This window comes from Corallococcus sp. bb12-1 (assembly GCF_026626765.1).
Lineage (GTDB): Bacteria > Myxococcota > Myxococcia > Myxococcales > Myxococcaceae > Corallococcus > Corallococcus terminator.
Map to the genome: position 1 here is coordinate 1 of NZ_JAPNJZ010000015.1, position 57671 is coordinate 57671.

Below are 57671 nucleotides of genomic sequence, written 5' to 3' on the forward strand. Positions count from 1 at the left end.
CGCCTGTCGTCAGCACCAGGAGGACGGCCAGGAGTCGGAAGAGGGTCTGCATGCGCGCGAGGCTCTTTCTATATGAGCACCGGGCGGCCGGGGTCAACGCAGCGGGGCCGAAGCGGCAGGGTCCTGCCGTTCCTTCATCAACCGCTCCAGGAGGCGTCGCATCTCGGGGGCGTCCCACCTCCGAGGGCCCGTGAACCGGGCGACCAGGCGCCCCTCCACGACCAGGATGCTGGTGGGAAGGATTTCAGCGCCCAGGGCCTGCGTGGCCACTTCGCCCGCATCCAATCGCAGGTTGAGTTCCGGAGGCACGCGGCCGTCGAAGAAGCGGGACACTTCTTCCAGGGAGGCATCGCGGCCGAACGTCACGACGTGCAACCCCTGGGGCAGGTCGCGCGCCAGGGCCCGCAGCTCAGGGGCTTCCTGACGACAGGGAGGACACCACGCGGCCCAGAACACCAGGAGCTGGGCTCCGTCTGTCGGAACACCCGCGAGGGTCGGAGCCGGGCCGGACAACCGCACATAGGCCGGAGGGACCTCCTCCTTGCAGGCGCACAAGAGGAAGAGGGCCATGAGCAGGGGAAGACAGGCCTGCCTCACCTCACGCCGTCCGCAGCCTGTCCTCGCACCATCCATCCGGGGCATGGGCGAGGTGTAACCCTTCCGACGACCAGCGTCAGCCCCGTGTGAGGAGGAGCAGGCGGGCCCGCTCCCCGCGTGAAGGGCGCGGTGTTGGGTCAGACAAGCCGCGACACTGGTGGTGCGGATTCCGAAGTGCCCGTGCACGAGCGTCTCGATCCGCGCCGCCCCTCCCTCGGAATCGACCTTGATGGATGCGTATTCGTTCGGCCTTCCGAGGACGCGCTTTCCAAAGGCGCAGATGAAGGCCTTGCTGTGGCACATCGCCCGTGCACCACGCATGCAGCTCTGCATCCCAACACCTACCCTTGCTTCGTATTCCTCGGGAGGGCAGGCGCGCGAGGGGAGGGAGGATTCCCCTGCATGCCGGGTTGTGCTGTCATGGTTTGAGATGACTGCTGTACGCCACGTCGCAAGCGTCGCCCTCGCTCTCGCCCTTGCCAGCTGCGGCTCCGCCACCGTCGGCGCCGTCGGGCCCCCCGCATCCGCGAGGTGGGTAGGGCCCGTGGTCAACACCCCGGATGGCGGCCAGCTGCGCACCACCATCTACTACGGCCCCTGGCAGTGCAGCGCCGCACTCATGTCCAGGTGCGAGTCGAAGTGCGCGGTCCAGGGCCGTGCCCTCATGGGCTGCATGTGGTTGGCCGACTTCAAGGGGGACTGGCAGGGGCGATTCATGTTGCTCCCTGCGGAAGCTGGTGGGCGACTGGCCATCACGCACTGCTGCTGCGACTACCCGACGGTGCCAGACCTGAAGTGGCGGCGGGACACCTGGAACAACGCTCGCGATCGGTTCCGGGACGATTGGAGTGCCGAGCTTGGAACATGGCCCACGAGCAGTGGGAAGAACTGGGCGGGCCATCACGTCTTCGATCTGGCCCACGGTGGGGCACCCGTCGCCCGCGACAACGTGATTCCCGTGCCCTCGGACGTGCACGAGGCCTTTAACAAACAGTATCCTGCCTGTTACTCCGGAGGCGGGCAGTGGAGCACGCCGGGTCCAGCACGGCCCTACTCGGACTGAAACATGCCCATGAAGCATCTGTTGGCCGAGTTCTCCCGTCTCCACTTTCCCCGTCCACCCGCGACGCCCAGGCAGATTGCAGCCGTTGAAGCGCGCCTGGGTTGGGAGCTGGACCCAGACCTGCGTGACTTCTATCTGCACAGCGACGGAGGGACGCTCTTCAAGCCACTGCCCAACGCGAACTACTGCTTCCTCTCGCTGGACGAGATTGAACGGGCCCGGCTCGCCATCCGAGGGAGTGACGAAGACCAGGATGGAGCACCCTCGCAGTACACGTTGGTGGACCTGCAGGACACCAACTTCGTCATTCTGGACGTGGCCCAGCGCACCGACGAGCGCTACGCACTGCTGGATGCCTTCCACGAGACGTACCCAGAGGTGGAGCGGATAGCCTCCTCCTTCGGAGAGTTCCTGGAGAAGGCCCTGCGCAGCGGCGACCGCTACTTCTGGTTGAACGGCAGCCCCCCGGTGGATTGACCGGGAAGCCTCAGGGCCCCGGAGCGATGGCCTCGAAGACATCCGCGTCCGACAGGGTGAGGACCTCGCGGCCCGCCTCACCCAGCTTCTCGCGCGGCACGTCCTTGAAGCGCTGCACGAAGCTCGCGGACGGGCGCAGGGTGAGGGATTGGCCGGTGGTGCGGTTGCGGAACGTGGTCGCGACCGCCTCCGGCGTGGGCGTCGTCACCAGCGACAGGTTGAGCTTGCCCAGGCTCGCGCCCGTGGCCGCCGCCGCCCCGTCCGCGACGCAGGTGTATTGCACCAGCGCCGGGCTGTGGTGGACAACCTCCAGCTTGAAGCTGCCCCGTGGCAGGTCCAACTGACGGAGCGCGAAGTCGCCCATGCGATAGCCCGCCACCGCCCACGGTCCCGCGCCCCCGTGCACCAGGGCCACCCGCTCCAGCGCTCCAAGTTCGGCGGGCGGCGGCGAAGCAGCGGGACGAGAGCCCGCGCACCCCAGGGCGAAGCACAGCGTGGCGAAGAGCAGCGGGTGACGGCGCACGAACACGGGAGCCTCCAGCGGAAGATTCAGCAGGAGTCTTCTACCCGGAAGCGCGCGGAGACCGCGACCCTCGGGCTACAGCGCGAAACCCACCATCAGCGACGCGGAGGCCCGGGGCACCAGCGCCACGCCTGTATCCCTGCGCGCCACCACGCCTCCCGCCGACGCGATCAGCTGCATCGACACGCCGCTCCGCACGTCCAGCCTCACGCCTCCGGACACCAGCGCCAGCGGCTCCAGACCGAAGCGTGATTCATCGAAGGGAAGTCCGCCCTGGAAGACCGCCAGCGCCCCTGCCTCCAGCGCACCGGAGAACGTCCACGGACCGTGCTTCCACTGCGGTCCCGCGTTGAGCCGCAACTCCAGCTCCGTCTGCCGGAAGGCCACCCACTGGCTTGAACCCCGACGCACCGAGAGCCCCACACCCGACGCATCCAGCCCCCATCCCAGCCGGCCCTCGCGCTCCAGGCGCACGTCCAGGCCCGCGATGGAGGGAAGGCCCGCGACAATCCCAGACGTCAGGGATGGCCCCACCGCGAGCCACAGCGTTGACCCCGCCCCACCCTTGCGCGCGAGTCGCGACCGCGCGGCCTGTTCCAGGGGCGCGCCTCCCACGGAAGCACTGCCATTGATGGGCACCGTCACGGACCGCTCCAGGAAGCCCTCCTCCGCGCGCAGCAGCAACCGGTACGCGCCCGGCGCCACGGCGAGCGTCGTGGGGCCCTCGCCCTTCTCCAGCTCCGCCACCAGCGCGCCGCTTTCGGAGGAGAAGACCAGCCAGCGGCCCGGGGCCTTCACATCCAGCGTCAGCCGTCCCCGTGCCTGCTGGGGTTCGGAGAGGATGAGCTCTCCGCGTCCCCGCAGGTCCATCCGGAATGTCGGGCGCTGCAGTCCTCCCGCGGAGACGAGCGTGGACTCAAGCGTGCGCGCGTAGGCGTAGCGGTACGCCTCCTCCAGCGTGACGCGCCCATCTCGCGACGCATCCGCCGCGCCTCGCAGGCCCGCCGCCAGATGGTGCGTGAAATAGGAGCCCTGCAACGCGTCCGACTCCTGTGCGTATTCGTCCGCGCCCGAGGCGCTGATGACGACCCGTCCCTCCAGGTCCGCGGCCTCCATCGTGATGGGCGCGGCCACGGGCTTCAGGCCCTTCAGTCGCGTGGCGACACCGGAGCGGCACGAGTCCAGGATGAGCAGCCCCACGCCCACGGGCGCACTCTTGAGGAAGTCCACCAGCTCGCGCATTGGCAACTCGGTGCCGCGCAGGTGCAGGCGGCCGTCCCCCGCGTGCGAGGAGATGTAGAGCACCAGCCAGTCACGCGGCGAGGCCTCCGAGGACAACCGCGCCTGGAAGCGAGTCAGGGCCTCACGCAGCGTGGCGGCATCCGTACCCAGCAGCGTCACGGTGCGCTCCGGGGGCACCGTGCCCACCTCCTGGAGCACCTCGCGCATCCGCCGGGCGTCGGCCTCCGCGAAGCGCAACCGCTCCTCTCCCGACAGCCCCTGGTTCTCACCCACGATCAGCGCCCAGCGGCGCGGCGCCTCCTCCGCGCGGGCCTGGAGCGGGGCCAGGAACACGCAGAGGACGGAGAGCAACCCCGCCACCGCGGAGAGCCAGCGTGTCATCGGACGACTCGCGGAAGCCGGGCGCCAGGAGATGACCTGTTTCATGAAGCGACTCGCGAAACCGGGTACTTGCGAAGGACCTGCCTCAGGGAGCGATCCGCAGGACCGCGTGGGCCTGCGCTGAACCAACCTCATGGGGCGACTCGCAGGACCGCGTGGGCGCTCGCCTTCCCGAGCCCGTCGGGCGTCGCCGCGTCCAGCGGGCTCCTTCCCCTCGCCCGGGCCTCCGCGATGCGCGCGAGGAGCCCCGCCTTCGCCTCGTCCGCGAGCAGCGGCGTGTCCGAGAAGAACGCGTGCAACGCCACCGACCCCGGCGTCACCTCCAGCGGCGGCGGCAGCTTCACCTCCGCCCCGGGCTCGACGGCGCCACTGGTCCTTCCCCCCTGCGGCCAGAGCACATCCACCGCGCCCGCCTCATCCACCGCGAGCACCAGCACGTACCGGTGCGCACCCGTTCCCGCCGCCAGCGTCACGCGCTCGCCGGGCCTTGCGCTGGACACAGGCGCGCCGCCCTCCGACAAGAGCCGCAGCGCCACGCTCCCCTTCAGCCGCACGCCGTCCTCGGTACCCTTCGGCACGTAGACGACCAACACCAGCCCCACCGCCAGCGCGGCCACCAGCGGTCCGCCCCAGTGCCAGCTCCAACGCGCCCGCGCCGGCAGAGCCCGCTTCGCCTCCAGCTTCGCGAACACCGTCGCCGCCCGGGGCGCGCGCAGGCTCGACTCCCGCGCGAGCCGCAGCTCTTCCGCGACGGGTCCGCACGTCGCGCAGGACGCCACGTGCGCGCCCATGCGGCCCGTTGGGTCCAGGCCCGAAAGCCATTCATCCAATTCCAACCGCGAGAGATGTTCAGCCACGGCCCGCCTCCAGGTGTTCCCCCGGCAACCGCCCCAGCTCCGCGGCCTTCTTCCGGATGGACTCCAGGTCGCGGACGATGGTCTTTCGCGACACGTCCAGCATCTGGGCAATCTCCTCCTGCGTCAGCCCGTCGAAGAAGTGCAGCGTGGCCACCTCCAGTTCGCGCTCGCCCATCCGTCCCACCAGGTGGCGAATGAAGTCGGCGGCCTCCCACTGGCTGGGAGTGAGGGCCGCGGACTCCTCGCGCTCCGGGAGGGCCGGCTCTCGCAACTGGCGCGAGCGCAGCGCGTTGAGGCACAGGTTGGTGGTGACGCGGTACACGTACGTCATGGGACGGGCTTCCCGTCGGAACCGCGCGCCGGCCGTCAACATGCGCTCGAAGACCTCCTGCACGATGTCCCACGCATCGGCGTCACGGCCGAGCAACGCGAGCGCACGACGGTGCACCACGGGCGCGAAGCGCTCGTAGAGCTCCCTGAGCTCCTCCGCACCGAGCCCGCTCGCCATCCGCGTGTCCGACCTTCCTGTTCGTGCTTGTGACACCCGGGCCCGGTGGCCTGGGACATCGAATCCGCAACGGGGTGTGGGATACTAGTCGCGCCCCGGCGGCATGTCCCAGGCCACGCCCGTCGGGTGTCCCAACCGCACGTGAACCGACTCCTGCTCGCCATCCTGCCCGCCCTGCTCGGAGCGGGGTGCTTCGACCCGCTGTATGAAGACCTGGACCCCCTGGGCGAGGTGACGTGGGCCGTCTGCTGCGTCTCCGGCCAGGTGGACACGTGCCTCTGCGAGTCGTCCAACGGCTGCCCGGCCGCCTTCAAGGCCTGCGAGTCCGGCACCTGCGCGGAGTCGCTCAGCCAGGCCTGTGTCCCCTGCGACGGCTGCGGCAAGGACCCGGATGGCGGACCCGTGCCCAACGACGCGGGGTCCGTCTCCGATGGCGGCATCAACACCGATGCAGGCATCAGCACCGATGGCGGCATCACCACCGATGCAGGCACCAGCACCGATGCAGGCACCAGCACGGATGCAGGCACCAGCACGGACGCCGGCACCGACGGGGGAACGAGCAGTGACGCGGGCACCGTGGACGCGGGCCCGGAGGACCCCGTCATGGACTACGGTCCGTGCTGCAACCCGGCCACGCACAGGGTCACCACCTGCGCCTGCCCTGCCTCTGGCTGCGCTCACCCGCCGTTCACGCCCTGCGCATCAGGCAGGTGCGCCTTGGAGGACGAGCGCTGCTGAGGAGCGCCGCCGGCTACTTCTTCTCCAGGATGACGGCATAGAACTCGATGCCCACGCCCTCCCGGTCCTCCTCGGTGATGTGGCCCTCGGGCAGGCCCAGGAACTCACGCACCGTCAGGACACCACCGGGGCCGGGGGTCCACGGCTCGCAGAGCTTCAGGTATTCGGGCAGGGAGAACAGCTCGAAGGACTCGCCCATCTTCTGGAACATGCCCACGAACTGCTCCCACTGGGGCGTCGTCTTCGCGGGGTCCTTGGTCTCGAAGGTGGTGAAGATTTTCGAGCCCGGCGCGGCCCAGTCATACAGATCGCGGAAGAACTTCTGGTTCTCCTCCGCCTTGAGGAACACGGTGATGCCATTGGCGCCCAGGGCCACCTTGCGCTGGCCGCCCAGGAACTCGCGCACGTCCGGGCGCTCCAGGCACGCCTTCGCCTGACGGATGTCGCACTCCAGGTAGCGCACGCGCGGGTCCTCGCCCAGCAGCACGCGCGCCTGCGCCATCGTCAGCGGGTTGATGTCCGAATACAGCACCTTCACGTCCGGCGGCAGCACGCCGTGCACATGGTCGTTGGTGGGCAGGCCGGACGCGAAGTCCACCCAGTGCGTGAAGCCCTCCGACGACAGCCGCTTCGCCGCCACCTGGAGGCACGCGCGCAGCATCCGCACCCACTTCCGCGTCGCGGGCAGCAGCGAGAACATGAACTCCGCCGCCTGCCGGTCCGCATCGAAATGGTGCGTGCCGCCCAGCGTGTAGTCGTAGATCCGCGCCGCGTCGGGGACCTGGGGATTCACTCCCGGCACCCGGGCCAGTTCATTCACATCCATCATCGTCGCTTCCCTCGGTAGGGCCCCCCACCCCCGTCATCGCGACGCGGGGTGAAGCAACTGACACCCATTGTGCCGGTCCGCTCGCGCGGTTGCACATCCCCTACGGAAGCAGGCCCGTGACCTGGCGCAGCAATTCCAACGGCCCCAGCGCTGCGACGGCGTCGAACTGCTCCGGCGTGCGGACCAGCAGCGAGCCCGCGAACCCCAGCCCGTTGACGTTGACGCCCAGGTGCTCCGCGCGGCTCCGGGGCACGAGCATCATCCAGTCCCGGGTGACCAGCAGGTTGTACGGCGACGTGGCGCCCAGGCCGAGCGCCTCGCGCAGCAACCGGTACGCCGCCAGCATCCGGGCCCCCGGGGCCGGCGTCCCCCAGGGCCCCAGTCCCACCAGCAGGTGGAGGAAGGGCAGCGTCGCCGCCACCACCCCGCGGCCCGGTCCCGGCAACTCGGGGAGCAGCGCCTCCACCGGAGCCCGCAGCCCGTCAGGACCCAGCGGCGAAACGAGCTGCAGGTGCTTGTGCCGCTGGCTCGCGCCGGCGATCTCCCCGGCGTTGTAGAAGGCCAGCCCGTCCAGCCCCTCCAGGCACGTCGCGAGCGCGTCGAAGTCCCCGGCCGTCAGCAGCGCGTCCTGGAATTCAAAGTCGCGCGTCACCAGCAGCAGGTGGTGCTCCACGACGTTGAACTTGTTGAGCAGGCACACGTGCGCGGGCGCCACGTCCCCCAACACCAGGTCCGGCTCCGGTTGCGCGAACGGGTTGAACGGCGCCGCGCCGGTGGGCACCGGCCGGGGACGCTCCTTGAGCGCCACCCGTCCCAGCACGCGCACCTGGAACGTCGCGCCCGCGGCCATCACGGTGCGAGCCTCGGTGGCGATGGGCTGCAACGCCCCCGTCGCCAGGGCCTGCCGGGTCACCTCCAGCGTGCGCGGCCAGAGGGCTTCGGGCGTCAGCGGTGCGGCGTTCAAGGACGGGACTCCCGGTCGGGCGGAGGACAGCCCGCAGTCTTCACCGGCCACCGCCACCACCGTCAACCACCCCACCCCCTCCAGCCATGCCCCGGGAGGAACGCCGTCGTGGCGCGGGGAGTCCGGCCCCTTCAGCGCGGGGGGCGGAAGACGTACTGGTGCTCCTGGGATGCGCTGCCGGGCGGGTACAGCGCGTCCATGAAGGCGACGCTCGCGCTCTGGGTGATGAGCGCGTCCTGGAGGCTGTCGTAGAGCACCACGACCTTCGTGGGCTTCCCGGTCGGATCCACGTCCACGCGCACCTTGAGGTTGCCCTTGAGGTCCGGCTTTGACTGGAGGTGTTCCAGGTACAGCGCGACGAGCCCCAGCGACACCCGGTCGTAGATCTGCTCCACCGTGCCCTTCGCGGGCGTCGAGGGCAGGTGCAGCTTGCGGCTCAGCTCCGCGGTCTCCGCCACGGCCTCGGGCACCGGGCGCTCCGTGGCGGCGAGCGTCGCGCGGTACGCGGCCATGGCCTCCACGTAGCGCTCCTGCTTGAGGAACAGCCGCGCCCTGCGCACCTGGAGGTCCGCGCGGTTCGGCGCGAGCGCCACGGCCTGATCCAGCCGCGCCTCGGTGGCGGCAACGTCCGACTTGGCCTCGGCCAGCGTGGCCAGCCGCGACAGCGGCTCCGCGTCCTTCGGGGTCGCGGCGCTCAAGCGCACCAGGGCCTTCTCCTCGTCCTCGGGGCGCCCCAGCTCCGCGCTCAGCCGCACCCAGGAGGAGAGCACCACCGGCTCCGCGCCGCCGAGCGTCGCGTAGCGCTCCAGCATCTTCACCGCCTGCGCCTTGTCCCCCACGGCGAGCCACGCCTCCGCCTGTCGCCGGTGCGCCTCGCGGTCGTGCGGCTGGAGCGCGACGAGCAACGCGCCCGCCTCCGCGCCCGCCTTCGCATCGCCCGCCTCCGCGGCCAGCCGCGAGAGCACCTGGAGCGCCTCCGGCTGTTCCGGCCAGTCCTTCACCGAACGCACCAGGAGCGTCCGCGCCTCCACCGCCCCGCCCGGCCGGCCCGCGAGCAGCAGGCCCAGGTCGGTGCGGATGCGCGGGATGTCCAGCTTCGCCAGCGCCTCGCGCAGCCGCCCTTCGGCCTCCGCGGGCTTGCCTTCCGCCTGGAGGCGCAGGCCATCCGCCCAGAGCGCGGGCGCGAAGCCGGGCACGGCCTTGCGCGCGGTTTCCAGCGGCGCGCCCGCCTCCTGGAGCATCTTCCAGCGCACGTACACGAGCCCCATGCCCACGTGCGGCCAGGGGTTCTCCGGGTACAGCACCGCGAGCGCCTTGAACTCGCTGAAGCTCTCGTCGGAGGGCAGCGCGAGGAAGGCCCGGTACAGCCGGGGCATCGGATCCTTGGGCGCCTTCGCCTCCTGCGCCTCCAGCTCCCTGCGCAACGCGCTGGGCGACCCCTGCACGCGAGCGGTGTCCAGACGCTGGAGCATCGCCATCCCGTCCGCCGCGGAGGCAGGCACGGGCCTGGCGCCCAGGGCCGGGAGCGCGCACAGCACGGACAGCAACAGCAGCAGGTACGCCAGGGGACGGGACATCATCGGGGAGTCAGGATGACCGGACGCTACCAGATGACCCCATGGGGTGACCTCCCCCCGTTCGGACTACAGTCCCGACGTCCCTTCCCTCCGGGGTGCGAGATGCTGACCCGACCGAGAGCGCAGGTCCTTGAAACGCTGTCCCGGCGGGCCTTCCACGAAGCCCTGCCGTCCGACTGGAGAATCCAGGACCCGCACCGGGAGCACGGCCTGGATGCCCGGGTCCAACCCTTCGAGCACCGCAAGGCCCAGGGCCCCGCGTTCTTCGCCTCCATCGAGCCCACCGACGACGGCCAGGGGGATGACACGGGCGTGGCCGTCACCTTCCGGACCGAGCGGCTGCGCGAGTACCTGGACGCGGCGCATCCCGTGATGCTCGTCGGCTTCCATGCGCCCACGAACGGGTTGTTCTTCGCGTGGGTCCACCGCCTCGCGGCCTCGCACTCCGCCGAGGAGCGCATGCGGTGGGACTTCCAGAAGAACGTCCGCCTGCGCCTGGAGGACGCGCTCCGGACACGGGAGCCGGATGAACTCCTGGAGGAGGTGCGTGAATTCTTCGGGGTGCGAGAAGCCATGCCGCCCCCTGCCCCCGTGCGGGTGCGGCTGGAGTTGCCACCGGGCGACTTCTCCCAGGAGGTGCACGACTCGGTGGCCTCCTGGATGGACACCGCGCGCTCCCGGGTGCGCCTGGAGTCCGCGCAGGCGGAGGTCGTGCTGGACGTGGCGGCCGACTGGAGCTCCATCCGGCTTGAGTGTTCGGACCTGCGCCACGCCCTGCCCACGTCCCTGTCCCCGGAGCCGACGGCGGAGGAGGCCGCTGGCGTGGTGCGGCTCATCGCGTCCATGGCGCTCTCCATCGCGGGCCTCCGGCACGACGCGGCGGCGCTCCTGGTGGAAGCCCTCCGGGCCAGCGCCTGGCCCGAGAGCACCGTCGCCCGCCTCCTGCTTCAGCCCGTGGTGTGGAACGTGCTGTTCGCGACGGAGGATTTCCAGGACGTGCTCGGCGCGGCGGAGGTCCTCGCGGCCCGCGAGCTGATACCCCAGACGCTGCTCGCGGCCCGCGTGGGCCTGGAGGTCCTGCGAAGCCGCCCGGACGCCCGGCGGTCCGAGGCCCCCCAGCGCTACCGCGCGATGCTCGCGCTCCTCCTGGAGCGGACGAACGAGGCCGCCGCCCGAAGCGCCCTGCACGCGCACCTCGCCCACCACCTGCGCGTGTCCGGGCTCGGCCGGGAGGCGGTGCACCACCTGCGACTGGCGGCGATGAATGACCTGGGCCACCTGCAACGCGATGACTGGTGGAGCGGGATGGCGGGAGCCCTGCTCCTGCGGGGATGCGCCCGACAGGCCGTGGCCTGCTACGCGTACGCCGCGACGCTGACCGAGGATCGCCGCGTCACGGCGTTGCTCGCGGGAGCGTACTTCCGCCTGCGGAGGTTCGGCGAAGCCGAGCGCCTGTTCTCCCAGTGGTTCGACCGGAACCCGGAGCTGGAACCGCAGCGGGTGCTCGAACACTTCACCACGCCCCTGCTCGAGCAAACGTTCGGCAGCGGCCGACGTCAGGTGGGCCTCGCCTGGAGGCGCGCCGCCGAGGCCGCCGCCATCGAGGATCCCTGGCAACAGGTGGATGCGTTGCAGGAGGCGCTCCAGTTGGATCCCCTGTGCGAGCTCGCCTGGGCGCACTTCGCGCAGCTCAAGGCGGAGATGAACACGGAGATGGGAGGAAACTGGTGGCTGGCCCGGGCCGTGCTCACCGGACACCGCGATGTCACGGCCTGCTTCAAGGCCATGGAGTCGCTCAACCACGCCTCGGGGCAGGAAGCGGGACTGCTGCGGATCTCCATCCTCTGGCTCGCGCTGCGACACCACGGTGAGCGCTTCTACGAGGAGGCCGAACGCCATTTCACCTCGGACTCGGAAGGAGACCCTACCGGGGGCTATCTGGAGTACCTGCGCGGACTGGAGGAACCGGCCCGGACTTTCTTTCGTCACATGGAAGGGACCGACGACGGCCCACTCCCGGACGAGTGAAGACACGAAGCTCGTCTCCAGGCCTCAAAGCTCTGTCTTGTTTTACTTGAATTGTATCAACACGACCCGGGGTCGGTGCCACCCGGGATGTGGCGGGGGGAATGACCCTGGAGGGTGACACGAGGTTCTGGCGAAGGACGTCATCCGGCCTGGAGGGCTTGACCCGGACCGGGAGGGCTGGGAGGAATGGCCATCATGGCCTCCGCCGAGAAACTGGTGTTCCCGACCATCGTCGAAGGACTCTTCGTCCGGGGACTGTCCGGCAAGGTGTCCTTCACCCTCAAGGAGCAGCTGCGCAAGGAGGGGCTGGACCTGGACCGACCGCTGCAGCCGGCGTACTCGCTGGACACGTGGTCGCGCTGCGTGGCGCTGACCGCGAAGTCCCTGCACCCGGAGCAGCCGGAGCCGGTGGCGTGGCGGATGCTGGGCGAGCGGATGATTGACGGATACCGCGACACCATGGTGGGCCGGGCGCTCTTGGGCGTGCTGCGGCTCATCGGGCCCAAGCGGATGCTGCTGCGCACGCAGCACAGCTTCCGCACGGGCAACAACTACACCGAGGTCCGCATCACCGAACGCGGCGAGCGCGAAGCGGACCTGTGGCTCAACGAGCCCGGCCTGCTGCGCTACTTCAAGCAGGGCGTGATGCTGGCCACGGTGCGCGCGGCCAGCGGCCCCGCCACGCAGGTGGACGTCGTGCAGTACGACGACGACAGCGTCACCTACCGCGTGTCCTGGGGCGTGCCGGGTTCCTGAAGCACCCGGGGCCCCGGCGGATCCGCGCGCGATTCGCGGATCCGCGACCGGAGGCCCCTTGCTCGCACCGGGCTCCATCTGCCAGCGTGGAACGTCTGGGGGCGGTGCCGGGATCGCGCCCTTGAAGAGGGGGCTGCATCAATGCCGTCGAGCGAGCGCGCCAACCTGCCGCGCTGGAACGGTCAGCGGGGGTTCTTCGAAATCTGGTTCCTGGTGGTGCTCGACCCTGGCGGAGATCGCGCCTGGTGGTTGCGCTACACCTTGTTCACGCCGGCCCCGGGTTCGCCCGGAGAGCCGCGCGCGACGATGTGGGCCGCGGCGTTCGACTGCGCATCGTCCACGCGGCCCGCGGTGGCGCTCAAGTCCATCCACCCCGCCTCGGCCTTCAGCGCGCTGTCGCCGTCGGGGGTGCGCATCGGGGACTCGGAGTTCTCCCCCGGCAAGTGCCACGGCCAGGTGGCCTCCGGGGAGCACTCCATCGCATGGGACCTGCGCTTCACGCCGGAGGGCCGCACGCCGGTGCGCCGCGAGCCGCGCGGCACGGCGCTCCTGCCCCTGCCCACGCGCGTGACCCACGTGCACGACGACGTCACCTTCGAGGGCACGGTGACGGTGGACGGCGAGCGCTACGAGGTGAAGGGCGCGCCCGGCCTGCAGAAGCACCTGTGGGGCACCCGGCGGCTGGAGGAGCTGACGTGGCTGTACTGCCCGCGCTTCCGCGAGGACCCCGACGCGCGCCTGGAGGCGATGATCGTGCGCGCCCAGCGCAAGCCCGGCCACCCGAGGCTCGCGCCCATCTATCTGCGCACGGGCGACGCGGCACACACGTTCCATGAGATGCCCAACATGCTCTTCACGCGCGTGACCTCGCCCGCGCAGGGAGAGCTGGCCTTCAGCGCCACCTCCGCCACGGTGGCCATGAAGGGCCGCGCGTGGTGCGACCCGCGCACGCTGGTGGGCTACGCGTACCGCGACCCGACGGGCTGGGACGTGATGGTGGCCCAGAGCGACGTGGCCCGGTGCGAGCTGGAGCTCTTCTCCCGGCCCCACCCGTTCGCCGCGTGGCGTCCCACGAAGAAGCTCACCTCCACCGTGGGCGCCCTGGAGTTCCACGCGCCGGAAGCCATGCCGGGCGTGCGCTACATCCCGTGGGACGGCACCGCGCTCGCGCGCGAGGACGCGCCGGATCCGGTCCGCGAAACGGGCTGATGCAGCCTGGCGCTCAGGAGACCGCCTCGAAGAGCTCCTCCTCCTGGGCGAAGTGGAGCTGGAGGATGGCGCCCAGCCCATACAGGAGCCGGCGCAGCTCGCGCTGCTCCACGGCGTCCGGCCCCGCTTCGCCCAGGTCCACCACCCGGCGGTGATAGAGACGCCCCAGATGGGCGATCTCCCGGTGGGTGCGGCTCATGGTGCCCAGCGGATCCTCGCCCCCCAGCATCCGCGCCAGCTTGGGATACAGCTCGCTGTCGTCCCTGTGCTCGTGAGGCAACAGCCGCTCGCGCAGCAGCCCATCCAGCTCCACCAGCTCGGCGTGCTGCTCGCGTGCCCCCAGCGCATCCATCCGGTCCGCCAGGGACTGGACGCGCTCGAGCACCGGGCGCAGCTCCTGGTGTTCGGTCCTGAGGTGGCGCACCGTCTGCTCCGGCAGGCCGTGGCCCGCCGGAGACAGGCCTCCTCCGCCCAGGGCCCGCAGGGCATTGAGGATGACGGCCACGTCGATGCCCTCCTGCAGCACGGCCCCCGCCACCGGCCCCAGCAGGCCGACCGCCGCGAACCCCATGGCCACCAGGGACAGGCCCATGCCCACCGCGACGCTCTGCAGGGCGATGGAGCGAGCGCGGCGGGCCACGAGCATCGCCTCCACGAGCCGATCCAACCGGTCCACCAGCAGCACCACGTCCGCGGCCTCGGCCGAGGCCCCCGAACCTCTCGCCCCCATGGCGACGCCCACGTCCGCGGCCGCAAGCGCGGGCGCATCGTTGATGCCGTCCCCAACCATGACGGTGACGCCCGCGGCGCGTTCGGAGAGGACGGCCTGGACCTTCTCCTCTGGGCTGCGCTCGGAAAGCACGGCGTCCACGCCCAGGGCCGCGCCAAGGGTCTCCGCGACCTCCGCCCGATCTCCGCTCACCATCACGGTCCGCCGCACGCCGGCCCGGCTCAACAGGCGCAGCGCCCTGGGCGCCTCGGGACGGATTTCATCCGCCAGCAGCAGCGCTCCCGCCAACCGGCCATCAATGGAGACGAACACGCCGGAACAGCCCTCGTAGCCCATGCGTCGCAGCACCCCGCGCGTCCAGCGCGTGAGCGCTTCCGGGCCCCCCACCCATGCGGGCGAGCCGAGCCGCAGCCGGTGTCCCTCCACCTCACCGAGCATGCCGGCCCCGGGCTGCTCCTGCGCCCCGGTGGGCAAGCAGAGGGCGAGCCCCCGCTCCCGCGCGGCGGAGACGATGGCGCTGGCGATGACGTGCTGGGACGCCTGCTCCAGCGAAGCGCTCAGCCGCAACAGCGCCTCGGGCTCCTGGGTGCCCTGGGTTTCGATGGCCGTGAGCCGGGCCTGTCCCGAGGTGAGGGTACCCGTCTTGTCGAACAGCAACGTCCGCGCGCGGGCGAGCGTCTCCAGGGCCGCGCCATCCTTGATGAGCACCCCGCGGCGGGCCGCGCGGGAGATGCCGGACACGATGGCCACGGGAGCGGCGAGGATGAGGGGGCACGGCGTGGCCACCACGAGGACGGAGAGCGCGCGCACCGGGTCACCGGACAGCAACCAGGCCCCGCCGGCCAGGGCCAGGGTGAACGGGACGAAGAGCAGCGCGTAGCGGTCGGCGATGCGGACAAAGGGCGCCTTGGAGGCCTGTGCGGACCGCACCAGTCGCACCACGCCCGCATAGGTGCTCTCATCCGCCGAGCAGAGCGCGCGCAGTTCGAAAGGCGGGCCCGCGTTCACGGGGCCGCTTCGCACCCGCTGCCCACGGGGATGGGCCACGGGAAGCGCCTCGCCCGTGAGCGCCGACTCGTCCAGCACCGCCTCGGCGGAGGCCACGAGGCCATCCACCGGCACCACGTCGCCCGCCTTGATGAAGAGCAGGTCGCCGGGCCGAAGGGCCTCCACGGGCACCTGCACGAGCCCGCCCTCTTCATATCGGGTGGCCACCTTGGGAGCGCGTCCGAGCAGCGCGGACAGCTCGCGACCCGCGCGAGCGCGCGCATAGCCCTCCAGGGCCCCACCGCTCGAATACATGAGGGCGATTATGGCACCCGCCAGGTACTGCCCGAGCCCCAGCGCCCCACCCATCGCGAGCAGGGCGACGACGTCCACCCCGGTCGTGCCGCGGCGCAGGGCCTGGAGGATGGATGCCGCCACGACGATCATCACGGGCACGGCACCCGCGGCCCAGGCGAAGTCCGCGACCCGGGAGGCGCCGAGAAACCACGCGACGCCGCCCACCAGCAGACCCACCGCGGACACGACCAGCAACCCGACGCTCTGGAGCCAGGAGGACCTCATGTGCTGCGTCGCCTCTTCTCCGGGCACCGTCGCGCGCCCTCTCAAAAATAGTCTTCCCGGAAGGGAGATCCCTGCGGGTGGCCAGGCCAGGGCGAAGCGCCCGCTCGCAGCGCCAGGGAGTGGCGCTCCCACCTCCGGCTGCGTCCGGACAAGGAGCCCTCCGCCGCCCGACAGCCCTCGACGTCCCCCCACCGGACGGCGGTGCCCGGTCGCGCGCGACATCCGATTCATGCCCCCCTTGGAAGGACCCGAGTCGCGCCGCAGGGGAAAGAGGAGACACAGGTAGGGCTCACGTCCTGCCCCGCTCCAGCGCCTGGGGAGGGAGGAACTTGCGGCCACGGGCCCGCGATGCCGTCCGGACAGGAGGGGTGGAGCCTGCGTCCGCATGTGGCGGGAAACGTCCGTGGCCACCCTCTGGGGTGACGGCCCGCCGGTCCCCTGACACCCCATGCACCGACTGCTGCGACACCTCCGGACGCTCTTCCGAGTGGAGCCGGGAAGACCGGCGCTGTGGGCGGGGCTGCGCGCCGCCATCGCCACGTCGGTGCCCCTGTGCCTCGCCTTCCTGCTCGGCGTGCCCCAGGCCGGCTGGGCGGGCCTCACGGGCCTGCTCGTCACGCTCGCGGACAAGGGCGGCTCCTACAACTCGCGCGCGCGCATCATGGGCATGGTGACGGCGCTGGGGACGCTGGTCGGCATGCTCGCCGCGCCCGCGGGCCAGACGTACTGGGTGGACGCCACCCTGCTGTTGCTGGGCGTCACGGCGGCCAGCTTCGCGCGCTGCTACGGCGACACGGCCGGGGCGGTGGGAGGCCAGCTCGCCGTCATCTTCGTGGTGTCGCTGGGCGCGCCCGCCACCACCCTCCACGAGGCGGTCGCGCGCGGGGGGGGCCTGCTGCTCGGCGGCCTGTGGGCGATGACGCTGTCGCTCATCCTGTGGCCCCTGCGTCCCTACCGGCCCGCGCGCCACGCGGTGGCCCGCATATACGCGGCGCTTGAGACCGCGGCGGAGGAGCTGGGCACGGCGACGACGGACGGGGCCACGGCGGAAGCGTGGGCCGCGGGCCTGAGTCGCCATGCGGGGATCCGCCCGACCATCGAGCGGGCCCGGGGCGTGCTCGCGGCGACGCGGCGCGGACGTCCGGACGAGTCCCGTCGCGGCGAGCACCTGCTGGTGTTGGTGGAGCTGGCGGAGCCCATGGTGGCGCTGCTCAGCGCGCTCGCGGAGGCGATGCAGGTGGTGGGGCGCGACCCGCACCTGTACGCCACGAGGGAGCGCGTGGCGCGGTTGTGCGAAGCGTACTCCGCCATGGCCGGGTGGGTGGCGCGGGCCCTGCGCCAGGAGCGCAACGAGGGCATGCAAGCCCCGCCCCGGCTGGCGCTGCGTCCGAAGCGGAGGCAGCCCGCGAGGATGTCCGCGCCGCCCGTGCGACGGGGCGCGGAGGGACCGCTGTCCGCGCACGTCTCCACGCTGCTGGACCGGCTGCGCGAGTACGCAGGGGTGGCGCATGAAACCGCCTCCGGGTTGCTCTTCGGGGACCCGGTGTCCGCCAAGGGCAAGGGCTCCGTGGGGGGGCCGCAGGAAACCCCTGGCGTCTCACCGTGGCAGCCGTTGCGCGACAACCTCCACCTGGACTCCCTGGTGCTGCGGCATGCCCTGCGCACGGGGATGGTGGCGACGGCGGCGCTGGGGCTGACCCGGGCGTTGCAGGTGGGCGACGCGCACTGGGTGAGCCTCACGGTCATCTCCATCCTCCAGCCCTACGCGGGCAGCACGGAGGAGCGCGTGCTCCAGCGCACGATGGGGACGCTGGTGGGCGCGAGCCTGGCGGCCCTCATCGCGACCACCGTGCACACGCCCGGGACGATGATCCTGGTCATCAGCCTCCTGACGGCCATCTCCGTGGCGTTGCTGCCGCTGAACTTCGGGGCGTTCCAGATCCTGCTCACGCCGGACTACCTGCTGATGGCGACGCTCAGCTCCGGGGACTGGACGGTCGCTTCGCAGCGCTCGCTGGGGGTGCTCATCGCGGGGGCGCTCGCGCTCTTGGGGTCATGGACGCTGTGGCCCAGTCCGGAGCGGCGCAGGTTCCCGGACGCGGCGGCCTCCGCGTTGCGCGCGGACGGGAAGTATCTGCAACAGCTTGCCCAGCACCGCAGCGGCACGGAGCCGGAGGTGAACGAGGAGCGGCGCCGGTTGGATCAGGCCCTGCTGGAGGCGGAGTCCTCCTTCCAGCGGCTGATGACGGAATACCGGGGCCCCCCGCAGCACCTGGAGCCCGGCATGGCGCTGCTCACCTACGCGAGGCGCTTCGCGCTGGCGGTGACGGCGCTGGGCACTGGGAGGTTCGAAGGACGCACGTCGGTGTTGCCGCAGCAGCTCGCGCAAAGGGCCAGTGACAGTCTGGAATTGCTCGCCCGCGCGCTCCAGGAGCGGCGGGAGCCGCCGCCCCTGCCGCCGCTCTCCCTGCCGCGCACCAGTGACGACCCGGTGCTGGGAGCCCTGCTGGAGCGGGTGCCCCGGCAGCTCGGCATCCTGCACGGCGCGGTGTCGCGGATCAGCGAGGACCCGACCCTGCGCTGACGTCCGGAGCTTCCGCGGCGGGGGGCGCGGCACACGCGGTCTGGTAGTCCTTGAGCTTGCGTTGGAAGCGTTCTTGTTCCGGCTGGGGCCACGCGTTCGGCATCAACCCCACCGCGCGCTCCTGCACCTTCAACGCTTCCGGGCATTGCCCCAGCCCGAAGTACGCGGCGGCGGCGGTCTCCAGCACGTAGGGATTGGCCTGCTCGCGACGCATGGAGGGGCGCACCGTGATCAGTGCCGCCGCGTACTGACCGGCCTGCACCTGCTGCCAGGCCACCTCCGTCGCGGCCCACCAGGAGCCGGGCAAGAGGGAATGGGCGCGTGCCAGCGCCTGGGAATACGACCGCTCCTCGGGTGACTGCACCGCCAGCCACTGGGCGAGGGCCATCCAGGCGGAGGCGCTCTGCGGATACTGGGACACCCGCTGTCGCGCCCACGCCAGCTCATTCTCCCTCGTCAGCGCCCTGTTCGGAGGAGTGAAGCGAAAGTGGAACGTGTAGGGGATGCTCAACGGATGGCCTGCCAGGGTCGGCGGGCGATAGAGGGAGGCGTACAGCTCATCGAGGACACGCTGGGTGCCTTCCACCGGGCCCCCCTCGATGACCTTGCAGTCGCGGACCCGTCCATCCGTATCGAACCGACACTGGAAGATGAGGAGCGAGAACATTCCGCGCTCGACCAGCGTTCTCGGGTGTGGCGAGACGAACCGCCCTCCCGAAATGAGCTCCGGACGACCGAGTGAGTCGTGCAGGAACGCGCAGGACGCCTGAAGACCTGCTTCGCAGGCGGCGGAGAGGTCGCCCAGGGCGCGCTGGACCTCCTCCTGCGAGGGGGTGCCCTTCAGGAGCTGGACCGCTTCAGCGAAGCCCCCCGGGGCCTGCTCTGGCTCCAGTTCGACCGGGGGTTTGCCCACCGACGCATCCGCGAGGAGCGCGGAGACGTCCCACGAATCCTTCCGTGGAGAGGCATCTCTCAGCACCACATCCATGGCCAGTAACAGATGGCCATGACTCGCGGGCAGGAACGGGATGGCGCCATGACGACAGCCCGTCGAAACAACAAGCAGGGAGAGGAGGCACAAACCCAGGCGCATGGACCCGCATCCTAGAGCACGGTGTGCTGGAACGAGCTGGTCTCCTTGCTCGTCCGGAGCCTTACGGAGAGGCTGGCGCCACCACCGCCACGGGTGCGACCGAGGTCGTCGCGGCCACCAGGTTCCCGGCCCCATCCTTCGCCAACCCATACAGCTTGAACGCCCCCGTCACGGCCGGCAGGCGCACGCGCCACGTGCCCGGCGCAACCCCCTTCCGGGACTCCAGCGCCGTCACCCCATCCCGCTCCGCGCGAGTGGCCGCGTTCCGGAAGTTGTACGCGAACGACACGTCCAGCGGCGTCCCCGGCGGAGCGGTGACCTCGAAGTCCACGAGCGCCCAGGTGGCCGCGCCGTCCTTCTCCACGCTCCGGACGGACAGTCGCACCGGCACGGGCAGCGCGGGCTCCGGCTTCTTGCCCGTGTACGCCTCCCGCACCGCGTGCCACGTCGGCCGGGTGGAATTCCCCGACAACAAACCCAGCCACATGCCAGTGTGGTCGAACGATGCGCTGTAGTTGAAGACAAACAACCCCAGACACCGGCCCGCCTGCACCTGGGGCCCCAGCGCGTTGCGCCAGCCGTCCACGATGACGTCGTACTTCTCCCCGTCCCCGGGCTCCACCTTCAGTCCCTGCGCGTCCTTCGGCGCCTCCCATTCCCCCTGGGCGCCAAACTCGGTGATGAACCACGGCTTGCGTCCGCCCGCCTGTTTCACGGCGTCGGGCAGCGCATGGATGCCCCGGCCATAGACATTCAACCCATAGGCATCCAGCGAGGGCACATACTTCTCCCAGAACGGCACCCCGAGCGTCCACGCATCCACCGACAGCACCGGGTGCCCGGCATCCGCCTTCTTCACCGCTCGGACGACCTTCTCCAGGAAGCGCGCGTAGGCGACCTTCGATGCGTCATCCGGTGAATTGAGGATGACCTCGTTGCCCAGGCCCCAGGCGAGCACCGCCGGGTGGTCCTTGAAGCGACGCACCTGCTTCAACGTGGCCTGGAGCTGCGCCTCGCGGCCCTTCGCGTCGCGGACGTAGTCGAAGGCGTCATCGTTCTCCATGCCGGGGCGGCCCGGCCGCAACCACAGCCCCACCATCACCCGAAGGCCATGCTTGTGCGCGGCATCGAGCAGCGCGGGCGTCTCCTCGCCGGTGCCCCAGGTGCGCAGCGTGTTCACGCCCAGGGCGCTCAGTCGTTCGCAGTCATGGTCGAAGTTCGCGGGGCCACCAGAGCCACTGAAGGTGACGCCCTTCGCCACATAGGGCTGGCCGTCCACCTCCATCCTCCAGCCCTCCCCCGCCTTCACGATGGCGGTGCGGGCTTCCACCTCCCAGGCCGGGAAGAGGAGCGCGGTCAGGAGCAGGACGCCGACAGCGACAGGACGGGCAGTGGCCATGGGGCTGGCAGTCTAGCTGGAGGCCTGAGCGCGCACCGTCCGGGCCCCGCCGCTTCGTACGGTTTCGTGCTAGCCCCGGGGGTCGTGGATCCGCTCGTGACCCTCCTCGAACCGGCCCCCCGGCCCGAAGACGTGCCCGGTACCTTCCCCAGCCCCTTCGACGCACTGGGGCCGCACGCCCTCGCGCGCCGCGCCGCCGAATCGATGCAGGCCACGCTGCGCGAAGGCGTCATCGCCCCGGGGCTCTCCAGTCGCATCCTGGAAGGACTGGACGGCGGGAAGATGTTCGGCGTGCTGGTGGTGCGCCAGCGGGATGGACGTCTGGGCGTGCTGCGCGCCTTCTCCGCGATGCTCGCGGGACGCTGGGACGTGCCGGGCTTCGTGCCCCCGCTGTTCGACCGCGAGACCCGTGCCCGGGTGGAGCCCCTGGCCGAAACCACCGTGAAGGCCCTGCTCGCGCGCGCCGAAGCGTGGAGCACTTCCGAAGAGCTGCTGCGCCTGCGAGCGGACGACGATGCCCGTCAGGCCCGCGAAGCCACGGAGCGCGAGGCCCTGCGCCAGCGCCACGAGGACCGCCGCCGCCAGCGCCACGCCCGCCGCGCGGAGATCCTCGCCACGACGGACTTCACCGAGGCCACCCGCGCGGAGGCACTGCACGCGCTCGACCAGGAGAGCCGGGGCGACAAGGCGGAGAAGCGGCGGTGGGACGCGGCCCAGGAACAGACGCGGCACGATCTGGCCCCCCGCCGAGCGAAGGCCGAGCGCCGGCTCCGGGCCCTGGACCGGCTGCGGCGCATCGTCTCGCGCGGTTTCATGAAGCAGCTTCACGATACCTACGCCGTCACCAATGCCCAAGGTGAGACGCGCCCCCTGCGCACGCTGTACGCCGACGCGGAGCCACCCTCCGGCGCGGGGGACTGCGCGGGAGCGAAGCTGCTCGCCCATGCGTTCGCGCACGGACTCCAACCGGTGGCGCTCGCGGAGTTCTGGTGGGGCACGCCGCCCGCGTCCGGAGGTCGCATCCAGGGCGCCTTCTATCCGGCGTGCCGCGACAAGTGCGGTCCCCTGCTGCCGTTCATGCTGGAGGGACTGGAGGTCTCCGAGCCCCGGCTCTTCGTCCCGCCGCCCGCGCCCACGCCGGACCTGGCCATCGTCTTCGAGGACGCCTGGCTGGTCATCATCGACAAGCCGTGCGGCCTGTTGTCGGTGCCGGGCCGGGACGCGGCGCTGACGGACTCCGTGCTCACGCGTCTTCGCGCACGCCATCCGCACGCCACGGGGCCGCTGCTCGTGCACCGGTTGGACCTGGACACGTCCGGGTTGCTCGTCGCGGCGCTGGATGCGCGTACGCACTCCGCGCTGCAACGCCAGTTCCTCCACCGCGACGTGGACAAGCAGTACGTGGCGCTCATCGACGGGCCGGTGCGGGAGGAGTCGGGCAGCATCACCCTTCCCCTGCGCGTCGACCTGGACGACCGGCCCCGACAGATTGTCGACCCCGTGCACGGCAAGCCCGCGGTCACCGATTGGAAGGTGCTGCACCGCGAAGCCGGACGCACGCGCGTGGCCTTCCACCCGCGCACCGGGCGCACGCACCAGCTCCGCGTCCACGCGGCGCACCCTCAGGGACTGGGTGCGCCCATCGTGGGGGATCCCCTGTACGGGCATGCCGACCGCCGCCTGTTCCTGCACGCGGAAGTCCTCTCCTTCGTGCACCCGGCGACGGGGCAGCGCGTGTCCTTCACCCGCGCCGCCCCGTTCTGAACCACCGGCCGTCAGTTGATGAGCAGCACCTTGCCCACGCCGCCTTCCTCCGCGAGCTTCTGGGCCTCCTTCGCATCGCTCATCGGGAACGAGCGGCTGATGGGGATGACCAGCTCCCCCTTCGCCACGCTCACCCCCAGTTGCTCCAGCCGGCGCCCGTCCACGTGCGACATGAAGGTGCGCACCATGAGACCCTTCTCCTTGGCGCCCTTCGGCTCGCCCACCACGCTGCCCACGACGCCGCCGTGCTTCACCTTGCCCAGCACCGCGGCCACGGCCTCACCGCCCACCGTGTCCGCCACCGCGTCCAGCGTGGGCAGCTTCGCCACGTCCTTCGGATCATCAAGCGCGACGACGCCATCCACGCCCAGCGTCTTGGCCTCCACCAGTTGCTTGCGCCGCACGCCGGCCCAGATCTTCACGCCCCGCGCGCGCGCCGCGAAGATGGCCGCGCGGCCCACCGCGCCCAGCGCGCCGGTGATGAGCAGCGTTTCACCCTGATTCGGTTGCACCTGCTCTTCAATCAGTTGCACGCCCGTCAGCGTCACCAGCGGCAGCGCGGCGGCATCCCGCAGGTCCATGGACTCGGGCACCTTCGCCCAGGCCTCCGTGGGCGCGACGACCGTCTCCGCGTAGCCGGCGTTCACCAGCCCCATCACCCGGTCACCGGGCTCGAAGGCCTCCACGCCAGTGCCCACCTCGATGACCTCGCCGGACACGTCGCGGCCCAGGATGGCGGGGAGCTTCAGCGGCATCATCGCCTTCATGTCACCGCGTCGGATCTTCCAGTCCACCGGGTTGATGCTCGCGGCGGTGACGCGGACCTTCACCTCGCCAGGGCCCACCTTCGGCTCGGGCATGTCCTGCACGGCGAGCTTGTCCACATCCCCATAGTCCTTCAGAACGACGGCTTTCATGTGGGCCTCCGGAAGTCAGGCGCGGGAAGGAGCTCCAGCGACGGGCCAACGGTAAGCACCGGTGCTGGGGGTGCCATCGTCGTCGAGCGGTCGTCCTGCTCCCCTGCTTCCCGGAAGCGTGTCGGGACAGCCTTCAGCAGGCGGTGCTCGCGGGAGCGGAGAGCACCCGATGCCGACCTTCCTCAAGACCCGCCGCTCGAAGGCCCGGTCCCTCTCCCCGCCGCGCGCGAAGCCCTGCTCAGGCTGAACCGAGCGCCCCCAAGTGGTGACGCGTTCCGGACGTCAGGAGGCGCGGGGCTGGAACTCCAGCGCGTCGCGCAGCACCGGGTAGGTGTCCTCGGAAGCGGTGCTGCCCATGAAGGTGTCGATGTGGCCGCAGCCCGGCAGCACGTGGCGCTGGTAGTAGCGCGCCCCGTTCGCCTCGCTCAGCCACGCGAAGGTGCGCTCCGTGGACGAAGGCAGATACGTCTGGTTCTTCTCGCCGGAGATGAACGTGATGGGCCGCTTGAAGGGCGCTGGGTCCAGGTAGTCCGGAGGCCGGGCCTGCCCGTAGCGCAGCAGGTTGCCCGCGCGGCCGTGGTCGTAGCGCACCGCGTGCCCGACCCGCGCCATCTGCCCCAGGTGGCGGAACGTCATCAGGTTGCAGCGGCCGAATTGCTCCTCCAGCCGCGAGTGCGTCTCCCGGTTGAGCCGGGAGTGCCGGTACAACCGCCCGTACATGAACGAAATCCGATGGCACACGGGGCTGTCGCACTCCATGCGCAGAAAGCCTGACACCTTGCTGAAGGCCGCCTGGAACAGCGGCGTGCTCGTGGCGTCATCCGACGTGAGCGAGTCCAGCCCCAGGTCCAGCAGCTCCGGCACCCGCAGCAGCGCCTTGAAGCGCGTGGACTTCGGCACGTCGTGGTGCAGCGCCACCTGAGACGCCACCACGCTGCGCACATCCGGCAGGTGTCCCGCCGCGAGCGACATGAAGAACGCCGCAGACCCCGCGCAGTGCACCACCGCCTGCACCGACTCCGCGCCGGTGATTTCGCGCATGCGCCGCACCGCCGCCGGCATGTCGTAGTCCGCCGCGTCGTCCAGCGAGAACTGGCGCAGGGGCAACTGCACGCTCGCGCGCCAGTCCAGGACCCACGTGTCGTAGCCGTGGCGCACCAGGTACTGGACGAAGTTCTCCTTCAGCGTGGGCAGCATGAACATGCCGCTCCACACGCCCGCGCCGTGCACCAGCAGCACCGGCCCCTTCGTGCCCCCCGCGTAGCGCGTGAGCCGCAGCGGGACGCCGTCCCCGGCGAGGAAGTCATACTTCTCCGCCACCGGAAGTCCGTCCCGCGTCCCGTACTCGGACACCACGCGCAACACCGCCGCACTGCCTCGACGTTCAGAAGCCATGGGCCACCGCCTCCGCGATGCGCTCGGACACCGCGCTGATGGTCATCACCGGATGGAAACCAATCGACGTGGGGATGATGGAGCCATCCGCCACGAACAGGCCCGGGTAGTTGAACACTTCCCCCTCCTTCGAAACGACGCCACGGTCCGGCGACTCCGCCAAGTGCGCCCCGCCCAGCGAGTGCACCGTGAAGGGTCGGCGGAACAGCTCCCACGTCACCAGTGGCGCGAACGTCCCGCCGTACTGCGACGCCAGCTCCCGCATCGCGCCCATCATCCGGGACACCAGCTCCGCGTTCTCGCCCGCGTAGTCCCATTCGATGTCCAGGCGGTCGCCCTTGAGCCCCATGCGCCCGTTGGCGTTGTCCTGGCCAATGGCGAACAGGTTGCTCGTGCGCGCCGGATCCACCGTGTTCATCAGGGGCTTGTTGAAGAGGCCCTTCGCGAACGCCCCATGCAGCAGCGGCCCCAGCTTCGGCCACAGGGGCGCCGCGACGCCGCCCAGCACCCCCAGCGTCGGCTGGCCCATGCCCGCGAGCACCGCCGTCGCCGGCTTGTTGAAGGTGGCCGTCACCATCGTGAAGCGCGGGGCCGCGTCGAAGAACTTCATCACCGTGGCCACGTCCGGGCCCACCCACGGGAGGATCTCCTCGCGGCTGCCCTGCATCGAGCCCAGGAAGTCGCCGTTGCCGGAGTACCCGTACCCCAACCGGTCGCTCACCAGAGGCAGCGTGCGGGCCCGGTCGCGGCTGCGCAGCAATATCTCCACCGTGCCCAGCGCCCCCGCGGACAGCACCACGCGGGTCCCCTCCACGGACGCCTTCTCCCCGGTGGCGAGGTCCCGGTAGTGCACCCGGTAGCCGCCCGCCACGCGCTGCACATGGGACACGGACAGGCCCGGCCACACCGTGGCGCCCAGCTTCTCCGCGCGCGCCAGGTAGGTGAGATCCAACGTGTTCTTCGCGCCGTGCTGGCAGCCGAACTCGCATTCCGCGCACAACTGGCACGCCTTGCGGCCCGGCGCGGAGGGCTCCGTCCAGGACACGGCCTCCGTCGGGTCGAACGTCTGACGGCCCATGCGCCGGGCCGCCTGCTGGAACAGGTCCCGCTTGCGCAGGGGGATGGACGCGGGGAACGGCTTCACGTCCAGCTCGCGCGCCACCTTGTCGTAGTAGGGGTCCAGCGCCTCGCGGCTGAAGCCCCGGGGCCAGCGCGGGTGGTCGAAGACGATGGGGTCCGGCCGCACGTGCACGTTCGCGTAGATGAGCGAACCGCCGCCCACGCCAGCCGCCGTCACAGTTCCGATGCCTGACAGGAAGCGCACGTCGAAGAGGCCCTTCGCCTGGGGCCGGGACGGCTGGCGCCAGAGGAGCTCATCCGCGCGCGTGACGTCGCGGGGGAACTGACCGGGGGCATAGCGCCGCCCGCGCTCCAGCACCGCCACGGACCTGCCCGCCTGCGCGAGCCTGAGCGCGGTGATGGAACCCCCGAAGCCGGAGCCCACCACCACCACGTCGTATCGCATCGCCATCCCCACGATGTGCCGTCCTCCCTAGTCGAACTTCGCGCGAGCGAAGACGTCCCAGAGCGTCCCCATGAACATGCCGCCAAAACGCCGGATCGCATCCGCCTGCTTCAGCGGAGACGACGTGCCCAGCACCGAGAACGTCGTGAGCTGCTGGAGGAAGTCCGGCAGGTGCAGGCGGATGATGCCGGTGGACACCACGGGCCCGGAGCGCTCATGCCCCTTGCGCACCACCGAGTAGAGCGTGGACGTGTCGCTCCACACGTCAAAGCCCGCGTTGTCACTGACCTCCTTGTAGCCATCCAGGAGGTACGGCTGGCCGTCCACGCCGGTGAAGGGCAAGAGGTACAGCATGCGCCGCTCGTAGAAGCGCTCCGTGTCCACGAAGAGGTTGAACACGCCGTGCTCCACCGCCGCGCCGCCCGGAGGCGTGAGGCCCTTCACGTGGAGCGTGCCCTGCGCGATGCCGCCGTGCGACTCCTGCGCGAGGAAGCGGTCCAGGTTGGGCAGCGTGATGGTGACGACGAACTCCGCCACATCCCCCTCGCGCTGCCCCGCCCGCGCCGCCCCGGCGAAGTCGTCCGCGGGCACGTGGTTCGGGTGCAGGTAGCCCTTCATCCGCTCCGTGAAGCGCAGGCCCACCACCGGCGTGGGCGAGGCCACCGTGCCGCCGGGAGGAATCACCACCGAGCCCAGCGGATCCGTCCCCGGCATCACGGGCGTGTGCGGCGTCTCCACCACCGGCATCATCCGCATGCCCACGCGCACGGACGCAGACGGGTCGGCGAACACGGGCTTCGCGGGCCCCCGCTCCGGCGCCACCCAGTCCGGCGCGTTCTTCACCTTGCGGATGGCGCGCTCCACGTTGCGCTCGGCCACGGCCGCGATGCTGGAGGACGGATTCACGCCGATGCCCACCGGCAGCGCCGCGCCGTCGAAGACATACAGGCCGGGGTAGCCATGCACCTGGCCTTCAGGATCCAGGACCCCGTACGCGGGCTCCTCCGCCATCGCGCAGCCGCCCAGGTTGTGCACGGACACCGGCAGGTGCAGCCGCTCCCACAGCGGGTTGTACGCGGCGCGCGTGCCCAGGGCCCGGGCCACGTCCTCGCACAACTGCTCCTGCGTGCGGTACAGCGGCAGGTTCGCGGGCACATCCCACTGCACCTGGAGTTCGCGCGTGACGGGCGACAGCGACAGCCGGCCGTTGGCCTTGTCCCGGCCCATGGCCAGGAACACCGCCTGGAAGCGGCCGCGCTCGTTCTCGATGGTGGCCATCTCCTTCGAGCGCGTGCGCAGCACCTTCACCAGCTCGCGCTGCAACAGGTCCGCCGGCAGACTGAGGGCGCGGTCCGGATCCATGGCGAGCATCAGCCCCGCCGCCTGCACCGGGTGACCGCCCTCCTGGAACAGGAACCAGGTCTTGTCCTTGCCCGTGCCCTCCTCCACCACCATGCCGGTGGTGATGGTGGGGCCCACGGCGGGGTCCCACGCCTCCTTCGTGTCGAAGGCGAAGGCGAGGAAGTCCCCGTTGGCCGAATAGCGCGAGCCCAGCCGCGCGCTCAAATCCGGCAGCGTGCCCAGGACGTCGCGGTTGCGCAGCAGCAGCTCCGTGGTGTTCACCGCGCCCGCGCACAGGAACACGCGGCGGGCATCCACGGTGCGTTGCATGCCGGCCGCCGCGTGGTCGGTGTACGTGACGCGGTAGCCCGGCGACAGGGGCTCGATGCGCGTCACCTCCGCCTGCGTGGACACCTCCGCGCCCTGCTGTTCGGCGACGGCCAGGTAGTTCAGGTCGAGCGTGTTCTTCGCGCGGACGTTGCAGCCGATGTCGCACTCGCCGCAGTAGTTGCAGCCCTCCTGCATCACGCCGAACTTGTTGGGCATCGGCTCGCCCGCGGGGGCGAAGCGCACGGCCAGGTTCGGGTGGAAGAACTGGGCTTCACGGCCCAGCTTCTTCGCCACCTCGTGCATCCGCTTCGTCTTCGGCGGCAGTCCACGCGCGGAGGCGGTGATGGGCTGCACGTCCATCATGTGCGCGACCAGGTCGTAGTACGGATCCAGCGTCTCGCGGCTGTAGCCCTCCGGCCACCCCGACGCGAACACCTCCGCCGGAGGCCGCAGGTGCACGTTGGCGTAGATGAGCGAGCCGCCGCCGTACCCCGCGGACTGCACGATGCTCATCCCCTTGAGCAGCTTGATGTCGAAGAGCCCCTGCCGGTGCTGCCACAGCCAGCCGTTGGTGGGGTCCTCGAAGTCGCGCGGGAAGCTGCCCTTCGGGTAGCGCAGGCCGCGTTCGAGCACGCACACGGACAGGCCCGCCTGCGCGAGCCGGCAGGCCGCGACCGCTCCGCCAAACCCGGTGCCAATGACCAGGGCATCGTATGCAGGTGCCATGTTCCCCCTCCGGGTGCGATCCCCAGGAGCAGGGATCAGGAGCACGACCCGGGAGCGTCCTATTGAACGGACACACCCGACTCTACAACGGGTCACCCCCGTTTCCTTGAGGCCCACCTTCCCGGCAGGTCGCTCTTTGTCGCGGTGGATCCGGGGATTTCCTGAACAGCGCGCGGATCAGGGCGAGCAGGGCCTCCAAGCACCCGGCAACCCCGCAGTGCATGCCACCGTTCAGTTCCGGAGGGGAACCGCGGGAAAAGGACCGCGCCATTGAACGTTCGTGGGCCAGGTAGTCGGCAAGCAGACGAGCGAAGTCGCGGCGCGCCCCCGGGAGTCGCAAGGTGCCTACCCCGCCGCGCTATCCTCACCGGATAACCGGACATTCAATGAAAACTCGAAGAGTTCCAGACACCGGCCCGCATCGCACGAGGACCGAGCCGGAGCTGCCGACACCGCTGGCGGAGGATCCGCTGGTGTCGACGCAGATGGGCGAGTTCGTCATCGAGGAGCGCATCGGCGCGGGTGGGATGGGCGTGGTGTACCGGGCGGTGCATCCGCTCATCGGCAAGCAGGCCGCGGTCAAGGTGCTGCGCGCGGAGCTGATGTCGCCGGAGCAGGAGCAGCGGCTGCTGGTGGAGGCGCGAACGGTGAACGCCATCCGGCACCCGGGCATCCTGGACATCTTCAACTTCGGGAGGCTCGCCGACGGGCGTCCGTACATCGTGATGGAGCTGCTGCGGGGCCAGCCGCTGTCGGAGGTGATGCGCGCGCAGGGGCGGCTGGACGTCGGGACGACGGTCTGGATGTTGGATCAGATGGCGTCCGCGCTGGGGGCGGCGCACCGGGCGGGCGTGGTGCACCGCGACCTGAAGCCCGCGAACGTGTTCGTGGTGGAGGTGCCGGACGCCGCGCCCACGCTCAAGCTCGTGGACTTCGGCATCGCCAAGGTGTTGCGGTCGCACGAAGGGCTGACGCTGGCGGATGGCGCCGTGCTGGGCACGCCGGACTTCATGGCCCCGGAGCAGATTCGAGGCGGTGCGATTGGCCCGGCGACGGATCTGTACGCGCTGGGAGTCCTCGCGTTCCAGATGCTGACCGGCGAGAAGCCCTTCCAGGGCGAGAACGTGCAGGTGATGTTCGCGCACGTGGAGCAGCCCGCGCCCCGTCCGTCGTCGAGGGTGAAGGGCCTTCCGCCCCAGCTCGACGCGCTGGTGCTCCAGTTGATGGAGAAGGACCCCACGCGGCGGCCGGCCTCCGCGGAAGCGGTGCGCGAGCAGTTGCGGGGGCTGGCGCGGACGACGCCCACGCGGCCGGAGGTGGAAGCGTCGCCGTCCTCGCCGCGCCCCGGACTTCTCGCGCCACTCATGGCCACGCGGCCAGAGGCGGAAGCGCCGACGTCGCCGTCCTCGCCGCTTCCCTGGCGGCTCGCGGCCCTGCTGATGGAGCGCCGACGCAGGGCCCCGTTGGTGGCGGCGGGAGTCGCGGCGCTGGTCCTGCTGGCAACGGGCCTCTGGGCGTTGACCCGGGCTCCGGAAGCGCCGCCGGCACTTTCGCATCGGCTGCCAATGCCGCCCGCCCCCACCGTGTCGGCAGCGCCCGCGAGCGCTCCGAACCGCGTGAAACCTCCGGAGGCGCAAGTCCCGACTCCGGCCACGCCCGCCGTGGCCCCACCCACCCCGAACCTCCCGGACGTCCCGCCCGAAGAAGCACGGGACGCCACGGACATCGCGCCGGGCACCGAGGCGAAAGCGACGGGACTGCCTTCGTTGCCCCTGGGGTCGCCTTCGGAGAAGCGGTTGGCGCGGCGGCTGTTCGGCCTTTTCAAGCAACTGCGAGCGCGGGCGAAGGACGTGGATGCGGAGGGAGAGCTGCGGGGCAGACTGGTGCAGCAGTACCGGGCGGCGGTGGACGCGGACGACCCGGAACGCGCGCGCATCCACCTGGCGCTCGATGCCTGGGAGAAGGTGCTGGCCGAGCGCATTGCCCGGCATGACGCGCCTCCCCCCGTCGTCCAGCCCGTGGTGCCCCGGCATCCACCGCTCGTGATTCCCACACTGCCCGCGCTGCCCCGGGGCAGTCCTGCTGAGCTGAAGCTGGCCCAGCGCCTGGACCGGCTCGTCGCGGAGCTGCGCCAGCGCACCCAGGGGCAGGACGTCGCCCCGGAGCTCACGCGGCAGCTCGTGAAGCTCTACGGCTCCGCTGCGGGGGCACAGACGGCCACCCAGCGCATGGAGGTGAATCAGGCGCTGGACGCGTGGCAGGAGCAGTTGAAGGCGCGCCTCCCGAAGTGAGCCGAAGCCAGCATTCCCCGGAGACAGGAGGTCGGGGCGGGGAGAATCGGGGGGCCGGGTGGACGCTGGAGCAAGGCCATGACATGGAAATGGGAATCCCCGTGAAGCAAAGCAGGCAGCCGAACGGGGGTAGCACGTAACGGGATGTTTCGATGACCCCCGGTGCGCGCGGTACCCTCCCCCGATGGCCGGCGAATTCATGAGCACTCCAGGCGTTCCCGACCCGGTGTCGTCCTCCGAGCCCCCCTCGCCGGAGCAGTCCCCCACACCGTCCGTGGATCCGCTGCTGACGATGCGGCTGGGCGAATTCATCATCGAGGAGCGCATCGGCGCGGGCGGGATGGGCGTCGTCTACCGCGCGGTGCATCCGCTGATTGGCAAGAACGCGGCCATCAAGGTGCTGCGGGCGGAGCGGATGGCGCGGCGCGGGGAGCAGCAACTGTTGCTGGAGGCGAAGGCGGTGAACGCCATCCGGCACCCGAACATCCTGGACGTCTTCAACTGCGGCACGCTGCCGGATGGGCGGCCGTACATCGTGATGGAGCTGTTGCGGGGCCGGACGCTGTCCGAGGTCTTGCTCGAGAAGGGCAAGCTGGACGTCGAGCTGACGGTCTGGGTGTTGGATCAGCTGTTGTCGGCGCTGGGAGCCGTGCACCGGGCGGGTGTGGTGCATCGCGACCTGAACCCGGAGAACTTGTTCCTGGTGGAGGTGCCGGACACAAAGCCCACGCTCAAGCTGGTGGACTTCGGCATCGCGCAGGTGCCTCGGGAGGAGTCACCGGGAGCGAACGGCGCCATGACGGGGACGCCGGAGTGCATGTCTCCGGAACAGATTCGCGGCGGCACGGTGGGACCGGCGGCGGACCTGTACTCGGTGGGCATCCTCGCGTTCCAGATGCTGACGGGCGCGCGTCCGTTCCAGGGCGAGCACATGCAGGTGATGTTCGCGCAGGTGGAGGCCGTACCGCCCGCGCCCTCCACCAAGGCGGAGGGCATTCCTCCGGCGTTGGATGCACTGGTGCTCCAGTTGCTGGAGAAGAAGCCCGCGCGACGTCCGGACTCCGCGGAGACAGCGCGCCAGCAATTGAGCGCCATTGAGGCCGCGCTGCGCATCCCTGGCGCTCCGCCCGTCCAGGCTGAACCGATCGTGGTGGCGGCGGTCCCCGTCGCGATGCCGACGGTCCTCCCGGTGGCGCCACCGGTGCCGCGTCGTCACAAGGTCGTCGTGGGCGCGGCGGTGCTCATCGCCTTCGGTGTCGGAATCGTGGGGGGACGGGTTCAACACAAGGTCGGTCCGGAGAAGGAGCCCACGGTTCCGGCCGCGCGGCGCCCTGTCCTGAGGGAGCCGGCCAGCATTCCCAGTCCCGCGCCGGTCACTCCGCCCGAAGGAGGGCCTCCACAGGAGGCCCTGGACGAAGGCGCACTCCAGGACGAGGCGCTGCGGGAACTGCCCTCTCCGGCCCAAACGGCGCCCACGCAAGGGATTGACGCCACGGCCTCGCCTTGAGCAGACCTACCTGATCCGTTTGTCAGGCGTCTAAGCCAGACGAACCTGGAAGGTCAGTTTCGACCCGCCTGGATCATCCAGGAGAATTGGAAGCGTTGGGATTGCACGGCTATGGTCCGCCGGCCGCATGCCCCCTCCATGAAAACCAACCGTCCGTCCGTTCCCGACGAGGCGGCGACCGCCTCGATACGACCTCCGTCCTCTGGGAGGTCTGTGTCTTCCTCCTCCGTCTCCGTCGCGGATCCCCTGATCTCCTCCCAGGTCGGGGAGTTCATCATCAACGAGCGCATCGGTGCCGGGGGCATGGGCGTGGTCTATCGCGCCACCCATTCCCTGATTGGCAAACAGGCGGCCATCAAGGTGCTGCGGGCGGACATCTCGTCACCCCGACTGCAAGAGCGATTGTTGGTGGAAGCCCGCTCGGTCAACGCCATCCAACACCCGGGCATCATCGACATCTTCGGTTTCGGAGCCCTCCCGGATGGGCGGCCCTACATCGTGATGGAATTGCTGCGGGGACGGGCGCTCTCCGACTTCGCCCCCACCCCCCAGCGGTTGGACGTGCCCACCACCGTCTGGGTGTTGGACCACATGCTGGCCGCGTTGGGTGCCGCGCATGCGGCGGGCGTGGTGCACCGCGACCTGAAGCCCGCGAACGTCTTCGTGGTGGAATTGCCAGGAACGGAGCCCAGTCTCAAACTGGTCGACTTCGGCATCGCCAAGGTGCTGGCGTCCCGGGACGGTCCGACGACCATCGACGGATCCATCCTGGGCACGCCCGAATTCATGGCCCCCGAGCAGATCCGCGGCGGAGAGGTGGGTCCGGCGACGGACCTCTACGCGGTGGGCATCATCGCGTTCCAGTTGCTCACCGGCTCGCGACCCTTCCAGGGCGATCCCGTCCAGGTGATGTTCGCGCACGTCGACCGACTCCCGCCGATGCCATCCTCGCGAGCGGAAGGCATCCCGCCGGAGCTCGACACGCTGGTGCTCCATCTGCTGGCGAAGGACCCCGCCCTGCGGCCGGCCTCGGCGGAGGCCGCGCGCCAGCAGCTCCAGCGGGTTTCCACTGGAGCGAGGAAGGGCTCCTCGCGACTGGCGGTACGAAGCGCCACCCGGACGGCAGCCCCCTCCAAGCCGCAGCCAACGCCAGACACGATGACCCTCCTGGCTCCGCGACGCGCGGGAAGCCCTGTCTGGTGGGTGGGGGGCATGGTCCTCCTCGCGGGACTGGGAGGGGCGTTCTGGCTCAGCCGTCCGGCCTCATCCGAGGCGCCCGCACCCGCGATTGCAGAATCCGCGTCGGAGACCCAGGCGAACGCGGTCCTCCGCCCTGTGCCAACCCCGCCAGACAGCCATCCTGCCGCACCGACGCCGCCTCCCGTTGAAGCCCCCGCGAAGATCGTGAGCGCGTCCACGAAGTCGCCATCGCCTGCCCAAGACCCGACGTCGCCCGAGGACATCGACATCCAGGAGCCTGTCCCGCAGGCAGGAACAGCACCGGCGCGACAGACCTCCCGACGCGGCAAGAACGGAGCCGTCTTGCCGACCGGAACGGACCGCGGGACCCGGGCATCCGGAGCAGCGACCCTTACGTTCATGCAGAACGCCACGCGGCTCACGGGGGTAATCGGCCCTGAAGCCGCGCCGACAACGCCCTCGCAGCCCGCCACGCCACCGCCACCGACCCCGCCAACCCTCGCCGCCCCACCGCCCGGAGTGACTCGCGCCGAGTTGCCAGCGATTCCCCGGAGCACCCTCGCGGAGAAGCTGCTGGCGCAACGGTTGGATGGACTGTCCAACCAACTGCATGCCCGAAGCCCGGGCGGCAATCCCCCGGCGGCCCTGCGCGAGGAATTGCTCCGGCTGTTCCAGAGCGCGGCCGTCGCGCGCACCGGCAACGACCGGGAGCGTGTCCAGCAGGCCGTCGATGTCTGGGTGAAGCATTTCAATCAGGCCCTGCCGCCACCTGGCGCAAGGCCCGCCGCTCCACCTCCCGCCCCGCCTCCCGTGGCGCCTCCTGAACCTGCGCCCCCTGTCGCCGTGAAGCACGAGCCTCCCGCCGTGAAGCACGAGCCTCCCGCCGTGAGGTATGAGCCTCCCGCCACCGTCGCGGATGCATCGCCCAGGAGGGGCACTCCCGCGGAGCAGCGGCTGGCCCGGCGGCTGGATCAGTACACCGCGGAGTTCAATCAACACTCGGGAGGAGAGGCCTGGTCGGAACTCGGAATGCAGTTGCGAGCGTTCCACGTCCGCGCGGCCCGGGAGCAGACCGCCACCGAGCGACAGGCCTTGAACATTGAATTGGATGCCTGGAAACAGAAGCTGGAGACACTCTTTCCAAGGTGAGCCGCAAGGACGGTCCGCGCAGGTTTTTGGACCGAACGCCGTCCCCTCATGAAAAAGCCTCTCCCCACCCGAAGCGACAAAGGGCAGACCTCCCGGCCTGGCACTGTCGTGGATCCCCTTCTGGGCCAGCGACTGGGCGATTTCGTCATCCAGGAGCGCATTGGGGAGGGCGGCATGGGCGTGGTGTACCGCGCGGAACACCCGCTCATTGGCAAACAGGCGGCCATCAAGGTCATGCGCCTGGATCTCGCTTCGCCCCAGCAGGCCCGCCGACTCCTCGTCGAGGCGCGCGCGGTCAATGCCATCCGGCACCCGGGGATCATCGACATCTTCGGCTTCGGCAGCCTTCCGGACGAACGGCCCTACATCATCATGGAGCTGCTCCAGGGGCGAACGCTCTCTGACTTCGTCCGCTCGAAGGAGCGCATGGAGTTGGAGAGCGTGGTCTGGGTCATGGACCAGATGCTGGCCGCGCTGGGCGCCGCGCACGATGCGGGTGTGGTGCATCGCGACCTGAAGCCCGAGAACGTCTTCGTCGTCGAAGCCGCGAAGATTCCCCCCTCCGTCAAGCTGGTCGACTTCGGCATCGCCAAGTTGTTGGAGTCACGCGACACCACGCCCCTCACGTCCGAGGGATTCGTCATTGGCACGCCGGAGTTCATGGCGCCCGAGCAGATCAACGGCGACCCCATCAGCCCGGCGACGGACCTCTACGCCGTCGGCGTGATGCTGTTCCAACTGCTCACCGGCGAACGCCCGTTCCAGGGCAAGCCCTTGCAGGTGATGTTCGCGCAACGGGATCAGCCGCCCCCGGTGCCCTCGTCGCGCGTCCCGGGCATTCCCCGGGAACTCGATGCACTGGTGCTCCACCTGCTGGCGAAGGAGCCCGCGGCGCGACCCGCTTCCGCGGAGAAGGTGCGCGAGAGACTGAAGCGCATCCCGCTGCGGTCGGCGCCCCATGCGCCTTCGACCGCGAAGCGTGGCGCGCCTCCGGCGGCCTCTCGCAAGGACGCGGGTGGATCCACCGTCGAAATCAGGGAAGCCCTCAAGGCCCTCCGGCGTCCGCTCAGCCCCGGATGGTGGCTGATCGGAGCACTGGTGGTCCTGTGCGTGAGCGCCACCGTCAGCCGACTCCGCCAGGCGGAGCAGCGCCCGAGCGCCCCACCCGCGCCTCGGCCGAAGGAAGGCCCCCCTCCGCCGACGCCGGTTCCACCCACGAAGGAGCAGCAGGTCCAACGCATCCAGGCGCTCCTCGACCAGTTCGACAGACGGAGCCAAGGCACGACGCCCGCGGAGATGAAGCGGGAGCTTCTGGACCTCATGGACACCGCCGCCCTCACGAAGACCCTGCAGGAACGAGAGATCGTCGAGAAGGAACTTCAGGATTGGAGCACCCGCGTCGAACAGTGATTCCCTTACCCGGGCACCCCATGAAAGCCGCTCCGGCTGGAAGTCTGATGCGACCCTGTACGGGTCAGCCCAACGGATCATCCTGATCCATGAAGTGACCCACGGGATGTTTGAAAGCATCAGGACCGCGTGGTTATGGTCCGCGCCGCCCGCCCAATGAAAAACGCCCCCTCCGCAAGACCCGATACCGCGAAGAGCGCACGTCCGGAGTCGCGGTCCGCGGCCGAGGACCCACTGCTGGGCATGCAGGTGGGTGAGTTCGTCATCCAGGAGCGCATCGGCGCGGGCGGCATGGGCGTGGTGTACCGCGCGGAGCACCCGCTCATTGGCAAACAGGCGGCCATCAAGGTCATGCGCCTGGAGTTGGTCTCCCCGCAGCAGGTGCAGCGCCTGTTGGTGGAGGCCCGGTCCGTCAACGCCATCCGGCACCCGGGCATCATCGACATCTTCGGCTTCGGCAGCCTCCCGGACGAACGGCCCTACATCATCATGGAGCTGCTCCAGGGCCGGCCGCTCTCCGACTTCGTCCGCGCGCAAAGCCGGATGGACCTGGGGAGCGTGGTTTGGGTCATGGACCAGATGCTGGCCGCGCTGGGTGCCGCGCACCGGGCGGGCGTGGTGCACCGCGACCTGAAGCCCGCGAATGTCTTCGTGGTGGAAGCACCGGAGACCCCGACGACCGTCAAGCTGGTCGACTTCGGCATCGCCAAGCTGTTGGAGTCGCGCGACACCCCACTCACCTCGGATGGCTCCATCATCGGCACGCCGGAGTTCATGGCGCCCGAGCAGATCCGCGGCGGCAGCGTGGGCCCGGAGACGGATCTGTACGCGGCGGGCGTGATGCTGTTCCAGTTGCTCACCGGCGTGCGCCCGTTCCAGGGAGATGCCGTCCAGGTGATGTTCGCGCACCTGGATCAGCCAGCGTCGGCGCCCTCATCGCGCGTCCCGGGCATCCCTCCGGAACTCGATGCGTTGGTGCTGCACCTGCTGGAGAAGGATCCCGCAGCCCGGCCCGGTTCCGCGGAGGAGGTGCGTGAGAAACTGAAGCGCATCCCGCTGCGTGTGGCGCCCCATGCGCCGTCGGCCACGAAGCGCGACGCCGTCCAGGGGCCGCCCTCTTCGGGGTCTGATGCCTTCACGCCCGACACCCTGGAGGCCCTCAAGGCCCTCCGCGGTTCTCAAGGGCGCGGCTGGAAGGTGGGAGGAGCGCTGGTGCTCCTGGGCCTGGGAGCCGCCGTCCTCTGGCCAAGGCTTCCAACACCGCCGGTCGTCGTGGCACCGGCACCGCCGGCCGTCGTGCTCCCATCACCGACAGCTGTCACTGCCCCCAAGCCCACGCCGCGCCCGGACGTGTCGCCTCCCCCGCCGCAGCCGCCGCTCCCCGGGAAGGACGAACCGGTCGCGACGCCGCTCCCAGACACCACCAGTCCCACGCCCCCCAGCCCCAAGCCCCCCTCCAAGGGAGCAGTGGAGCAGACACGGCTGATGCTGCGCATCCAGTCGCGCTCCAGGGAGATGTACAGGCGAAGTGGGAAGAACGAGCCCCCTGCGGACCTGAAGGCAGGGCTGGTGATGATAAAGAAATCCGCCGCCAAGGCGACCACGACGCAGGAGCGCGCGTACATCGAGGAGACACTCAGAGCGTGGGAGGAGCGCCTCGACAAGCTGCTCCCCTCGCCGCCCTAACCCCGGTCGTCCTCGTCCTCCTCATCCAGCCCCTCGGGTGACTCCAGGAGTCGGCGGGCCCGCTCCATCATCTCCACGACGATCTGCCCGGCGGGCTGCACCGTGTCGATGCGCGACATGCTCGCGCCCCCCGCCGGAAGGCTCATCTCCTCCAGGTCCCCCTGCGTGTCGGGCGTGGGCAGGAACGAGCTGAACTTCGGCATCACGTACGGCACGTCCAGCACGCCGGGAAACAGCCGCGTCGTCCCGATGGTCTCCGGCACCGGCCCCGGTGGCGGCACGCGCGACTCACGCCCCGCCCACTCGCGCACCGCGCGGTTGCGGATCACCCGAATGCGCTTGCCCGGCCACTCCGGACCGAACAGCGTCGTCAGGGTCGTGTCGCCCGCGTCCCCGTCCACCACCCGCTGCTTGTAGAGCGGGTGCGCGTACGCCTCCACCGACGCGACGAGCCGCGTGCCCACCCAGACACCGTCCGCGCCCTGATGCAGCGCCCTCGCCGCGCTGAACCCGTCCGCGATGCCTCCCGCGGCCAGCACCAGTACGTCGTTCGACAGCGCCCGGAACTCGCGCACCAGCGACAGCGTCGGCGTGCTGCCCAGGTTGCGCCCTCCCGCCTGCCGCCCCTGGGCGATCAACCCCTCCATCCCCGCCTCCAGCGCCTGCCGCGCCAGCTCCACCGTCCCCGCCTGCATCCACACCCGCGTCCCCACCGCCTGCAGCGCGCGAATCCACTCCAGCGGCGGCAGCGTCCAGTGGAACACCACCACCGGCACCTTCGCCGCGACGCACGTATCCACGTGGTCGCGCGACGTGAAGCCTTGCGGCTCCAGCCGGTCGACGATGAAGTCCACGCCGTAGGGCCGCTGCGTGCCTGCCTGGATGGCCTTCAGCCGCGCCTCCAGCACCAGCGGCGGCTCGGGCGTCCCGCCCAGCATCCCCAGCCCCCCCGCCTCCGACACCGCGATGACCAGCGGTGGCAGGGACACGAACGCCATTCCCGCGCCCACGAAGGGATAGTGGAGGCCCAGGGCGCGCGTCAGCCGCGTATTGAGCGTGTTGCCCTCCAGCACGCAGATGGGCGGCGGGCGCGGCGCATCAGGCTCGACCTCACCGTCGGAGGTCCCGTCCGTCAGCGGCTCCTCGTCCCCACCGGAAGAAGAGGGCTGGCCAGGTCGTCCGTCGTTCGCGCCGTTCATCGCGTCTCCCGCAGGTGCTGACGTACCAAGCATTCAAGATTAGCAGCGCCGCCCCTTGAATCAGGCGCGGCCGGCCAGGGCCGTGCTCACTGGCCAGCAGAGCGACCGCCACTCTGTCCTTCATTCATCCAGGAAGAGGTCGGGCTGCCCCAGCCCTGCGTCCGTCAGCACCCGCCCCCGCTTGAGCCGCCGCGTCAGGGGCCGGTAGCGCTGCGCCACCATGTTGCCCAGCCGGAAGGGAAGGCCCCGCTCCCGCTCCACGCGCCGGGCCTGGGCGACCAACGCCTCGCGCGTCAGCCTCAGGGGCCCCTCCAGGCCCACCAGGATGCGGTTGGTGCTGGAGGGCACCTCGAAGAGGGACAGGCCGTGGAAGCTCACCTGGTAGGTGCGCACCATCGCGTCGAAGAGCGGGTTCGCCGCCGACTCCCACACGTTGCCCACCACCACCCCGCCCCGCGTCAACCGCGCGCGCGCCGCGCCCAGGAACTCGCGCGTCGCCAGGTGCAGGGGGATGTGGTCCGCCCCATACGCGTCCAGGATGATGACGTCATATGGTGGCCCGTCGGCTTCGATGAAGGCCCGCCCATCCGCCACGTGCGCCTTGAGCAGCGCGTCCTCCTGGAAGCCGCAGTACTCCTTCGCGGCCTCCACCACCGCCGCGTCCACCTCCACCACGTCGATGTGCGTGTCGGGCAACACCTTGCGCAGGAACATCGGGATGGCCCCGCCGCCCAGCCCCACCGCGAGGATGTTCTCCGGCTGGGGCACGAACGCCAGCGCCACCATCGCCATGCGCGTGTAGGGCAGCTCCAGCCGCAGCGGGTCCCCGGGCCACACCACGCTCTGGCGCGCCCCTCCGTCACCGAAGCGCAGCGAGCGACGCCCCGTCTCATCCTCGGTGACGAGGACGGGGCCCACCTCCGCGGTGCGTCCGTCTTCCGGCAGGTCTTCGGATGATTCTCCGGGCGATTCTTCAGGCGATGCCAGGACGCGCGCTCCCTACTTCGCGCCCGACACCGGCAGCGGGCCACTGTCCAGCACCCGCTGCGCCTTCACCACGGGCCCGTACTCCGGCGTCTGGACGGCCGTGCCCTGCGAATCCTTGCCCGCGTGCAGCGTCATGGCGTCCGCGTCCGGCAGGTAGCCCACGCGCAGGGACACCTCGCGCACCTCCGACAGCTCGCGCGTCTCCTCGGGGCCCGTGGGGTACGGCAGGGCGGTGCGCAGGGGCAGCGGCACCACCGCGCGGCGGTTCGCCGTGGCGCCAGCTTCCACGCGGGTGACCGCGGGCACCTCCGGCGCCTCCACCATCAGGTCTTCCGGCACCGGCAGCAGCATCCGCGACAGCACCACCCGGCCACCGGACAGGTCCACGTAGGCCCGCTCCGGCGCCAGCGTGAGGTGACCGCTGAAGCCCACGTCCCACAGCCCGTCCACGAGCAGCACGGCGCGGGACGTCCGGTTGTGCACCGCGTAGGTGACCGCGAGCGTGTCCGCCTCGCGAGCCACCGACTCCACCTTCAGCTCCACGTCCGCCTGGGCCACGCGATGTCCTCCGGGGTTCGCGGGCCGCTCCGGCGCCCGCGCGCAACCGACGATGACAGCCAGCACCACCCAGGCGCCAGTCCGGAGGAGCGCTCGCATGCGACTAGTAGCGCGGCCGGGTGGGCAGGTTCAGGTCGTCGCGCAGGACGTTCTCCCCGGGACGGCCGCCCTGGACGACGTCCGGCGTGGCCGCGTTCTGGTCCAGGTCGATGGGCAGACCCACCGCGGAGGTCTCCAGGTTGCGCGTGCCGTTCTTATCGCCCAGCGCCAGCGTGCCGTTGACCATGTCCGAAGCGTGCACCAGTTCGTGGAACAGGCCGACGACGGGCGGACGGTTCATCCACTCCTCGGTGCCCAGGGAGATGCGCGTGGTGTTGTAGTTCACCTGCGCGTCCGTGCCCTTGCCCGCCGTGCCGTCCTTGTTCATGAAGCCATCGTTGAAGTTCGTGCCGCCCGCGCTGTTGCCGGCGGACGTCTCGCGGATGGTCGTCTTCTTGCCGCTGTCATCCAGCGTGCGCAGCAGCTCCTGGCCCGACGGCAGCGAGCGCATCGCGTCCAGGTCCGACTGCGTGCGCGCCTGGAACTCCGCGCTGCCCGTGACGGAGACGGACGAGCCGCGCTGATCCGCGTCCGTCATGTCGACGATCTCCCGCTCACCCTTGGCCGCGTCGGCGGTCGTCTCGTTCTCTTCCACGTACAGCTTGTCGGTGCCCTCGCCGCCCTCGACGGTGTCCGCGCCCGCGCCGCCCGCCACCGCGTCGTTGCCCGCGCCGCCGCTCAGCGTGTCGTTGCCGCGCCCGCCGATGACCTGGTCGTCGCCCTCGCCGCCGTCGACCTTGTCGTCGCCCGCGCCCGCGTCGATGTAGTCGCGCTCCCCGCCGCCGGACATCGAATCGTTGCCGTCCAGGCCGTAGAGCACGTCCCGGCCCGCGCCGCCCTCGATGCTGTCATCGCCCGCGCCGCCCTCCAGGTAGTCGTCGCCGTCCAGGCCGCTCAGCGTGTCGTTGCCCTCGCCACCGATGACGGTGTCGTTGCCCGCGCCGCCCACCAGCGTGTCGTTGCCCTTGCCGCCCACCAGCTTGTCGTTGCCCGCGCCGCCGTCCAGCGTGAGGTCCTGCGTGACGCTCGCGTCCAGCGTGATGGAGTCGTCGCCGGCGCCGCCGTTGATGATGGCGCCCTTCGCCTGTTCGGCCGTGAGCGTCACCGTGTCCGTCCCGGACTTGATGGTCAGCCCGCCGTCCTTGTTCTGCGACACCGTGGCGGTGTTGTTGCCTATGCCCAGGTCCACCACCGTGTTGCCGGCGGCGTTGGTGCTCACCTGCGGCGTCGTGGCGGCCACGACCGCCTTGGCCACGTTCTTCGCGGCATCGCTGATGGCCGACCCCAGGCCGGCAAAGAAGCCGCCGGCCTTCTTGCCCTCACTGCCCGGGAGCGCGGGAAGCGCCGTCCCGATCTCCTTCGCCCCCTGGGACCGCGACGGAGCCGTGCGAGGCCCCGCCTCGAAGCCGTCCTTCATCCGCTGGGACACGGCGGCCTTCACCGCGTTGGGGCGCACCGCGGGCGTCGCCGTCGTCTCCGGCTTCACCACGGGCGAGGGGCGCGAACCGGTCTTTCCAATCGGGGCCATGACGTTTCTCCCAGGTGACGCGAGGACACCCGATGCAGGTCCCGGCGACGGGGCGCCAGGCGTCGGGCGAAGGCCGACATTCCAGATTCTCGTGAACGTTTCGCCCGGGTTGCGTGCTCCAGAGGAAAACGACACAGCGCGGCACGGAACCCCTCGGAATTGTTGCGTTTCTCAACTTTCAATTCCTGGGACACAAGCCGGTTTCCATGCATTACGGCTTCTGGACCCACGCCCCATTCCCAGGGATAGGTGGGTCGGGCAAGGGGGCGGGTCCACCGTTGGGCCGGGCCTCCGGCGAGGCAGTGCGACGACGGGAGGAGGCACCCATGAAGCTGAAGACGTTGATGTCCACCGTGGCGACGCTGGCCGCTGCGGTGGGGGCCGGTCCGGCAACGGCGGCCACCGCGAACGGTCCCATCTGCGACACGGCGGCGTACGTGAACTCGACCACGCACTACAGATGGTGAGAGCCCTCCAACGCCAGGTCTCACGGGCCCTTCCCGCCCGACGGCCGCACCCGCGAGCAGCGCTCCCGTGGCCGCCGCCTCAGGCGCGAGCCAGGCACCGCGCGAACAGATTCCCATGCCCGGGTGCTGGGATGGGCTGGCGGCGCTGGACCGGTCCGCGACGCTGGAGTCGCTGCACGCGGCCGTGCCCGCCGCCATCCAGGCGCGTGACACGGCGCTGGTGGCCTATCTCCAGGAGCGCCTGACGGAGCTGGTGGGCGAGGAGCGTGGATCCGCGCATGGATCCCGAAATCGATGCGTGGCTGGGCGCCCTCAGCTGAACCTCCAGGAGTGGCACCTGCTCCTGCGCGAGAAGCAGCGGCTTCGCCCCTGACGTCCCCCGTCCTGCACCGGCCTGCCAGGTCACGCCTTCAACGTGCCCGGCCCCCTGGTGAAGGACCTGGCGACCTGGCAGTCCACCCCGTTCGTCCAGGGGTGCTCGGTGCCCGGCGACGGCGCGGGCGCGCTGCTCCAGGCGCACTTCCGGCAGTGGGAGGCGGCACAGCTGGGGTCACCCTGTTCCGCGGCGAGAGCCTCGCGCGGGGCCCCGGCGGAAAAGGTGGCCGCACGCGGAGGAGTGGGACAGGTTGGAGGGCCATGTCCGACAGCGGTTTCGGCACGTCCACCCTCGCCCTGGCGCTCGCAGGCAGCGCGGTCACCATCCTCTCCACCAGCCTGGGCGCGCTGCCGGCCCTGGCGGCGCGCGACATCTCCCGGCGCTCGAAGGACGTGCTGATGGGCTTCAGCGCGGGCGTGATGCTCGCGGCCACGGCCTTCTCGCTGGTGGTGCCCGCCATCGAACTGGGAGAACAACGCTACGCGTCGCGCTTCACCGCCGCACTGGTGGTGGGGGGCAGCATGCTGGTGGGCGGCCTGTTCCTGCACCTGTGCAACCGCTACATCCCCCACGAGCACTTCATCAAGGGCCAGGAGGGCAACGCCCAGGCCGCGAACCTCAAGCGCATCTGGCTGTTCGTGCTGGCCATCGCGCTGCACAACTTCCCGGAGGGGCTCGCCGTGGGCACTGGCGTGGGCAGCCGCTCCATGGAGATCGCCGCGCCCATCCTCGTGGGCATCGGGTTGCAGGACATCCCGGAGGGCTTCGTCGTCGCGCTGGCGCTGATGGGCGTGGCGTACAGCCGGGGGCAGGCGGTGCTGGTGGCGCTGTACACGGGGCTGGTGGAGGGGGCCGCCGCGCTGGTGGGCTTCTTCGCCACCTCGTTCGCGTCCGGCATCCTGCCGTGGGCGCTCGCGTTCGCGGGCGGCTCCATGCTGTACGTCGTCAGCGACGAGATGATCCCGGAGAGCCACCGCCAGGAGTACGCGAAGGAGGCCACGGCCGGGCTGATGGTGGGCTTCGTCCTGATGATGTTCCTGGACGTCACGCTCAGCTGACGGGCCGGCGCCCGGCTGGCCTTGTGTTCACCCCACCCCGTGGTGCTCCGCCCGGGGTGGCCCGGACGTGGTAGCTTGATTTGCATGTCTGTGTCGGATCGAACCCGCGTCGACGGGGCCCCGGGAGAGCACAAGGACAAGGGCACCCGCCCGGACGAAGCGGAGGCGGAGGCCGCGCTCCATGTGACGCTGCCCTACGAGCAGGCCCGCCGTCCGGGGGACCTGCCTGTGGTGCGTCGCTTCCGCCTGTCCGTGGTGGAGGGCCCGGGCGCGGGCATGGTGTGGGAGTCCACGTCCGACACCTGCTCGGTGGGCTCGCATCCGCTCAACGACTGCGCGGTGGAGGACTCCACCGTGTCGCGCTTCCACTGCGAGGTGAAGATAGGCCCCAAGGGCCCGCAGGTGAAGGACCTGGACAGCCTCAACGGCGTCATCGTGGACGGCGTGCAGGTGGTGGAGGGCATCCTGCGCAGTGGCAGCCTGCTCAGGTTGGGGCGCGTGGTGCTGCGCTTCGACTTCAGCGCGGAGAGCAACCGGCTGCCGCTGTCGGACATGACGCACTTCGGGTCGCTCGTGGGCACGTCGGTGGCCATGCGCGGCTGCTTCGCGATGATGGAGCGCGCCGCCGCGCGCGACGTCACCGTGCTGCTGGAGGGCGAGACGGGCACCGGCAAGAGCCAGGCGGCGCTCGCCATCCACCAGGCCAGCCGGCGCAAGGACGCGGCCTTCCTGGTGGTGGACTGCGGCGCCATCCCCGCGCACATCCTGGAGAGCGAGCTGTTCGGCCACGAGAAGGGCTCCTTCACCGGCGCGGTGAGCCGGCGCGCGGGCGTCTTCGAAGAGGCCGACGGAGGCACCGTCTTCCTCGACGAGATTGGCGAACTGCCCCCGGAGCTCCAACCCAAGCTCCTGCGCGTGCTGGAGAACCGGGAGATCCGCCGGGTGGGCAGCAACACGTACCTGCCGGTGGACGTGAGGTTGATGGCGGCCACCCACCGCGACCTGCGCGCGGAGGTGAACGCGGGGCGCTTCCGCTCCGACCTCTTCTTCCGGCTCGCGGTGCTGCGCATCGGGATGCCATCGCTGCGTCAGCGGCCGGAGGACCTGTCGATGCTGGTGTCGGGCATCCTCAAGTCGCTGGGCGCGGATCCGGAGCGCACGGGAGCGCTGCGCACGCCGGAGTTCCTGTCGCGGCTGAGGCACGCGGCGTGGCCGGGCAACGTGCGCGAATTGCGCAACCACCTGGAGCGCTGCCTGGTGTTCGAGGACGCGCTGCCGCTGGCGGAGGAGGACTCACGTCCGGAAGGCAGCCCGCTGGAGGTGGACCTGTCGCGTCCGTACGCGGAGCAGCGCCGCCGCGTGGTGGACGACTTCGAGCGTCGTTACCTGCGCGCGCTCCTGGAGAAGCACCAGGGCAAGGTGGCCCAGGCCGCCATCACCGCCGGCATGGACCGCGTGCACTTCTACCGGCTGTTGCGCAGGCACGGCATCAAGCCGTGAGGCGTTGAAGCGCTCAGCGCCGCGCCGTGAGCCGCCAGCGGTCCGGAGCGCCTGACACCGGGCTTGCGACGAAGTCCGCCTCCAGCCCACGCAGCCCCGCGCCGGTGACGACGAGTGCACCGTCGCCCCCGTCCTGGATCCACGAAGGCAGGTGGAGCAGGCCCCCTTCCCCACCGGCGTCGTCCCATGCGGAAGCCGCGGCATCCCCCCATCCATGGGCTTCATCTCGGGTCACCAGCCGGTCCACGTGCACGGTGACGGAGAGGCCCGGAGGCGCATCGGCCCGCGTCAGCGCGAGCCCCACGTCCAGCACCCGCGCCCGCAGCTCCCGCTCGCGAAGCACGTCATCCGGCAGGCTCGCCAGGGCCAGCAGGCACGCGCCGCCCATCACCCGCACCTCCAGCCCTGCCTCCAGCGCCAGTGCGTGAGCGTGCTCCAACCCCGCGTCCAACTCCTCCATCGCCGAGGCGTCCGGTTCGCCGGGAGTCCGCCCCTCAACATACAGGCCCAACGCGCGCGGCGCCTCCACCGGCGCCGCGCCTCCGAGCACCGCGCCGCGCAGCTCGTCCAGAAGCGCATCCACGTTCGGGTAGCGCTCCTCGCGCTCCTTGCGCAGACACTTGAGCACCACCGCGTCCAGCGCCGCGGACACCGGCGCGTGCTCCCCCGGACGTGGCGCGGGGGCGTGGAGGTGCTGCTGCTCCACCTCGTGGCGCGTGGTGCCCCGGAAGGGCGGCAGGCCCGTGAGCAGTTGGAACAGCAGCACGCCCACCGCGTACAGGTCCGTGCGCGCGTCGGGCACCTGACCGCGGATCTGTTCGGGCGCCATCGACAGCGGCGTGCCCAGCACCACTCCGGTGTGCGTGAGCGATGAGCTGCCCGGAGCCCCCGGCACCAGTCCCTTCGCAACACCGAAGTCCACCAGCTTCACCGCCGGCCCGCCGCGCCCCTGCGCGAGCCGCACCACGTTCTGCGCCTTCAGGTCGCGGTGCACCACGCCCGCCGCGTGCGCCACCCGCAGCGCCGCGCCCACCTGCTCCATCACCGCCAGGACCTCACGGGGCGACAGCGGCCCGCGAGTGGCCAGCTCCGCCGCCAGGTCCTGGCCCTCCAGCCACTCCATCGAGATGAAGGGCCGGCCATCCGACAGCTCGCCGTACCCCAGCACCGTGACGATGTGCGGATGGCGCAGCCGCTGCAATGTGGCCGCCTCGCGCCGGAAGCGCCGCAGCGCCACCGCCGCCGTGGCCACCTGCGAGTGCAACACCTTCAGCGCCGCGGGCACGCCGGAATGCGCATGCCTCGCGCGGTACAGCGCGGACACCGGACCCAGGACCTGGATGCGCTCCACCACCCAGTCGCCCACGAGCGCACCGGGCCGCAGCTCCTCACCGTAGAGGTCCTCCTCGCCGTTGCCCGCCATGGCTCAGCGCTTCTCCGGCACCTTCGGCACTGGCACCTTTGGATCCGGCACCGGCACCTTTGGATCCGGCACCGGCACCTTTGGATCCGTCCCCGGCACTGGCACCGGCACCGGGGCTGGCGCCGGCACGGGCACCGACACTCGGCCCGTGTACTCCTTCCGGGGAGGCTGCGGCTCCGACCAGCGCGCGCACAGGTCGGATTGCTGCGCATCCACCAGGTCGCACGAACCATTCAGGAACACGGTGACAGGCTCCGTCCAGACGTCCCCAGCCGGACTCAGGCACGCCACGAAGTCGCCATCGCCCAGGAACAGCGAGCCATCCTGCGCGTCGCACTGCTTCTCGCCCTCGGCGGCCCAGCAGGGTCCCGTCACCGTGGCCGCGCAGTCCTCGTGCGTGCCGGGCAGCGCGCACACGCGGTAGGTCGCGTAGGCCAGGCCATGCACCCAGCCCGGGTCGTAGCAGGAGTAGAGGTTGTTGAAGATGGGCTTCACCTGACGCTGCTCGGGCCGCTTGATGACGTAGCGGTCCCGAGTCACGTTCACCACCTGCACGTCGATGTCGTCACGCAGCGCTCCGGGGCCGAACATGCTGCCGTAGAAGGCCCCTTCGCGGATCCGGTACACGCCCCGCTCGGAGAGCGGAAGCTGCGCCGTCCCCGTCACCGCCACGGTCACCCGCCCGCTCGCGGTGCTGTTCCAGGGCGCGGTCATCACCGTGAAGTACCCGCCCTGCGCGGGGCAGGTGATGCTCACGGAGGGATTCGTTATCGCCGTGGGCCAGGGCGACGAGGAACCCGACAAGCATCCCTCGCTCGCCGCCATCAGCCCCGCGGACGTGCTGTCACACCCGGAGATGCCGCTGCAGACGCGCATGACCATGCGAGCATTCTCGCTGGACCCCAGCGGCGCGCCCACGCCACACGCGGAGGGGCCTCCCGTCGGCCCACCCGCGCCCACCGACACCGTCTGGCCCGCGGGGCACCACCCCACCGAGTGCATCGTCCAACCGCAGTCGCGCCCCGCCCCCACCGCCGTACCGGAACAGGGCGCCGAGCTGTTCACCGACGCCGCTGAGCCCTGGACGTGGTCCAGGGGCGCCGCCCAGGTGTCCAGCGCGAAGGGCTCCGCGATGGAGAGAAGGGGCTCGTGGATCTCTCCGCGCATCGACAAGCCCACGCGGTAGCCCAGCGCGTTGTTGCGCGCCAGCAGACAGGCCGTCACGCGCTTCAGGCATGCGGAGTCATCGGACGGAGCGCTCGTGCGCCACTGAGGGCACAGGCCCGCGCCGCCCTGCCAGTGGCTGAGCTGCGAGCCCGTGGGATGGAGGGGATTGAGCCACGCCAGGCTCTCATCTGCCGTCAACGCGCAGCCCACCAGGTACTCCATGAACCGCTGGGCGTACGGATCACGCAGCTGCTTGGCGATGAGCGCGCTCTCAGCGCCGGCGACCATCGCGTCGGGGTCGAAGAGCGACTCCAGCGAGTGCGTCGCCAGGGCCTCGTTCGCGGCGTGGTTCGCGGCGATGGCGTTGAGCACCAGCTCCCGCGTCGAGAGCGAGTTGGCGATGCGGATCTCCGCCTCGCTCGTCCCCAACGCGATGTCGGAGCCTCCAACTTCGGCCCCTTCCGGGAGCGCGGGTTCGCAACCGGCCAGGGCCAGCAGCAGGAAACACCAGGGGACTCGAGAGAATGAGGAGGCCATCGCGCGAACGCTCCTAGGCAGGATTCGGAGGACGGGGCGGGCCGGACCAAGCACAGCCCCCACCCCCGAAGGAAACCCCAGGCGTGCCCTCCTTGTCTTCCTGTAGCGCGAAACGTTACGGCGACGGGTCGGTGTAGCGTTTCGCGCTACAGCGCTTCACGGGCGAGCTCCGCCGTCAGTGCGTGGAAACGCGTAGACCACAGGGGCGCCTCCGCCACCGCGCTTCCGGCCCGCCCAAGCCACGTGCGGGCTTCCAGCACCGCGCCCGTGCGTCGGGCGATGCCGGTGGCCTGCAGGAGGATTTCGGCCTTCTCGTCCGGAGAGGCCAGGGCGTCCGCTTCGGAGAGCAGGGCCTCCCATTCCGGCGCGAGGAAGGCACCCGCCGCCTGCTGATGGACCTGGAGCTCCACCAGCCGCCGCATGATGACGGTGGGAGGCAGCGACTCTGGAGGACAGCGCCGTGCAATCCAGGCGAGCTGCCGGGCCGCCGCTGCTTCGTCTCCCGCCGCGGCGTGGATGCGGGCGAGGAGCAGCGCATCCACGGGCACGGGATGTTCGCGGAAGAAGCGCACGCCCAGTTCGTGCGCGCGCTGGGCCAGGGGCAGCGCTTCGTCCAGGCGGCCCTGCATGTAGAGGACCTCCGCCAGGTTGAAGGTGGACCAGCGCTCCATCTGCGCGTGGGCCAGCTCGCGCCCCAGCGCCATGGCGCGACGCAGGTCCTCTTCCATCCGCGCCACGTCACCCTGCCGCAGCCACAAGAGGACGCGGTTGCTCAGCACGGCGGCCTTGTGCAGGCCATCGCTCGCGGCCTCGCAGCGCTCCAGCGCTTCGTCGAAGCGAGCGGCGGCCTCCGGTGCGCGGTCCAGGAAGGTGAGCGCGGCGCCCAGGAGCGCCAGCGACACCACCAGCGTCTCGTGGTCCCGCGCGCCCTCGGCGCCCTCCGCGGTGGAAGCGAGCACGCGGGCCGCGGCGGCCCACTCGCCCTGGCGCACATGCAGTCGCCCCCGGGCCAGGCCACAGCGAAGGGACAAGCGCGGCGCATCCAAAGGCTCGACGGCCTCCAGCGCCTCGCGAGTGCACGCCGCGGATCCGTCCGAGTCCTCCATCCAGTCGCGAGCGGTGGCCTCCTCCAGTAGCAGGTCCACCTCCAGCGCCGCATCCGCCCGGGCCCGAGCGAGAGCCCGCGCCGACGACAGGTCCGCCAGGCTCTCGCGGAAGCGCTGGAGCCGGTGGCGCACGCGTCCCCGTCCCGCCAGGGCCTGGGCGCGGCGAGCGTCATCGGCCTCCGGAAGCAGCGCCAGCGCGCGCGTGTAGTGCTGCTCCGCGTCCACCGGAAGGTGTCCGGCGCGGGCCTCCTCCGCCAGCGCCAGATAGTCCCGAGCCGCCTCCAGGTGGGCACCACAGGCCGCGGCATGATGGGCGCGGCGACGGCGTTCGACCACGTCATCACCCACGCTGGCCTTCAGCGCGGCGGCGTGCAGCGCGCGGCGGGGCGCGGGAGGAAGCAGGGCCTCCAGCGCCTCGCGAAGCAACGGGTGACGGAAGGCGAAGCGCCCGGGCCCCGAAGGGCGCAGCAGGCCCGCGCGAGCCAACCGCTGCAACCCCGCCCCCGCATCCAAAGCCGCGGCGCGCGACAACTCCGGTCCGGCCGCCAACTGGCGCAGGGCCGCGTCCACCCGAGCCACGTCCACCTCCGTGCCCAGCACCGCGCACAGCCGAGCCAGCACGCGGTGAACCTCCGGAAGGCCCGCCAGGACGCGAGGCGCCAGCCGTTCGAAGAGCGGTGTCACCGACACATCCAGCAGAGCATCCGGCGCGACGTACCACCCACCGCCCGGAGCAGAACGCAGGGCCCCGGCGGCTCGGAGCGCCCGGGCCAGCTCCACCAGCGAAAGGGGCACGCCCTGCGCCAGTTGCTCCAGGCGGGCCAGCACGGGCTCGGGGATGTGCTCCGCCGGACGCAGCAGGTGGAGGAGCACCGTGCGACTCGCCTCGGGAGGCAAAGGCGGCAGTGCATGCTGTGAGGCACGTGCGCTGCGCTCGCCCAGGTGGGGACGCGAGCCCAGCAACGAAGGCCGTCCCGCCATGCAGACCCACAAGGGGGCGCGAGGCCCGGCGAGCGTGGCGCGCTCCAACGCATCCAGGCTCTGCGGATCCGCCAGGTGCGCGTCATCCAGCAACAGCACGAGAGGCGCCTCACGGGCCTGCGCGAGAAGCGCCTCGGCCAGGACGCGAGGCTCCGCCGACGGGCGGCCTACGACAGCCCGGAGCGCATCCAGGAGTGAATCCGCCACCGACGCATCCGGAGGAGGCGCGCGCAACCGCACCACCCGAACCCGACCGTCCGAGTCCCACCGCGAGGCGAGCGCATTGAGCAGCCGCGACTTGCCATGCCCCACTTCGCCGGAGAGCACGCCCAGCCCCGGGACAGAGTCCGCGAGGCTGCGGTCCGCATCCGCCACCAAGGCGTCCAGCAGCGCGTCGCGGCCCACGAACGGAGGAGGCTCCCCCTCGACGCGAGCCCCCTCGTCCTCATGGAGGCGAAGTCGTGACCCCTCTCCCTCCGAAGGTTCGGTCCACCCAGGCTCCAGCCGCGCCGAGGCCGCAGGCGTCACCCACACCTCGCCCGGAGCGACCGCCACCGGCCACCAGGAGTCCGGGTGCTCCAGCGCGGACCCGGCGACGCGAGGAAGGGTGGTGCCAGGATGCACATACAAGACGGCCAGGTGGAGGACGGCCATCGCCGCGCCAGACTCCACCAGGCGACGGGCCGCGAGCGCGCCAGCGCGAAGGTTCGCCTCCGCGGACAAAGACTCACAGAAGACGAGCAGGTAGCCGCCGTTCGCGACCCGGGCCAGCACCCCACCGAACGGCTCCAGCGTGGCGCCCAGTCCCGCGACCGAAGCGGAGGTGCGCAGTCCCAGCACCGCCACCGGTCGAGCCCCCGAGAACGTCGCCAGGGCCACTCCCGCTGGCGCTCGGGCCTCCGGCATCCCGATGACCTCGGGAAGCGAGGCCTGGGCACACGCGGCATCGAAAGCGGCGAGCACCTCCGGAGCGCTCGCGAAGCGTTCGGAGGGAACCTTGGCCAGACACCGCGCCACCACGGCATCGAGCGCGACGGGCACCGGGACGCGCTCGGAGACGCGCGGAGGGCGCTGACTCACGTGGCCTTCGCGAACCACGTCGGGACTGCCATGGAAGGGAGGCGTGCCGGTGAGCAGCTCGAAGATCAGGACACCCAGCGCGTAGATGTCCGCGGCAGCACCCGCCTCGCGAGCATCCAGACACTGCTCCGGCGCCATGTAGACCGTCGTCCCCGCCCGGTTCCCCACCTCCTCGGAATGATCCGCCGCCGCGTCCAGTCGCCGCGCGAGCCCGAAGTCCAGCAGGCTCAGCGCGCCACCCTCGCGAAGAAAGAGGTTCTCCGGTTTGAGGTCCCGGTGGGCCAGCCCGGCCGCATGCACGCGAGCCACCGCCGGACACAGCCCCGCGAGCAGCTCGCGCACCCGAGCCAGGGAAGCAGCGCCGGAGCCGGGCAGCGCCGCCATCCACGCCGCGAGCGTCTGCCCTCGCAGCAACTCCTGCACGAGGAAGGGCCTGCCACCGACGCGCCCCTCCTCGAACACCGCCGGAACCGTGGGAGGCCCCACGCGTCGGAGCGCCTCGGCCTCATGCGCGAAGCGGGAGTGGTGCGGCCCCAGGCCCACCTTGAGGGCCACCTCGCGGCCGTCCGCTTCCCGCACCGCGACGAAGACCTGGGCAAAGCCTCCCACGCCCAACAAGGCGACGCCGGACAAGCCGGGGACGTCCGGAAGCGCCAGCAGCTCCGGAGGGGGACCGGGCTCGGCGGGGACGCCATTCACGGGACACGCCGCGCCAGGAGCGAGGCGGCGGTGACAGACCGGACAGCGCATGCGGGTACCGAAAGGCTACCAGAGCGCCCGCGCCAGGACGATGCCAACCCCGACCAGTCCCTCCCCCGCGATGAGTCCGGCCGCCAGCGTCACCCCCGGTCCCTCCGAAGCGGGCCGAAGCCTCCGAGCCACCTCCCACCCCAGCCCGCCCAGGAAGAATCCAAGGCAGGTGGACGCGGGCAGCAGGCAGGCCAGCCCCACGCCCACGGCAGACGGAGTCCAGCGGCGGAAGCGTTCCGGCAGTGCCTGCTCGCAGAGCGAGAGGACGGCCGCGCCCAGCGCCGCCCAGGCCATGGCGCTGCGCAGCTCCGGCGACACCGCGCCAAGTCCGGAGGCGAGCACCCGGGCCACGCCCGCGGTGACCGTGGCAGCCGGGGCCGGAAAGCGCTCCGAGCCCAGCACGGAAGCATCCGGCACCAGCAAGTAGAACAGCGGAACCACGACCAGCGAACCCACGACGCAGCCCAACAGCTGCGCCAGGAACACGCGACGAGGATGCGCACCCAGCAGGTGCCCCGCCTTCAGGTCCGTGAGCAGGTCGGCCGCGGACGAAGCCGCGTTGACGGTGATGCCCGCGGTGGCGAGGTTCGCCTCTACGTTGCCGGGCAGGAGCACGCCATACGTCAACTGCGTCACCTGCCCCAGAGCCCCTACGGGACTGACGTCCGTTTCACCCGTGACGCGGCAGGAGATGAGGCACAGCACGAACGACAGCGCGACCGCGAGCAGCGCATGGGGCACCGGCACATCGAAGCCCACCCAGGCCAGCGCCACCGTGGCGGGAGTCAGCACGAGCAGCCCCGCGAACAACCACCGTCCAGGAACCTGGAGCGCCTCCACCGGATGGCGGGCCCCCTGCTCCCGAACGAACAATCCCCGAAGCGCACGGCCCCACACCCGGCCCTGGAGCGCGAACTGAAGCAGCGACGCGGTGGTGAGCGCCGCCGCGCCCGGCCACAGCGCCCAGGCGAGGAAGTCACCCTCCACGGGCACCACGCCCGAAGCCATCAGCCGTGGCGCAATGAAGCCATGAAGAAAGAGTGCCCCCAGCAACATCGAAGCGGTGATGCGCAAGCCCAGGAGCGCGCCCCCGCCCACCGGCATCAGCCCCGTCTCCAGCGCGAACCCCAACCGCTCCAGCGAAACCCCACCGAGCGTCCCCGGAAACGCCCAGGAGTAGGGCAGGCGTCCAAAGCCATCGCGAGCAAGCGTGAGCGCCCCGGACACAAGCCCGCCCACCCCCAGCATGCGCAAGCGGGGCCGGGACGCATCGCCCCCCGCATGCAGAGCACGCACGGTGGCTGCGGCGGCGGTGCCGGAAGCGAACGGAAGCTGCTCGCGGTCCACCAACTGGCGTTTGAAAGGAACAGCGAAGAGGACCCCCAGCGCGGACAACAGGAACGTCCACGCAAGCAGGGTCCAGCCAGGAAGGTGATGTCCCGTCGTCAGCAGCCACGCGCCCTGCACGGACACGAGCGCCCCACCCGTCGCATACCCCGCCGACGAGGCCACCGTCTGCGCGCACCCCATCTCCAGCAGTGACAACGGAGCCCCCGCGACGCGAGGGACAGCGCGGCGAAGGGCCCCCTGCGTCGCGGAAGCAAGAAGCGCGGCGGTGATGGCCACGCCGAACACGACGCCCGTCTTCAGGCCCGCATAGAGGTTGGTGGCACAGGTGAGGATGCCCAGCCCCGCGCCCAGCACCACCGCGCGCAGCGTCAACTGCGGCATGGAGTCGCCCTGGTACACACGCGTGAGCCAGAACGTGTCCGCGTCCGCCTGCGTCGCGCCAGGAATGCGGAGCAGCGTCAGCGAGGCATCGGTGGGAGCGTCCCCGGCAGGGGCGCCGACGGGAGCAGGACGAGGCATGGCCGACGGGCATCCTCCCCGTTCGTCCCCGCCCGCGCCACCCTCCCCGTCTCAAGCAGCGACAGGGAAATCGCAATCCCTATAATCGCCAAGACCGCATCACTCCCTGACAATCACAAGCGCGGACCCAGAAGCAGGAACCCCATCCGTCAGCAGGGGCCGGAGTGCCTCTGACGGAGGGACGGATCCGTCGAGCAAGAGTCAAGGCTCACGCAGACGCAGCAGGTAGAACACGTAGCCGTAGCTGTCCCCGTGGCGGCGGTACAGGCCCACCTCCTGCTCCGCCGCGGCGATGACCTCACGCAGCGCGGGGTCCGCGAAAGGTCGCAGCCGTTCGATGCGCTGGAGCAACGGCGTGTAGTAGTCGTCCCACCAAGCAGATGCGGGCAGCGTGAAGGTGTCCAGCACGGTGAACCCTTCGGCCTCCGCGGTGGCGCGGTTTTCGGAAATGGAGGCCATGGAAGGATAACCCTCCGACCAGAAGCGGACGGCCTCCGGAGGCCGGGCATCGGTGAGCCACGAGCACTCGGTGACGGCCACCAATCCCCCAGGCGCGAGCAGCGGCCGCAAGCGACGCAGACCCGGCCCGAAACCCATCACATAGATGGCGCCCTCGGACCACAGCAGGTCCACGGAAGCAGGAGGCAGCGTCAGCGCGCCCATGTCCTCCTGTCGGGTCACGATGACATCCGCAAGGCCCCGCTCCCGAGCCTCCCGCTCCAGCCGCTCCAGATAGGGCCGATGCAGATCCACGGCGGTGACCCGGGTCCCAAGCGTCTGGGCGAGCACGAACGTCTGCCGGCCCGTGCCCGAGCCCAGGTCGAGCACGCGAGGAGAAGCCCCCAACGGAGGCAACCGGCGAAGGGCTTCGCGGGTGCAGTCATCACTGCCGGGGCCCAGGCGGGGCAGCTCGTTGTAGAGCGTGAAGAAGGCATTGGCCGTCTGCCGCAGCCCTCCTGCGCCGCGCTTCACCTCGCCCTGCAGGAGGGGAACCTTCTTCCAGTGCTCCTCGATGCGGTGTTTGAACAGCTCCGGCATGGGCAGTTCCGCGCGAAGCGAAGACCACGTGTCGAGCGCGGATTCGACAGCCCCCTTCACCACCGGCAGGACGTCCTCATCGGAAAGCCCCAGCTTGCGCGCCAGTCGCTCGAAGCTCTGCAGCGACACGTCGTCGAAGCGCTTGGACTTCGCCAGGTTCAGCGCGAGCTGGTCCTGAGGCATGTATTGGATGGTGGAGACGAAGTCATACGCGGGCGACAGCGTGGGACGGGTGCCGTCCGGGTAGAAGAGCGACCAGTTCTTGTGGTGCGCGTCGCCATTGCCGCACGCGATGATGAACACCATCCGCCGCAGGAACTCCTGGAGCGCATCCAGTCCCGCGACCTTGAGCAGCACGTTGGCGATGGTCTCGTAGTTGTACTTCTTGTACTTCTCATCCGAGTACAGCCCCAGCACCTGCGCCAGGTCCTCCATGTGCACGCGGTGTCCGGGCGACGGCCGGTCGAATCGGCGGATGGCGTACGCCAGGTCCTCGCGAAGGGTGATGCCCTCCGGAAGTCCGTGGAGGTCGGAGACCTTGAGCAACTGCATTTCCGGCACGTCGATGCCGGTGGCGCGGGCCCACGTCATCACGGACAGCTCGTTCTCCGGCACGCGGTCGTAGCGGTTGTCCGGGAGCTTGACGATCCAATCACCGCCCTTGCCGCCCATGGGCAGCGTCATCCCCCGGTCGCGCCTCAGCATGGAGAACTTGAGTTGCACGCCCGCGAGCGAGAAGCGCAGTGGCTCCCCGTCGGAGGGAGCGGACTCGGAGGGTGCTTCGACCAGGGGGGCATCGCGAACAGGGAGCTCCCCCGCGGGTCTGACGACGACGGCGCCAGAGAGGTCCTCCCCCAGGTGGGCGATGAAGAAGAACTCGCGCTGCCGGGCAATCTGCTCACGCGCGGAGATGAGGTCGCGAAGCGGGCCTTCGGGAAGGAGGTTGGAGAAGAACGGTGGCAGTCGCATGCGGCTGATGTGCCGGCGCGACAGGTCGTCCTCGAAGAACTGGCCCAGCACGGGGCGTGGATAGCGCTGGCGGTACTCCTCGGAGACGCTGAACTCGATGCGCTCATCGGCGAGCAGCGTGAGCGTGCCGACATGCACATCGCCCATGAGGACATCGAGGACACCGGAGGTGGACGAAGGATGCCTGGGGTCCATGTCAGTCGTCTCCATCGTCGATGATCATCGATTGGAGGGAAGGACGGTCCGAGTCCTCCCAACGCGTCCGGGCTTCGATGAACTGGCGCACCATCGGCTCCAGGTGTGCACGCCGCTGCCGGAGGAAGTCCATGGGCTCGCCACGCCACAGATATTCGAGCATGGCGGGCGTCAACCCCTGGCTGGCCAGGATCTCCGGGTCTGGAAGCGAGCGCTGACTGAGCAGCGCCAGGACGGACGTTCCCGGCAGGGGGGGATGGAAGAGGAAGTTGAAGGGGGCGACAAGTTGGAACCCTCGCTGAAGGGTCCCGCTGCGGACCGCCCATTCCGGGGTGCTCTCCACCGGAAGGATGTCCAGGAAGCCCCCTGCATCCGAGTCGAGCAACTCGCCCGGCTCCAACACCGCGCCAGTCAGC

Annotated in this window: 42 protein-coding genes (1 of these 42 running past the window's edge); 17 read left to right on the top strand and 25 right to left on the bottom strand. The window is 70.6% G+C overall.

Annotated features, from left to right (window positions below):
* Positions 1–93: 93 nt before the first annotated feature.
* Positions 94–570 (bottom strand): TlpA family protein disulfide reductase, encoded by a 477-nt coding sequence (locus OV208_RS17280; protein ID WP_267574935.1) that lies wholly within the window; start codon positions 568–570, stop codon positions 94–96.
* A gap of 571 nt (positions 571–1141) precedes the next feature.
* Between OV208_RS17280 and OV208_RS17285 the strand changes: the two genes are divergently transcribed.
* Positions 1142–1660 carry a hypothetical protein gene (locus OV208_RS17285; RefSeq protein WP_267574936.1) on the top strand — a complete coding sequence of 173 codons (519 nt, stop codon included), beginning with the start codon at positions 1142–1144 and terminating at the stop codon, positions 1658–1660.
* Between the two features lie 9 nt (positions 1661–1669).
* Positions 1670–2137 (top strand): SMI1/KNR4 family protein, encoded by a 468-nt coding sequence (locus tag OV208_RS17290; RefSeq protein ID WP_324291388.1) that lies wholly within the window; start codon positions 1670–1672, stop codon positions 2135–2137.
* Between the two features lie 10 nt (positions 2138–2147).
* Here OV208_RS17290 and OV208_RS17295 read toward each other — a convergent pair whose 3' ends face one another.
* The 4 genes from OV208_RS17295 to OV208_RS17310 form a co-directional block, all read right to left on the bottom strand.
* Positions 2148–2666, bottom strand: a complete 519-nt coding sequence (locus tag OV208_RS17295; RefSeq protein ID WP_267574938.1) for an FmdE family protein — start codon at positions 2664–2666, stop codon at positions 2148–2150.
* 69 nt (positions 2667–2735) lie between these two features.
* Positions 2736–4283, bottom strand: coding sequence for a caspase family protein (locus OV208_RS17300; protein ID WP_267574939.1), 1548 nt, complete (start codon positions 4281–4283; stop codon positions 2736–2738).
* Positions 4284–4414: 131 nt separating this feature from the next.
* Entirely contained in the window at positions 4415–5140 is a 726-nt protein-coding gene (locus tag OV208_RS17305; protein WP_267574940.1) for a hypothetical protein, read from the bottom strand.
* The gene (locus OV208_RS17310; RefSeq protein WP_267574941.1) at positions 5133–5648 is read right to left on the bottom strand and encodes a sigma-70 family RNA polymerase sigma factor; all 516 of its coding nucleotides are present in this window, start codon (positions 5646–5648) and stop codon (positions 5133–5135) included. Before OV208_RS17310 ends, OV208_RS17305 begins: the two co-directional genes overlap by 8 nt.
* Before the next feature lie 141 nt (positions 5649–5789).
* Between OV208_RS17310 and OV208_RS17315 the strand changes: the two genes are divergently transcribed.
* A complete protein-coding gene (locus tag OV208_RS17315) occupies positions 5790–6389 on the top strand; it encodes a hypothetical protein (RefSeq protein ID WP_267574942.1) in 600 nt (199 codons plus the stop codon).
* Positions 6390–6402: 13 nt separating this feature from the next.
* On the opposite strand, the gene OV208_RS17320 is transcribed toward OV208_RS17315, so the two are convergent.
* The 3 genes from OV208_RS17320 to OV208_RS17330 form a co-directional block, all read right to left on the bottom strand.
* Positions 6403–7218, bottom strand: coding sequence for an SAM-dependent methyltransferase (locus tag OV208_RS17320; RefSeq protein WP_267574943.1), 816 nt, complete (start codon positions 7216–7218; stop codon positions 6403–6405).
* 100 nt (positions 7219–7318) lie between these two features.
* The gene (locus OV208_RS17325; RefSeq protein ID WP_267574944.1) at positions 7319–8182 is read right to left on the bottom strand and encodes an ATP adenylyltransferase family protein; all 864 of its coding nucleotides are present in this window, start codon (positions 8180–8182) and stop codon (positions 7319–7321) included.
* Between the two features lie 131 nt (positions 8183–8313).
* On the bottom strand, positions 8314–9762 hold the full coding sequence (locus OV208_RS17330; protein ID WP_267574945.1) for a hypothetical protein: 1449 nt from the start codon (positions 9760–9762) through the stop codon (positions 8314–8316).
* Positions 9763–9861: 99 nt separating this feature from the next.
* On the opposite strand from OV208_RS17330, the gene OV208_RS17335 reads away from it, so the two are divergent.
* The 3 genes from OV208_RS17335 to OV208_RS17345 all read left to right on the top strand — a co-directional run bounded on the left by OV208_RS17335 (position 9862) and on the right by OV208_RS17345 (position 13752).
* A complete protein-coding gene (locus OV208_RS17335; protein ID WP_267574946.1) occupies positions 9862–11787 on the top strand; it encodes a DUF4365 domain-containing protein in 1926 nt (641 codons plus the stop codon).
* A 195-nt stretch (positions 11788–11982) separates the two neighbouring features.
* A complete protein-coding gene (locus tag OV208_RS17340; protein WP_120542719.1) occupies positions 11983–12543 on the top strand; it encodes a DUF2378 family protein in 561 nt (186 codons plus the stop codon).
* Positions 12544–12684: 141 nt separating this feature from the next.
* Positions 12685–13752: a hypothetical protein gene (locus tag OV208_RS17345; RefSeq protein WP_267574947.1), complete on the top strand. Its 1068-nt coding sequence runs from the start codon at positions 12685–12687 to the stop codon at positions 13750–13752.
* Between the two features lie 13 nt (positions 13753–13765).
* Here the strand turns inward: OV208_RS17345 and OV208_RS17350 are convergent, their stop codons facing one another.
* Positions 13766–16051 (bottom strand): heavy metal translocating P-type ATPase, encoded by a 2286-nt coding sequence (locus tag OV208_RS17350; RefSeq protein ID WP_267574948.1) that lies wholly within the window; start codon positions 16049–16051, stop codon positions 13766–13768.
* Between the two features lie 448 nt (positions 16052–16499).
* Here OV208_RS17350 and OV208_RS17355 point away from each other — a divergent pair, with 448 nt between their 5' ends.
* Positions 16500–18635 carry an FUSC family protein gene (locus tag OV208_RS17355; protein ID WP_267574949.1) on the top strand — a complete coding sequence of 712 codons (2136 nt, stop codon included), beginning with the start codon at positions 16500–16502 and terminating at the stop codon, positions 18633–18635.
* Here the strand turns inward: OV208_RS17355 and OV208_RS17360 are convergent.
* Positions 18610–19728, bottom strand: coding sequence for a hypothetical protein (locus OV208_RS17360; RefSeq protein WP_267574950.1), 1119 nt, complete (start codon positions 19726–19728; stop codon positions 18610–18612). The genes OV208_RS17355 and OV208_RS17360 overlap by 26 nt on opposite strands.
* Positions 19729–19789: 61 nt before the next feature.
* A complete protein-coding gene (locus tag OV208_RS17365) occupies positions 19790–21127 on the bottom strand; it encodes a glycoside hydrolase family 2 TIM barrel-domain containing protein (protein WP_267574951.1) in 1338 nt (445 codons plus the stop codon).
* Positions 21128–21223: 96 nt separating this feature from the next.
* Here OV208_RS17365 and OV208_RS17370 point away from each other — a divergent pair, with 96 nt between their 5' ends.
* The gene (locus tag OV208_RS17370; RefSeq protein ID WP_324291389.1) at positions 21224–22891 is read left to right on the top strand and encodes an RluA family pseudouridine synthase; all 1668 of its coding nucleotides are present in this window, start codon (positions 21224–21226) and stop codon (positions 22889–22891) included.
* An 11-nt stretch (positions 22892–22902) separates the two neighbouring features.
* Here OV208_RS17370 and OV208_RS17375 read toward each other — a convergent pair whose 3' ends face one another.
* From OV208_RS17375 to OV208_RS17390, 4 genes are all read right to left on the bottom strand, one after another.
* Entirely contained in the window at positions 22903–23808 is a 906-nt protein-coding gene (locus OV208_RS17375; protein ID WP_267574952.1) for an NADP-dependent oxidoreductase, read from the bottom strand.
* Between the two features lie 282 nt (positions 23809–24090).
* Positions 24091–25203 carry an alpha/beta fold hydrolase gene (locus OV208_RS17380; protein ID WP_267574953.1) on the bottom strand — a complete coding sequence of 371 codons (1113 nt, stop codon included), beginning with the start codon at positions 25201–25203 and terminating at the stop codon, positions 24091–24093.
* Positions 25193–26734, bottom strand: a complete 1542-nt coding sequence (locus OV208_RS17385) for an FAD-dependent oxidoreductase (RefSeq protein ID WP_267574954.1) — start codon at positions 26732–26734, stop codon at positions 25193–25195. The genes OV208_RS17380 and OV208_RS17385 overlap by 11 nt, the downstream gene beginning before the upstream one ends.
* A 21-nt stretch (positions 26735–26755) precedes the next feature.
* Positions 26756–29125, bottom strand: coding sequence for a GMC oxidoreductase (locus OV208_RS17390; RefSeq protein ID WP_267574955.1), 2370 nt, complete (start codon positions 29123–29125; stop codon positions 26756–26758).
* Between the two features lie 386 nt (positions 29126–29511).
* On the opposite strand from OV208_RS17390, the gene OV208_RS17395 reads away from it, so the two are divergent.
* The 5 genes from OV208_RS17395 to OV208_RS17415 all read left to right on the top strand — a co-directional run bounded on the left by OV208_RS17395 (position 29512) and on the right by OV208_RS17415 (position 38368).
* A complete protein-coding gene (locus tag OV208_RS17395) occupies positions 29512–31416 on the top strand; it encodes a serine/threonine-protein kinase (protein WP_267574956.1) in 1905 nt (634 codons plus the stop codon).
* Between the two features lie 199 nt (positions 31417–31615).
* On the top strand, positions 31616–32923 hold the full coding sequence (locus OV208_RS17400; RefSeq protein WP_267574957.1) for a serine/threonine-protein kinase: 1308 nt from the start codon (positions 31616–31618) through the stop codon (positions 32921–32923).
* A 213-nt stretch (positions 32924–33136) separates the two neighbouring features.
* A complete protein-coding gene (locus OV208_RS17405) occupies positions 33137–35272 on the top strand; it encodes a serine/threonine protein kinase (protein ID WP_267574958.1) in 2136 nt (711 codons plus the stop codon).
* Between the two features lie 108 nt (positions 35273–35380).
* Complete coding sequence (locus tag OV208_RS17410; RefSeq protein ID WP_267574959.1) at positions 35381–36682, top strand: serine/threonine-protein kinase; 1302 nt, start codon at positions 35381–35383, stop codon at positions 36680–36682.
* A 156-nt stretch (positions 36683–36838) separates the two neighbouring features.
* On the top strand, positions 36839–38368 hold the full coding sequence (locus OV208_RS17415) for a serine/threonine-protein kinase (RefSeq protein ID WP_267574960.1): 1530 nt from the start codon (positions 36839–36841) through the stop codon (positions 38366–38368).
* Here OV208_RS17415 and OV208_RS17420 read toward each other — a convergent pair.
* The 4 genes from OV208_RS17420 to OV208_RS17435 form a co-directional block, all read right to left on the bottom strand.
* Positions 38365–39567 (bottom strand): NAD(P)H-dependent flavin oxidoreductase, encoded by a 1203-nt coding sequence (locus OV208_RS17420; RefSeq protein ID WP_267574961.1) that lies wholly within the window; start codon positions 39565–39567, stop codon positions 38365–38367. The two genes, OV208_RS17415 and OV208_RS17420, sit on opposite strands and share 4 nt — an antisense overlap.
* A 120-nt stretch (positions 39568–39687) precedes the next feature.
* Positions 39688–40485 carry a spermidine synthase gene (locus tag OV208_RS17425; RefSeq protein ID WP_267574962.1) on the bottom strand — a complete coding sequence of 266 codons (798 nt, stop codon included), beginning with the start codon at positions 40483–40485 and terminating at the stop codon, positions 39688–39690.
* Between the two features lie 81 nt (positions 40486–40566).
* Positions 40567–41211, bottom strand: coding sequence for a hypothetical protein (locus OV208_RS17430; RefSeq protein ID WP_267574963.1), 645 nt, complete (start codon positions 41209–41211; stop codon positions 40567–40569).
* A 4-nt stretch (positions 41212–41215) separates the two neighbouring features.
* Positions 41216–42739 carry a M91 family zinc metallopeptidase gene (locus OV208_RS17435; RefSeq protein WP_267574964.1) on the bottom strand — a complete coding sequence of 508 codons (1524 nt, stop codon included), beginning with the start codon at positions 42737–42739 and terminating at the stop codon, positions 41216–41218.
* A gap of 326 nt (positions 42740–43065) precedes the next feature.
* Between OV208_RS17435 and OV208_RS17440 the strand changes: the two genes are divergently transcribed.
* The 4 genes from OV208_RS17440 (at position 43066) to OV208_RS17455 (ending at position 46140) form a co-directional block, all read left to right on the top strand.
* Positions 43066–43206: a hypothetical protein gene (locus OV208_RS17440; protein ID WP_267574965.1), complete on the top strand. Its 141-nt coding sequence runs from the start codon at positions 43066–43068 to the stop codon at positions 43204–43206.
* Positions 43207–43273: 67 nt separating this feature from the next.
* Complete coding sequence (locus OV208_RS17445; RefSeq protein ID WP_267574966.1) at positions 43274–43579, top strand: hypothetical protein; 306 nt, start codon at positions 43274–43276, stop codon at positions 43577–43579.
* A 263-nt stretch (positions 43580–43842) separates the two neighbouring features.
* Positions 43843–44640, top strand: a complete 798-nt coding sequence (locus tag OV208_RS17450) for a ZIP family metal transporter (protein WP_267574967.1) — start codon at positions 43843–43845, stop codon at positions 44638–44640.
* 84 nt (positions 44641–44724) lie between these two features.
* Complete coding sequence (locus OV208_RS17455; RefSeq protein WP_244238432.1) at positions 44725–46140, top strand: sigma 54-interacting transcriptional regulator; 1416 nt, start codon at positions 44725–44727, stop codon at positions 46138–46140.
* A 13-nt stretch (positions 46141–46153) separates the two neighbouring features.
* On the opposite strand, the gene OV208_RS17460 is transcribed toward OV208_RS17455, so the two are convergent.
* The 6 genes from OV208_RS17460 to OV208_RS17485 all read right to left on the bottom strand — a co-directional run.
* The gene (locus OV208_RS17460) at positions 46154–47563 is read right to left on the bottom strand and encodes a serine/threonine-protein kinase (RefSeq protein WP_267574968.1); all 1410 of its coding nucleotides are present in this window, start codon (positions 47561–47563) and stop codon (positions 46154–46156) included.
* A 3-nt stretch (positions 47564–47566) separates the two neighbouring features.
* Positions 47567–49267: a hypothetical protein gene (locus tag OV208_RS17465; RefSeq protein ID WP_267574969.1), complete on the bottom strand. Its 1701-nt coding sequence runs from the start codon at positions 49265–49267 to the stop codon at positions 47567–47569.
* 146 nt (positions 49268–49413) lie between these two features.
* Positions 49414–53184 (bottom strand): serine/threonine-protein kinase, encoded by a 3771-nt coding sequence (locus OV208_RS17470; RefSeq protein WP_267574970.1) that lies wholly within the window; start codon positions 53182–53184, stop codon positions 49414–49416.
* A gap of 15 nt (positions 53185–53199) precedes the next feature.
* On the bottom strand, positions 53200–55053 hold the full coding sequence (locus tag OV208_RS17475) for an OPT family oligopeptide transporter (protein ID WP_267574971.1): 1854 nt from the start codon (positions 55051–55053) through the stop codon (positions 53200–53202).
* Positions 55054–55254: 201 nt separating this feature from the next.
* Positions 55255–57255 (bottom strand): HipA domain-containing protein, encoded by a 2001-nt coding sequence (locus OV208_RS17480; RefSeq protein WP_267574972.1) that lies wholly within the window; start codon positions 57253–57255, stop codon positions 55255–55257.
* Position 57256: 1 nt separating this feature from the next.
* Positions 57257–57671, bottom strand: the final stretch of a protein-coding gene (locus tag OV208_RS17485; protein WP_267574973.1) for a DUF262 domain-containing protein. Its footprint extends 1250 nt past the window's final position; only the last 415 of its 1665 coding nucleotides appear in the window; its start codon lies off the right edge, out of view — the gene reads right to left on this strand; its stop codon occupies positions 57257–57259.

What these genes read in the sequence shown, in the direction of transcription:
- OV208_RS17280 (WP_267574935.1), bottom strand. Translation starts at nt 570, where the DNA reads ATGGCCCTCTTCCTCTTGTGCGCCTGCAAGGAGGAGGTCCCTCCGGCC.
- OV208_RS17290 (WP_324291388.1), top strand. Translation starts at nt 1,670, where the DNA reads ATGAAGCATCTGTTGGCCGAGTTCTCCCGTCTCCACTTTCCCCGTCCA.
- OV208_RS17300 (WP_267574939.1), bottom strand. Translation starts at nt 4,283, where the DNA reads ATGACACGCTGGCTCTCCGCGGTGGCGGGGTTGCTCTCCGTCCTCTGC.
- OV208_RS17310 (WP_267574941.1), bottom strand. Translation starts at nt 5,648, where the DNA reads ATGGCGAGCGGGCTCGGTGCGGAGGAGCTCAGGGAGCTCTACGAGCGC.
- OV208_RS17320 (WP_267574943.1), bottom strand. Translation starts at nt 7,218, where the DNA reads ATGATGGATGTGAATGAACTGGCCCGGGTGCCGGGAGTGAATCCCCAG.
- OV208_RS17330 (WP_267574945.1), bottom strand. Translation starts at nt 9,762, where the DNA reads ATGATGTCCCGTCCCCTGGCGTACCTGCTGCTGTTGCTGTCCGTGCTG.
- OV208_RS17335 (WP_267574946.1), top strand. Translation starts at nt 9,862, where the DNA reads ATGCTGACCCGACCGAGAGCGCAGGTCCTTGAAACGCTGTCCCGGCGG.
- OV208_RS17340 (WP_120542719.1), top strand. Translation starts at nt 11,983, where the DNA reads ATGGCCTCCGCCGAGAAACTGGTGTTCCCGACCATCGTCGAAGGACTC.
- OV208_RS17345 (WP_267574947.1), top strand. Translation starts at nt 12,685, where the DNA reads ATGCCGTCGAGCGAGCGCGCCAACCTGCCGCGCTGGAACGGTCAGCGG.
- OV208_RS17350 (WP_267574948.1), bottom strand. Translation starts at nt 16,051, where the DNA reads ATGAGGTCCTCCTGGCTCCAGAGCGTCGGGTTGCTGGTCGTGTCCGCG.
- OV208_RS17355 (WP_267574949.1), top strand. Translation starts at nt 16,500, where the DNA reads ATGCACCGACTGCTGCGACACCTCCGGACGCTCTTCCGAGTGGAGCCG.
- OV208_RS17360 (WP_267574950.1), bottom strand. Translation starts at nt 19,728, where the DNA reads ATGCGCCTGGGTTTGTGCCTCCTCTCCCTGCTTGTTGTTTCGACGGGC.
- OV208_RS17365 (WP_267574951.1), bottom strand. Translation starts at nt 21,127, where the DNA reads ATGGCCACTGCCCGTCCTGTCGCTGTCGGCGTCCTGCTCCTGACCGCG.
- OV208_RS17375 (WP_267574952.1), bottom strand. Translation starts at nt 23,808, where the DNA reads ATGAAAGCCGTCGTTCTGAAGGACTATGGGGATGTGGACAAGCTCGCC.
- OV208_RS17380 (WP_267574953.1), bottom strand. Translation starts at nt 25,203, where the DNA reads ATGGCTTCTGAACGTCGAGGCAGTGCGGCGGTGTTGCGCGTGGTGTCC.
- OV208_RS17385 (WP_267574954.1), bottom strand. Translation starts at nt 26,734, where the DNA reads ATGGCGATGCGATACGACGTGGTGGTGGTGGGCTCCGGCTTCGGGGGT.
- OV208_RS17390 (WP_267574955.1), bottom strand. Translation starts at nt 29,125, where the DNA reads ATGGCACCTGCATACGATGCCCTGGTCATTGGCACCGGGTTTGGCGGA.
- OV208_RS17395 (WP_267574956.1), top strand. Translation starts at nt 29,512, where the DNA reads ATGAAAACTCGAAGAGTTCCAGACACCGGCCCGCATCGCACGAGGACC.
- OV208_RS17400 (WP_267574957.1), top strand. Translation starts at nt 31,616, where the DNA reads ATGAGCACTCCAGGCGTTCCCGACCCGGTGTCGTCCTCCGAGCCCCCC.
- OV208_RS17415 (WP_267574960.1), top strand. Translation starts at nt 36,839, where the DNA reads ATGAAAAACGCCCCCTCCGCAAGACCCGATACCGCGAAGAGCGCACGT.
- OV208_RS17420 (WP_267574961.1), bottom strand. Translation starts at nt 39,567, where the DNA reads ATGAACGGCGCGAACGACGGACGACCTGGCCAGCCCTCTTCTTCCGGT.
- OV208_RS17430 (WP_267574963.1), bottom strand. Translation starts at nt 41,211, where the DNA reads ATGCGAGCGCTCCTCCGGACTGGCGCCTGGGTGGTGCTGGCTGTCATC.
- OV208_RS17435 (WP_267574964.1), bottom strand. Translation starts at nt 42,739, where the DNA reads ATGGCCCCGATTGGAAAGACCGGTTCGCGCCCCTCGCCCGTGGTGAAG.
- OV208_RS17440 (WP_267574965.1), top strand. Translation starts at nt 43,066, where the DNA reads ATGAAGCTGAAGACGTTGATGTCCACCGTGGCGACGCTGGCCGCTGCG.
- OV208_RS17450 (WP_267574967.1), top strand. Translation starts at nt 43,843, where the DNA reads ATGTCCGACAGCGGTTTCGGCACGTCCACCCTCGCCCTGGCGCTCGCA.
- OV208_RS17455 (WP_244238432.1), top strand. Translation starts at nt 44,725, where the DNA reads ATGTCTGTGTCGGATCGAACCCGCGTCGACGGGGCCCCGGGAGAGCAC.
- OV208_RS17460 (WP_267574968.1), bottom strand. Translation starts at nt 47,563, where the DNA reads ATGGCGGGCAACGGCGAGGAGGACCTCTACGGTGAGGAGCTGCGGCCC.
- OV208_RS17465 (WP_267574969.1), bottom strand. Translation starts at nt 49,267, where the DNA reads ATGGCCTCCTCATTCTCTCGAGTCCCCTGGTGTTTCCTGCTGCTGGCC.
- OV208_RS17470 (WP_267574970.1), bottom strand. Translation starts at nt 53,184, where the DNA reads ATGCGCTGTCCGGTCTGTCACCGCCGCCTCGCTCCTGGCGCGGCGTGT.
- OV208_RS17475 (WP_267574971.1), bottom strand. Translation starts at nt 55,053, where the DNA reads ATGCCTCGTCCTGCTCCCGTCGGCGCCCCTGCCGGGGACGCTCCCACC.
- OV208_RS17480 (WP_267574972.1), bottom strand. Translation starts at nt 57,255, where the DNA reads ATGGACCCCAGGCATCCTTCGTCCACCTCCGGTGTCCTCGATGTCCTC.